Below are 57,671 nucleotides of genomic sequence, written 5' to 3'. Positions count from 1 at the left end.
TATGAGTACCAAACGTGAATTATTAAGAGATCCGCAGCGCGGAAAAATAGCCGGCGTATGCGCTGGGCTAAGCGATTATTTTAATATGGAATTATGGTTAGTTCGTATTATATTTGTTAGTGCGGTATTACTAACTGGCGGCCCTTTATTTGTGGTAGCGTATATTGCAGCCTGGTTTATTTTAGATAAAAAAGAACCCACTAGCGCCTATAAAACAAATTCAACTAACTATGGCGATCCGCTAGAAGTGAAATTTAAAGTATGGCAAAAAGGCGAGCCACCGCGCCGCGCATTGCAAGACTTAAAAGAGCGTTTAACACGCGTAGATACGCGCCTACAAAATATAGAACGCTATGTTACTTCTACTGAATTTACGGTGAGCCGTGAAATTAACAAACTTTAAAGGATTTAATAGCACGGCAACTACACATTAAACAGTAAGTGAAGTGCTAAGTGCTAAACCATTATGAGTCGTACTTCATTTGCAAAAAAGACCTTTACCAGTATTAAAGGCAAAGCACAAAAAGCATTGCATCGCAGCTTAGATCAGCATGTAAAACTGGCTGTAACAGGTTTGAGTGGCAGCGGCAAAACAGCGTTTATTACCGCATTAGTTAAACACTTAACAAGCCAAGCGAGTGATAAAAACCTGCCTTTTTTTGATGTAATGCGCGAGCGCCGTCACATTGCCACTAAAGTAGTGCCGCAAGAGGCGCTTAAAGTGCCCACATTTAATTATACTCGAGCATTAAATGCGTTACTCCCCAGTGACGGCGAGCCAACATGGCCGCCTTCAACCGAGCGCATAAATACGCTGCGTTTAGCTATTAAGTATCAAAGTAACGCTGGGTTGCGTGGCCATTTTTCACCGCAATCAACACTTTATTTAGATATTATTGACTACCCCGGCGAGTGGTTGCTTGATTTACCTATGCTGGAGCAAAGTTATGCACAGTGGTGCGAGCTGCAATATCCGCTATTAACGCAGCATTTGCGGGTACATACCTCAAGTGAGTTTTTAACAGCCGTTGAGCAACTCGACCTAAATGCGCCGGTAGATGAAAGCGCACTTGCGCATATTGCACAGCTTTATCAAAGCATGTTGGTAGGGCTTAAAAAAGACACTAAATTAGCTATGCTGCAACCTGGGCGCATGTTAATGCCAGGCGATTTACAAGGCGCGCCATTGCTATTGTTTTTTCCAGTATCGGGTGAGATAAATAGTAATAACCTAGTTGCAGGCTCTAACTTAGCGCATTTAATTAAACGCTTTAACGCCTACGTTAAAGAAGTTGTAAAGCCTTTTTATAATGAACACTTTCGCCATTTTGATCGCCAAATAGTGTTAGTGGATGTGCTTAGTGCCTTAAACGAAGGGCATGCAACCTTGCAAGAGCAAAGTAGTGTTATTAATCAGTTATTGGCGCACTTTAGTTATGGTGAATCGGGCTTTTTTAAACGCTTATTTAAACCTAATATAGATAAAATATTATTTGCCGCTAATAAATCAGATCATATAACCGCTAAGCATCATAAAGATTTAGCACTATTACTTGACTCATTAGTGCACGAGCAAAGTAATCATTTAAAGTTTGATGGTGTGCAAATAGAAACCATGGCTATGTCGTCAATTACCGCAACACAGCCGCGCCAAGTAACCGACAAAGGCCAAACGCTAGACTGCATTTATGGCAAGCCACTTAACGAGCCTGATTGGCTAACCTACTTACCGCCACAGCCGCCTAATAGAATGCTTAATAAAAGTGAATGGCCAGCGCAAGGGTTTGAGTTTTTATCGTTTTCGCCAATGCCAAGCCCAGATAAGCAGTTAAAACATATTCGATTAGATCATGTGATGCAGTACCTGTTAGGAGACAAGTTAGCATGAGTGAATCAAACCAAGAGTTTCAAGCAGGACGTCGTATAAATACCCAGAGTATGGAGCAAAACGAACCTGAATTGGCGCCTGCAAAAATAATTGAACATGGACAAAGTGATTACCAAGAAGATAATGACGAAGCGCTAGAGCCAGAAATTGACCTAGCGCCAGTATATAAAAAGTCAAAATGGCAAACGCTCAAAGGCATTTTTGTTGTTAGTTTTATAGTGCTGGTGTTGTTAGAGTTCGCTTTTTCATTGGTACTGGCTTTTCAACAGTCGATTATTTTAGGCAGTATATATTTAACCGCTGTAGTGAGTGGGGTGTTGCTAATAGGGCGCTTATTATGGCGCGAATACCGAATGCTGCGCAGTTTAAAACGTAACCAGTTACATCGCCATGAAGCCGACAGGCTGTTAAATAGCGAGCAAGTAGGCGGCGCATTACCTTGGCTTGAAAAACTAAATAAACATCAGCAACTTGATAACTTTGAAACTTTTAAAAATCAAGTGGCAACGCATCACAGCGATAAAGAAATAATGACGCTGTACGCCAATAGTTTATTAATAACGCAAGATACCCAAGCTAAAAAGCTAATTAATCGCTTTGCAACTGAATCGGCGTTACTAGTTGCGCTTAGCCCGCTGGCGCTGGTGGATATGATGGCTGTTCTGTGGCGTGGTACTAAGTTAATAGAGCAAATAGGAAAAATTTACGGGATTGGTTTTGGTTACGCAAGTCGCATAAAACTGTATCGCATGCTAATAAAGCAAGTAATGTTTGTGGGCAGTGCCGAGCTTATTTCTGATTTAGCTGCAACCGCGCTAAGCGCCGAGTTATTAGGTAAGCTTTCAGGGCGAGCAGCACAGGGCTTAAGTGCCGGTATATTTACCGCGCGCATTGGCTACAAAGCAATGGAACTAAGCCGCCCATTACCTCGGCTTGAAAATAAACGCAATTTATTAAAAAGTACGGTACAAAATATTGCTAGTAAAATTATTAGCCGTAAAAAGCCCGAGACAACGGAATAAGCAGTATTAAGAAATACTTGGCAATATTTATGTACAGCTAAAAGTATAAATATTGCACAAGTAGCCATCTGAGCATCCGGGATGCTTGTGCTTTGAATGCCCATACGTTTTGATTGAAGGCTAATACCCAATAACAATCAAAATAAGAGAGTATTCAATGAGCAAGCATCATATAAACACCCAATGTATTCACGGCCCGCAAAAAGCAAACGACCCTCACGGCGCACTCACTTCTCCTTTGTATCAAACCTCAACTTTTCATTTTGAAAATGCAGCGCAAGGTGCAGCACGTTTTGCTGGCGATGAGCCGGGCTATATTTATACCCGCCTAGGCAACCCAACTACTACCGAGCTTGAACAAAAAGTAGCGCAATTAGAGGGCTGTGAAGCGGCTGCAGCAACGGCAACTGGTATGGGGGCGGTATCGGCCTCAGTACTTAGCTTTTTATCGCAAGGGGATCATTTAATTGCATCGAGTGCTTTATATGGGTGTACCTTTGCGTTTTTCTCGCACATGTTGCCGCGCTGGGGAATAGAAGTCACCTTTGTTGATATGACCAACGAGGATGAACTACGCGCTGCAATTAAACCCAATTCAAAAATGATATTTGTAGAAACGCCCATTAACCCCACTATGGCGGTTATCGATTTAGCATTAATTGGCGCCGTTGCAAAGCAGCACAACTTAATTAGCGTGGTCGACAACACCTTTTTAACGCCATTACTACAATCACCTAAGCAGTACGGTATCGATATTATAGTACACAGTGCTACCAAATATTTAAACGGCCATGGCGATGTGGTAGCGGGCATTGTATGTGGATCTATGGAGCATATAACGCTAATAAAAATGACGGTGCTTAAAGACATTGGCGCCACTATAAGCCCGCACGATGCTTGGCTTATTAATAGAGGTTTAAAAACCCTCGCCATAAGAATTGAGCGCCACTGTATCAGCGCACAAACAATTGCCGAATACTTAGAAGCGCACCCACAAGTAAGTAAAGTTTACTATCCTGGGCTTAAATCGCACCCTGGATATAAATTTATTGGCAAACAAATGAAAGCGGCAGGCGGTGTTATTGCTTTTGAGCTAAAAGGTAGTTTGCAGCAGGGGGCGCAATTTATTGATAGTATGCGGCTTTGTACAATTGCCGTAAGTTTAGGCGACGCTGAAACACTTATTCAACATCCAGCCTCTATGACCCATTCACCTTACACACCAGAGGAAAGACTCGCTGCAGGTATTAGCGATGGATTAATTAGGCTTTCGGTTGGACTTGAAGATGTTAACGATATTATTGCTGATCTTCATCAGGCATTTACTCAAATAAATTAGAGTGTATTTAATTGTGTACGATATTTTGCATCTTTAAAGCTTGTAATTGCTAGGTTGTTTTAAATTATTTACTTGCGTGTAATTTTAAGTGTACAAGGTGGCTGATCGTGGCTAATACAGATGTAGCCCAAGCTATTAAACTTTTGTTCACTTTTGCATAGTATGGCTGCAATCGGTATCCAAGTTACTTGGGTATCACCCTGACACCGGTTTCGGGTTAATCCCAAAGAAGGTACTAATGGCTAAAGCAAGTAAATACACCTCCAAAACACCAGATGAAAATGGCGTTATACATTGGAGCGATGAAGAAAATAAAATTTGGTCTGAGCTCGTAGCGCGCCAACTTGCGTGCATTGAAGGCAAAGCCTGTAACGAATATATGGAAGGTTTAAAAAAAATAAACCTGCCACACGATCGTATTCCGCAACTTAGTGAGCTAAACGAAGTACTGCTAGCCACTACCGGTTGGCAAGTAGCGCCAGTGCCGGCACTTATCGACTTTGATGAGTTTTTTCGGTTACTGGCCAATAAGCAATTTCCGGTGGCGACTTTTATTCGTAGCCGGGATGAGTTTGATTACCTACAAGAACCCGATGTGTTTCATGAAATATTTGGTCACTGCGCTATGCTTACTAACCCTGATTTTGCAGAGTTTACGCATAAATACGGAAAACTTGGCTACGCGGCAGAGAAAAAAGATCGTGTATACCTAGCGCGCATGTACTGGTTTACCGTTGAATTTGGTTTAATGCAAACCGATAATGGTTTGCGTATATACGGCGGTGGTATTTTATCAAGCCCAGGAGAAACCCAGTACGTATACTCAAGCACGCCAGAAATTACACCAATGAGTGTATTAGATGTGCTGCGTACCCCGTACCGAATTGATATTATGCAACCGCAGTACTACACCATAAATTCGATTCATGATCTGTTTGATATATCGCAAATGGATATAATGGCTTTGGTTGAACAAGCAAAAGAACTTGGCTTGCACGATCCAAAATTTTCACCAAAAGAAAAATTAGCTAGTTAACTTTAATATAAAAAGTAACGCTAAAGATAAGGATTTAAAATGTCTTCATTAAGTGCACAAAAATGCGAAGCCTGTCATGCCGATGCGCCAAAAGTATCAGACGAAGAGCTAGCGCAATTAATTACCAAAATCCCTGATTGGGTACCTGAAGTACGCGATGGCATTATGCAGCTTGAGCGTGTTTACAAATTTAAAAACTTTAAACAAGCTATTGCGTTTACTAACAAAGTAGGCGATATGGCTGAAGACGAAGGCCACCACCCAGGTTTATTAACCGAGTGGGGCAAAGTAACAGTTACTTGGTGGAGCCATTCAATTAAGGGACTACACAAAAACGATTTTATTTGCGCTGCTAAAACAGATGACGTATTTAACGCGCTGTAATACCAAACTAAATTGAGCAAACCAACAAAGGCACTTATTTTTAAGTGCCTTTTTGCTTTTTAGGGAAAATAAAAGACCAAACACAGGGAGCTTAGGCTAGCAGGCCGATATGGATTATTTAGCCCTTAACTATGTGATGCAGATAAGGGCTAAATTGGGTTAGCGCAAATTATTTGTCGGTGTTTAGCATTTCATCATGCTCAGTCATATCCCAAGGAAGCTCGCCTGGGCTGTTATCTAAAAAGTGCAAATAGTTTTCAAATTGGTCGAGAATATCTTTCACAATATCATCTTCGCTATAGCCAAAAATATCATACGACAAACCACCACGGCGTAAGTATACCTCTGCACGACAATACGTTTCAGTGTTATCTGTTTCAGGTTTTAGCTCAGAGTGAACAAAACTAGGCATTGCATGCTCTGTTAACCTTATGTCGTATACAAAGTCCATATGTTCATGGCGTAAAACAGTTAAGTGCGCGCGACATAAGTCGGCATCAAATACTACTTCAGCATGCCATTGTCGAGATTTTAATTCGGCTTGCACTTCTTTCATCGCTTTAGTCACTACTTGGTCAATAAAGTTATGTACTTTGCTTTTGTTTGGGTAGTCGATCATGGCTGCTAAACGGCGTTTCCAATGCGATAAATTTAAGTTTCTGCCGTTTAAAGTATGTGCTTGTAAACTGGTATCGCGATGCCCTTCAATTACAAGCGCACGCCATAGGCCAACAGTGGCAATTAGCATAATAATAGCAAAGGGTAATGCACTGGCTATTGTCATAGTTTGCAGTGCGCTGAGCCCGCCTGCCAGTAATAAAGCTGCAGCAACCGCACCTTCAAGAACCGCCCAAAATACCCGCTGCCATGCAGGAGTGTTTGCATTACCACCTGAAGCTAATGAATCAATAACGAGTGAGCCAGAGTCAGACGAGGTAACAAAGAAGGTGATAATTAAAAATACCGTTAATAGCGAAATAAAGAATGACCAAGGTAATACTTCAAATAATTGAAATAGCGCTACGGCATGGTTCGCTTGCACATCAGTAATTAAAGTGTCTAAGCCTTCATTCATGATTAAATTGAGAGCCGTATCACCAAATATCGAAAACCATAAAAAAGTGAATATGGTGGGCACTAACATTACCCCAACAACAAATTGCCTGATGGTGCGACCGCGGCTAATTTTTGCGATAAACATACCCACAAAAGGTGCCCAGGCAATTGTCCAGCCGAATATAAATAAGGTCCAGTTACCTATCCAGTCGCTGCGACTATAAGCTTGCAAGTTAAAGGTACGCTCAACAATACCGCTTAAGTAACTGCCAGTATTTTGTAAAAAAGATTCTAAAATATGAATGCTAGGACCAATAAAAAATACAAACATCATTAAAGATATTGCCAAGGTCATATTCAAAATAGATAAGCGCTTAACGCCTTTATCCATACCTGCTACCACAGAGATGGTTGCTGCTGCGGTTATAATAGCAATGGCTGATATTTGCACTGTGGTATTTATAGGAATGCTTGGCCATAAATAATGTAGGCCCGCATTTATTTGCGTTACCGATAACCCCAAGGTCGTGGCTATACCAAATAGAGTACCTAAAATAGCAAATATATCGACCGCGTGACCAATTGGGCCATAAATTCTATCGCCAATTAAAGGATATAACGCTGAGCGAATTGATAGGGGCAAACCATGACGAAAAGCAAAGTAGGCAAGTACTAAACCTACAATTCCGTATATTGCCCATATATGAAATCCCCAATGGAAAAATGCAATTTGCATTGCTTGTTTAGCAGCGTTAACTGTTTCTGCCGCACCCGAAGGTGGAGATGCATAATGCAATACAGGCTCAGCAACACCAAAGTAGAGCAGTGCAACACCGTAGCCTGCAGAAAATAACATAGCAAACCACTCTGCAAAGCTATATTGCGGCTCTGAGTGATCGGGCCCTAGTTTTATGTTTCCCCAACTAGAGGCGGCAACAGAGACTATAAATACTAAAAATATAGCGACAGATAACATATAAAACCAGCCAAAGGTTTCTGTTATCCAAGTAAGGGCGATACTGAATGCTTTACCAGCAAGTTCAGGGTTACTGCTCGTACCTATCACTAAAAGGAGAATGATGAATACGGCAGGCAAAAATACGGGGAGTAAAATAGTTGAGCGTAAAGCTTTTGTTGTCATATTAGTCCTTAATATTTATTGCTAACTTTAATTTATGCTTAACTACCTTATTATATTCTGGGTGTGCTTGGCTAATTTAATTACTTTTAGCTACTTCAAGTAAAGTAAACTGGTCTGAGTATTATTTATTCAAAGTACCTTTTTGCTTTTTTATTACATATTTAATAGCATGGTTAAAACAATTAAAAAAACAGCCTTAATGACCCTATCTCGTTATCACCTTGCAGCGCTAATTATTACAGTGACCTTTATAGACTCGATGTTTATTCCGCCTGTATTTGGCATACAGTGGCACAGCCAAAAATTTACCTATGAGTTGTCTACTTACCTAGTTTGGATAAAGCTGATATTGGTAAGTATTGCTACTTATGTGTTGATAAAAAGCATCAGTAAAACAAGCAAACATACTGTTCAAGCAAAATTAGTTAGCTTGCTATTGTTTATAATGGCAGGGTTACAAATTGTAGCACTTGGGCTTACATGTATTTGGTATGTCATTGTTGGCAGTCAAGCGCAATTTTATCAGCAGCAGGAAAATATAGTAGCGTATACCAGCGATGTAGGTGCATTTGGCAGTGCGTATCATTACTTTGGTTATCAGTGTGTGGGTGAATATGGTTTTTATACATACATGCCAATAGCCACTATCGATTGGTTACGGGACATGTCATTTTATGAGAAAAACAATCAGCTAATTATTCGTTATTATGATTTTAAAACGAAAAATCAGCAGGTAAAACAAATAGACTTACATGGCTTGAGTTGTAATGGGTGATTGTAATACACAATGCCGGCTAAATAAAAAGCGCTAAACCCACAAGGGCTTAGTGCTTTTAAATATACAATTAAAGTTCAGCTAAAACACTTAACTTTAAAGTGTCGTTGGGTTTCGCTGCGCTCTACCCAACCTACTTAACTATTCATCATCAATTGAGCGGAGCAGGGCGTTGATGCCTACTTTTTCGCGTGTTTGCTGATCTACTTTTTTCACTATAATTGCAGCGTACAGGCTGTGGCTACCGTCTTTTGATGGTAGTGCGCCAGGGACTACTACTGCGCCTGCTGGTACGCGGCCGTAGTGAATTTCACCGGTTTCACGGTCATAAATACGGGTACTTTGGCTGATGTAAACGCCCATTGAAATTACCGCGCCTTCTTCAACAATTACACCTTCTACTATTTCAGAGCGTGCGCCAATAAAACAGTTGTCTTCGATGATGGTTGGGTTGGCTTGTAATGGCTCTAAAACGCCGCCTATGCCTACGCCACCCGATAAGTGTACGTTCTTACCAATTTGTGCACACGAGCCTACAGTAGCCCATGTATCAACCATGGTGCCGTCGTCAACGTATGCGCCAATGTTTACATACGATGGCATAAGTACCACGTTTTTACCTACAAAGCTGCCTTTACGCGCAACAGCATTAGGCACTACGCGCATGCCGCCTTGTTTAAATTGCTCCGGCGTGTAGTCGCTAAATTTAAGTGGTACTTTGTCGTAAAACTGATTTACGCCATCGTCCATTGCTTGGTTTTCGCGAATACGGAACGACAGTAAAACCGCTTTTTTAAGCCATTGATGTACTACCCATTCACCCGATATTTTTTCAGCAACGCGTGCTGCGCCACTGTCTAGCAGGTCAAGCGCGTCAATAATGGCTTGCTTTACTTCAACAGGTACTGTGCTTGGGCTAATGCTATCGCGGTTATCCCAGGCGTTTTCGATCATCGTTTTTAAATCTGACATAGTGTCCTCTTATTCGGTTTCTGCGTTGAGTTTTTTACGCAATGCTTGATGAATTTTGGCTTGTTCTTCGTCTGTAAGTGCTTGGTACTCGTTATTAGAGACCACGAAGAAATCTTCTGCGCGCTGCCCCACTGTGGTAATACGCGCAGCGTGTATGTGTAATAAGTGTGCTTGAAAAACTTCGGCTATTTTAGTCAATAAACCGGGTATATCAATTGCTTGGATTTCAATTAGGCTGCGATCTTTACGCGGATGCGGGCGCAGCACAATTTTAGGTTTTATATTAAAGTCTTTAAAGCGTTGCGAGCGATTCTTTTTGAAGCGAATTTTTTTACGCGGCTCAAACAAGGCTTGCTCTAGGGCGCGTTTAATTGATTGTGCTCTGCCACTGGCAATTGGCTCGCCATTTACTTCTAAAATAACAAAGTTAAATAGTACGTAGCCATCTTTGGTGGTAAGTACTTGCGCGTGCTGTATTTGCGCCTTTTTAGAACCAATAACACTCACTAAGCGGGCAAATAAAGGCCCAGAGTAAGGGCTGTATACAAATACTTGGGTGCCACCGTGCATCGCTTTATTTGATACGATAACACTCGGTTGACTTAAATCTTCGCTATTAACTAAATGCTGGCTGTGCCATGAAATTTGCTGTTCGCTAAAAGCGGTAAAGTAATTGGCTTTAAAGCGGCTCCAAATTAAATCAATTTGGTCTTCCATGTAGCCTAAGTTGAGTAATCGCTGTTTAGCTTGATGCTTTTTGTCGCGAATTTGGTCGCGTTGATCCATTGGATTTTCAAGCCCTAAACGCAGTGCGTGTTGCGTATGTAAGTAAAGCTCACGCAGCAGGGTGTTTTTCCAATCGTTCCATAAATTGTCGTTGGTGGCACGTATATCGGCAACGGTTAAGCAATATAAATAATCAAGTTGGCGCTCTGTTTTTACTCGTGTGGCAAAGTCTTTAATAACTCCAGGGTCGTTTATATCTTTACGTTGTGCGGTAACCGACATAAGTAAATGATTACTAACCAGCCATGCGATTAGTTTACCATCGGCGACAGAAAAGGCATGTAACTTTGCAAAGGCTAGTGCGTCAACAGCGCCCAGCTCTGAGTGGTCGCCACCACGGCCTTTGGCTATGTCATGAAATATACCCGCTAAATAAAGTAGCTCAGGTTTATCCATACGAGTGACTATTTCACTACAAATAGGAAATTCGCTGACACCGGTTTTATCAAAGTACTGATAAATATTATTTATTAATCTGTGGGTGTGCTCATCTACTGTGTAGGCATGAAATAAGTCAAATTGCATTTGCCCAAATATGTTTCGCCACTGCGGTAAATAAGCAGCCAGCATGCCGTGTTTATGCATTAAGGTAAAAGCACGGCCCATACCATTGGGGTGCTTTATAAGACGTAAAAAAGCTTCGCGACAGGCAGCGTAATCTTGTAAGTCGCCCAGTAAACGGCGGCGCACTTGGCGAATAGTGCGAATAGTGCTGGGATAAATATGCGTTATTTCTGGGTTATCGGCAATATGCTCAAATAACATAAAAAGCTGATCGCGCCTAAAAAATACCGATGGGCTTTTTACTTTAATTTGATTGCCAATACGCTCAAAATTGCGATCAAGTTCTTGAATAATAGGTTGATGGTGTTTTGGCGAAATACTTTGTTCAAAGTACGCCAGCAGCATCAGGTTTAGCTCGCGTACGCGGCTCATTATTCTAAACAAACGCTTCATCATGCGCTCAACTGACGATTTACCATCGCTACCAAACCCCAGAATTTCGGCGGCTTGCGGTTGATGATCAAACAGTAAGCGATTTTCTGAACGCCCTGCAGCCAAATGCAGCGCAAAACGAATATTCCATAAGTTTTCTAGGCACTCTGAAAGCTCTTGAAACTCTTCGTGAGTAAGGTAGCCATGGCTAATAAGCTCTTGTAGGGTTTCTGCTCTAAAGTGTTTTTTAGCAACCCAAATAATGGTTTGCAGATCGCGCAGGCCACCGGGGTTTTCTTTTATGTTAGGTTCGAGATTATACGCTGTGCCGTGGCATTTTCGGTGGCGTAAATGTTGCTCTTGTACTTTGGCTAAAAAAAACTCATTTGAGCGCCACACTGGCGTGTCAATTATGTGGTTTTTTAGCTTTTCAAATTCTATATGATTACCAAAAATAAGCCGGCTTTCTAATAAGCTGGTGGCAAAGGTAACGTCTTCACGTTTTTGCTCTATGGCTTGCGCTATAGTGCGAACACTGTGCCCAATCTCTAAATTGAGATCCCAAAGCATGGTAACAAACTGACCTATTTTTTCGCTGATTTCAGCGTTTGGTTGTTGTGTTACTAGTAGCAAAAAGTCGATGTCGGAATAGGGGTGTAATTCACCTCGTCCATAACCACCTACGGCTATAAGTGCTAGGTCGGGTTCGTGCGCTAAATCATAAACATGAAACAGTTTGATCAGCAAACGATCTATGAATTCAGCCCTGGCATTAATTAAATTACCAACCGGTTGTTTAGAAAACTCATTAAAAAGCCATTTATAAAAATAGCTAGAACAATCGCGATAATCACTAAGTTGCTCTGCGTCGCTAAGCAACTTTTTTACTTTGTTGGGTAATGCCACCGGGGCTGATTCCTTATTTATACGAGTTCATTTTGATAAATAAATAGCTATCAAGTTGAACGGGTATTTTAATGCTCAATGATCCTGTCGATTGTATCATCTGATCGTAGCGTTAAAATTTCAACACCATTTTCAGTTACTAACAAAGTATGTTCCCACTGGGCTGACAAGCTACGGTCACGTGTAACCACAGTCCAATCATCTTTAAGTAGTTTACATTGGCGTTTGCCCGCATTGACCATAGGCTCAATAGTTAAACACATGCCGGCTTTTAATACTTCGCCAGTACCTGCTTTGCCATAGTGCATTACTTGTGGCTCTTCGTGAAACCCTGCGCCAATACCATGGCCACAGTATTCACGAACAATTGAGTAGTTGAAGCTTTCAGCATATTTTTGAATTGCTTCGCCAATATCGCCTAAACGCACACCTGGTTTTACCATTTTAATGGCAAGGTAGAGACTTTCTTGTGTTACTTCTGCAAGGCGTTTACCTTGAATGTTAGGGGTACCAACATGGAACATTTTAGAAGTGTCGCCGTGGTAGCCATCTTTAATTATGGTAACGTCAATATTAATACTGTCGCCATCTTTTAATGGCTTTTCGTTTGGAATACCATGGCAAATAACATGGTTTACAGAGATACAAACTGATTTTGGAAAACCATGATAATTTAATGGAGCAGGGATTGCTTGTTGCACATTAACAATATAATCATGACAAATTGTATTTAGCTCATCGGTGGTCACGCCCGGCACTACATATGGGCCGATCATTTCAAGTACATCTGCCGCTAAGCGCCCAGCTACGCGCATTTTCTCTATTTCTTCAGGGGTCTTAATAATAGCGCTCATTGAAGCTCCAAAGTTGAGTTTTTAACATTTATCGTCGCACAATTTTTGCACGCGATGTTGAGTATTTAATTTTAATATGGTATAAAGCGCGCCGTCTTTTTACAAATAAATTCTTTAATGATTTTTTGTATTTAAGGCAAACACAATTTTATTTTAACACACACACGTATCGTCACATACACTTGGGTGCATTAGAAGTTTAAATATTTCGGTGTTGGTGCTATGGGATATGTGGAGGCCTAACCCTAAACAACTATAGAGGATCTATAAAATGGCAAACGTTTCAATGCGCGATATGCTTCAAGCTGGTGTTCACTTTGGTCACCAAGCACGTTACTGGAACCCTAAGATGAAGCCTTTCATCTTCGGCACACGTAACCGTGTACATATCATCAACCTTGAGCAAACTGTACCAATGTTCAACACTGCACTTAAGTTTTTATCTGGTGCTGCTGCAAACAAAGGTAAAGTTCTTTTCGTTGGTACTAAGCGTGCAGCAAGCGAAGCAGTGAAAGAATCTGCAATCGCAAGCGACCAGTACTATGTAAACCACCGTTGGTTAGGTGGCATGTTGACTAACTGGAAAACAGTTCGTCAATCAATCAAGCGTCTTAAAGACCTTGAAATACAAAGCCAAGACGGTACTTTCGAGAAGTTAACTAAGAAAGAAACGTTAATGCTTAACCGCGAAATGGAAAAGCTTGAGAAGAGCCTTGGCGGAATCAAGAACATGGGCGGTCTTCCAGACGCGCTTTTCGTTATTGATGCTGACCACGAGCACATTGCTATCCGTGAAGCTAACAACCTAGGTATTCCGGTTGTTGCAATTGTTGATACTAACTCGAACCCAGATGGCGTTGATTTCATCGTACCTGGTAACGATGATGCTATCCGTGCGGTAAGTCTTTACACTAACGCTGTTGCAACTGCGATCACTGAAGGCCGTGAGAACACACTTGTTGCTCAAGCTGAAAAAGACGATTTCGTAGAAGCTGAGTAATTAGCTGTCTTCAAGTCTTCATCTTTTAAAGGTGAAGACTTGCTATTCTTGTAGAGCGGGTAACCCGCTTATCTAAACCTGATTCAGATTTGAGGAATTACTAATGGCTGTAACTACTGCCCTAGTTAAAGAATTACGCGAGCGTACTGGCGCTGGCATGATGGATTGTAAAAAAGCGTTAACTGAAACTGATGGCGACATCGAGTTAGCGATTGAAAACATGCGTAAAAGTGGCGCGGCTAAAGCAGCTAAAAAAGCAGGCAATATCGCTGCTGAAGGCGCTATCATTATCAAGAAAAATGGTAATGTTGCAGTGCTAGTTGAAGTTAACTGTCAAACAGACTTCGTAGCTAAAGACGTAAGCTTTTTAGCGTTTGCTGATAAAGTAGCAGAAGCTGCAATTGCAGACACTGTGACTATCGAAGACTTACAAGCTAAGTTTGAAGAAGCACGCGTTGAGCTAGTAACTAAAATTGGCGAAAACATTAACGTACGTCGTCTACAGTACATCACGGGTGAAAACCTAGTTGAGTACCGTCATGGTGATCGTATTGGTGTTGTTGTTGCTGGTGTTGCTGATGAAGAAACACTTAAGCACGTTGCAATGCACGTTGCTGCATCAAGCCCTGAGTACTTAACTCCTTCAGACGTTCCTGCTGATGTTGTAGCTAAAGAACAACAAGTACAAATCGAAATCGCGATGAATGAAGGCAAATCTGCTGAAATCGCTGAGAAGATGGTTGTTGGCCGCATGAAAAAATTCACTGGTGAGGTTTCTCTTACTGGTCAAGCTTTCATCATGGAACCTAAGAAAACTGTTGGCGAAATTCTTAAAGAGAAAAACGCAACAGTTACTAGCTTCGTACGTGTAGAAGTTGGTGAAGGTATCGAAAGAAAAGAAGAAGATTTTGCTGCTGAAGTTGCTGCACAAATCGCTGCTGCTAAAGCTAAATAAGATTAACTATTTGTGTAGGGAGTAAAAAAGACATGCAATTAATGTGTTATTTGCTTTTGCTTCACAGCTAGAAATTCTTTAAAATAACCGCGCTTTTATGTTTAACATAAGCGCGGTTATTTTTTATCCATTTTTTATAAAAGTTGGCCCCAATACTATGACTATCAATCGTAAACCTATTTTTAGACGCGTTCTTCTCAAATTAAGCGGTGAAGCTTTAATGGGAGATGAAGGCTTTGGCATCGACCCTAAAGTGTTAGACCGCATGGCTCAAGAAATTAAAGAGCTCGTAGAGCTCGACGTAGAAGTGGGTTTAGTTATTGGCGGTGGAAATTTTTTACGCGGTGGCTCGTTAGCAGAAGCAGGCATGAATCGTGTTGTTGGCGATCACATGGGTATGCTTGCAACCGTAATGAATGGTTTGGCAATGCGTGATGCGCTGCATCGTGCATTTGTAAACTGTCGTTTAATGTCGGCTATTCCACTTCATGGTATGTGTGATGCGTACAATTGGGCTGAAGCAATTAGTTTATTAAAAACGGGCCGCGTAGTTATTTTTGCAGCCGGTACGGGTAACCCATTTTTCACTACCGACTCAGCAGCCTGTTTACGTGGTATCGAAATTGAAGCCGATACGGTAATTAAAGCGACTAAAGTAGATGGCGTTTACAGCGATGACCCAGTTAAAAATCCAGATGCGACACTTTATCGTCATTTAAGTTACAATGAGATAATTGAGAAAGAATTGAAAGTAATGGATTTAGCGGCATTTACATTAGCACGCGATCATAATATGCCATTGAGCGTATTTAATATGAATAAATCAGGCGCATTAAAACGTGTTATTATGGGTGAAGAAGAGGGAACCCTTATTTCTTCACAAGCCTCAGATGAAGTAATTAAATAGATTAGGATTAAACTGTGATTAACGATATTCAAAAAGATGCGCAAGAGCGCATGCAAAAGAGTGTAGCAGCACTGGGCAGCCAGTTATCTAAGATTCGTACTGGTCGTGCTCATCCTGCATTGCTAGATGGTATTATGGTGTCGTATTATGGCTCGCCAACACCGTTAAACCAAGTTGCTAACGTAACAATTGAAGATTCACGTACACTGGCTATTGGTGTATTTGATAAGTCACTTGCGCAAGCGGTAGAAAAAGCAATAATGGCATCTGACTTAGGTTTAAACCCAATGTCAGCAGGTTCAGTTATTCGTGTACCATTACCAGCATTGACTGAAGAACGTCGTAAAAACTTAATTAAAATTGTTCGTGGTGAAGTTGAAGGCGGTCGTGTTGCAGTACGTAACATTCGTCGTGACGCGAATGGCGATTTTAAAAACTTATTGAAAGATAAAGATATTTCTGAAGATGAAGCGCGTCAAGCTGAAGAAGCAATTCAAAAGATGACCGATAAATTCATTAAAGAAATGGATACTCAATTAGCAGCTAAAGAAGCTGAGTTGATGGAAATCTAAGAAACTAATACGCTGCACTTGGGGTAATAGATTGAACCTATTGCAAGTAAATTCAACGCAGTTAGCGTTAAAAATAGCCACTTGAAATAGATTTATTATCCCGAGTACAGGTTAAATTTATTAGTTTTGAAACGCCGGCTGGGGTATACTAGGCGGCGTTTTTTTATGGAATACTCAATATTTATGGTTCTAGATGCTGACACAATTTCACAGCAATGTTTACCTAAACATGTAGCTATCATCATGGATGGTAACGGGCGTTGGGCGCAAGCCAGAAATAGACCGCGTGTGTTTGGGCATAAAAAAGGTGTGGACGCAGTTCGTCAATCTGTACAGTTTTGTACTAAATTAGGGATACAATCGTTAACCTTATTTGCTTTTAGTAGTGAGAACTGGCGTCGACCTGAAGACGAAGTAAAAACGTTAATGGAGCTTTTTTTATTTGTACTTAGTAAAGAAGTTAAAAAGCTGCATAAAAACAATGTAAAACTGACCATTATTGGAGACTTATCGCGGTTTTCTGAAAGCTTACGCAGTAAAGTAGATACTGCTCAAAAGCTTACAGCAAATAATACCGGGCTGCATTTAAATGTTGCTGCAAATTACGGTGGACGTTGGGATATGGCTAATGCTGCTAAACAACTTGCAGAGCAAGTTGCACAGGGGCAATTAGACCCAGCCGATATTACAGAAGAGCGTATAGCACAGTACATGAGTATGGCAGATCAGGCCGAGCCTGATTTACTAATTCGTACTGGTGGCGATGTCAGAATTAGTAACTTTTTACTCTGGCAAGCAGCTTACGCTGAACTTTACTTTACCGACACACTGTGGCCTGATTTTAATGAAGCAGCATTTGCTGAGGCCATAGCGTGTTACGTTGCCAGAGAGCGACGATTTGGTTGTACGGGCGAACAAATAAAACAATTACTCGCTCAAACCTAAATAGAATAAGGGTCATAATTTTGTTAAAACAACGCATTCTAACCTCACTCGTGCTAGCACCATTAGCGCTTGCTTTGGTTTTTTACACCCCACTGACATTATTTAGTTATTTTGCGGGTGCAATTGTATTAATGGGCGCATGGGAATGGTCTGCTTTTATGGGGCTGTGCAATAAACTTAAGCGCAGCGCTTTTGTACTTTTAGTTGCCGCTTTGCTAGCGTTACTAAACCTGCACTGGCCAATCGAATCACTTTGGCAAGATGGCAAATTGGTAGGTGATGCAAATTACTTATTTACGCTGTCGTTTGCATGGTGGATTGTTGCTAGTTATTTAGTATGGCGCTACCCAGAAATGGCTAAAGCATGGAACGAAGGCATAGTAATGCGCGGTATTGCCGGATTACTAACGTTAGTGCCTTTATGGTTAGCCCTAAATACGCTGCGCAGTGCGCAATATACCGAATCTAGTCATTTTGGCTCTATGCTTATTTTAGTGGTTTTAGGAATCGTATGGAGCGCCGATATTGGTGCCTACTTTACAGGTAAAAGCTTTGGTAAGCGTAAGCTCATGCCAAAAGTAAGCCCAAATAAAACTATTGAAGGTTTAGCCGGCGGCGTTGTCGCTGCAGTTATATTTGTGCTTACATTTTGTCATTTTACCGACGTAGATTTAATTGTATGGCCAATTTACGCCATTATGACTGTGTTTATTGCCTTGTTTTCAGCGGTGGGTGATTTGCTTGAAAGCATGTTTAAACGCGAAGCAGGACTTAAAGACAGCGGTAATTGCTTGCCAGGACATGGCGGGATTTTAGATCGTATTGATAGCCTAACCGCAGCCGCACCTATGTTTGTAATGTGTTATGCGTGGACTTTGAGTTTATGAGTGAAAAGCAGCAACTGGTAATTCTAGGGGCTACAGGCTCTATTGGCCTTAATACCTTAGATGTTGTGGCAAGAAATACTCAGCAGTTTAGTGTTTTTGCATTAGCTGCTGGGAAAAATGCTAAAAAAATGGCTGAGCTATGCATTGCGCATCAGCCACGCTATGGCGTTATGGCAACACAAAGCGCTGCTAAGCAATTGTCGTTATATTTAAGTAATACGCCATGTAAAACGCAGATAATGCATGGTGAGCAGGCTATGAGCGAGCTGTGTGGGCATCCAGAGGTTGATGCTGTCATGTCGGCAATTGTCGGCGCTGCAGGGTTGTTGCCGACGTTAAGCGCAGTAGAAGCCGGAAAAAAAGTACTGCTCGCCAATAAAGAATCTTTGGTAATGTCGGGTCAGTTGTTTATTGATAAAGTAAAACAACACAAAGCGACATTGCTACCAATAGACAGTGAACATAACGCTATTTTTCAATGTTTACCGTATTCTCTACAAAATGCGCAAGGCGATCAACACCTGCAATCTCATGGCGTAAGTAAAATATTACTTACCGGATCAGGCGGCCCATTTTTAACCCGTGATATAAATACCCTTAAAGATGTAACCATAGCAGAAGCCGTGGCGCACCCTAATTGGTCTATGGGACAAAAAATATCGGTAGATTCAGCCACCATGATGAACAAAGGGCTTGAGTTTATTGAAGCTAAATGGCTGTTTAACTGCGACCCGAGTGATATTGATGTGGTTATTCATCCACAGAGTATAATTCATTCTATGGTGCAATATCACGACGGCTCAATTTTAGCGCAAATGGGTAACCCTGATATGCGTACCCCAATTGCCCATGCATTAGCTTACCCTGAGCGCATAAATGCAGGGGTTAAGCCGTTAAACTTTTCAGATATTAGTGACTTTTCGTTCACTAAACCTGACTTTTCTCGTTACCCTAATTTACAACTAGCGATTGATGCGTGTAGCGCAGGGCAAGGCGCAACAACGACAGTGAATGCCGCAAACGAGATCGCGGTAAGTGCATTTTTAAATGGTGAAATTGGTTTTACCGATATATACACAATAAATGCACAGACTCTCGAAGCGGCCACGTACACCAATGTGCAAAGCTTAGATGAAATTTTAGAGTGCGATAGATTAGCGCGTTTAAGCGCATCGCAGTTTATAACAAAAGTGACGCATTAATATGTTCGATTTTTTTTGGAATCTCGGCTCATTTATTTTAGCGCTGGGCATTTTAGTTACAGTACATGAATACGGCCACTTTTGGGTGGCGCGTAAAGCCGGCGTTAAAGTGCTGCGCTTTTCTATCGGCTTTGGTAAACCATTGCTAAAATGGCGTGATAAATACGATACCGAGTACGTTATAGCAGCCATACCTTTGGGTGGTTATGTAAAAATGCTCGATGAGCGGGTTGATGAAGTACCTGCAAATCAGCGTCATTTATCGTTTAATGCTAAGTCGGTACAAGCGCGTATAGCGATTGTTGCTGCGGGGCCCGTTGCTAACTTTATATTTGCTATATTTGCACTTGCCGTTATGTATATGGTGGGTGTGCAATCAGTAAAACCTGTTGTTGGCAGTGTGGTTGAAGGCAGTCGTGCAGCGCAAGCGGGATTAATGCCTAGCCAACAAATTATTAAAATTGGTGATGATGAAATTACCACCTGGCAAGACGCAACCTTTGCGCTTATGTCGAGTTTAGGTGATAAAAGCGTTGCAGTAACTGTACGTAACGAAAACTATCAGCAGCAAACAAAAATGCTCAATTTAGACGGCTGGAAACTTGATCAGCAAGACGTGCCACCATTGAGCTCTCTAGGCATAGTACCATTTAGGCCACAAGCAACACTTAGTATTGCTGCGGTTACTAAAAGCTCTGCTGCAGAGCTGGCAGGGTTAAAAATAAATGATACTATTGTGGCTGTAAATGGCGAAACAATAAGCAATTGGCAGCAATTAGTTAATCTTATTACCCAATCGGCTAACAAATCATTACAATTTAGTGTAAAAAGACAAGACACTATAAAAATAATATCGGTAATACCTCAAGCTAGGGTTAACGCTCAGGGCATAGAGCAAGGGTTTTTAGGGGTTGCACCAATAGTAGAAAAATGGCCGCAAGGTTATATAGAAACTAGACATTATGGCCCGCTCGATAGTATTGTGCGAGGTAGTAAAGAAACGTGGCGATTAATTACCCTTAGCTTTGATATGATAGGTAATTTAATTACAGGCCAGATTTCGGTTAAAAATTTAAGTGGCCCAGTAGGCATTGCCGTAGGCGCCGGGACTAGCGTAAGCTACGGTTTCGTTGCGTTTTTAAGCTTTTTAGCACTGATCAGTGTTAACTTGGGTGTATTTAATTTATTGCCCTTGCCAGTGCTTGATGGCGGACACTTAATGTATTACATAATTGAACTTTTTCGTAAAAAGCCAGTCTCTGAAAAGACACAAGAGTTTGGTTTTAAAGTGGGTGCGTTACTACTCATTTTTTTAACATGTTTCGCTTTGTTCAATGATGTATCGCGTTTGTCGTTTTAACGTGACAATGACTAATTAGAACCACGATTGTACAGCTCGTAAATTTACTTTTCGATGCTAAGCGGTAATACAGTTGTAAAGGATAAATATAATAAAATGGCTATAAAAAAACATTTGGTAGTTTCAAGTTTATTGGGTGCAAGCTTTGCAGCCCTAGGCCAAAACTCCTTTATTGTTGAAGATCTCAAAGTTGAGGGTTTACAGCGTGTAGCACTGGGTGCTGCATTAACGCATATTCCTATTAACGTGGGCGATAATGTTGATGAGTACACGATTTCAAAAACAATCAAGTCTCTCTACCGCTCAGGTCACTTTGACAATATAAAAGCGCTACGCGACGGTAATAACGTTGTTTTTAAAGTAACTGAACGCCCAACAATTAGCTTTATTGAGTTTGATGGCAATAAAGATATTAAAGATGAGCAGCTTAATCAGTCACTTGATCAGCAAAATATTCGCCAAGGCGAGCCACTAGATAAAACCGTTATTGATAATATAGAAAAAGGCTTAACTGAATTTTTCCACAGTATTGGTAAATACAACGCTAAAGTCGATATTAGTATCACTAAACTGCCGCGTAACCGGGTTAAACTTAAATTAAAATTTGATGAAGGTGATGCTGCATCAATTCGTCAAATTAACTTGGTAGGTAATGAACTTTTTTCTAATGAAGAGCTATTACAACTGGCTGAGTCGCAACAAGACTTACCTTGGTGGCAGTTTATGGGCAGCGACCGCTACCAAAAACAAACCATTGAAGGCGATTTAGAAAAAATTCGTAGCTTTTATTTAGACCGTGGTTACCTACGTTTTAACATAGACTCTACCCAAGTGTCGGTTAGCCCAGAGCGTGAGTCTGTATACGTTACAGCTAACTTAACTGAAGGGGTTAAATATAAAGTTAAAGGTTTTGACTTTATTGGTGACTTACTTGGTCGCGAAGACTTAATTAAAAGTGTTATTCCACTACGAGCGGGTGAGTTATATAACGGCTCAGTGGTTACCTCTTCAGAAGAATTTATAAAAAGCTACTTAGCGCGTTTTGGTTATGCCAATGCTGAAGTACGCACAATTCCGCAAATTGATGACGAAAATCAAGAAGTACAACTAACCTTATCGGTTAACCCTGGTAAGCGTGTTTATGTGCGCCGGATTATTGTTGGTGGTAACCAAAGTACTGCAGATGAAGTGCTACGCCGCGAAATGACACAGCTTGAAGGCGCATGGTTATCTAACCAAAGCTTAGAGCGTTCAAAATTACAAATTCAGCGTTTACCTTATATGGAAAAAGTTGATTTTAACGTTGTGCCAGTCCCAGGTGTTGATGACCAAGTAGATGTTGATTTTACGGTAAAAGAGCAGTCGGCTGGTAGCTTTAATGCCGGCTTAGCGTATGGCTCATACCTTGGTTTACAGTTTAATATTGGTGTAACAGAATCTAACTTTTTAGGTACTGGTAATCAAATAGGCTTTAATATTAATACCTCGCGTGGTTCTGAGCGTGTGAGCGTGTCTTATACCGACCCATACTTCACGCCAGATGGCGTATCGCAAGGTAGCAGTATTTTTTACAGTAACTACGATGCAAGTAAGTTTAGTTTGATCGACTATAAGTCGAAAAGCTATGGATTGGGGACTAATATAGGCTTCCCAATTGATGCGGTTAACCGCATTAACTTTGGTGTTCGTTGGATTCAAGAAGAGCTTTCAGATATTGCAGAGTACGAGCAAACGCGTGTACTGCGTGAAACCTTCTTAGACCAAGACAACCCAGATGCTGGTTTTGACTTTACTAAATATGAGTTAAGTGCTGGCTGGTCTCGCGTTACGGTAAACCGTGGTTTATTCCCAACAGCGGGCTCACGTCAAACGCTAAACTTAACAGCAACAACGCCGAATTCTGACTTAAAATACTTTAAGTTAAACTATGATTCGCGTTTTTACTGGCCAATATCGAACGACCATCGCTGGGTGTTCTCAACCCGTGCGGCGTTAGGTTACGGTAATGGTTATGGCTCAACTAACGGCTACGACCAAGTACTGCCATTCCAAGAATACTTCCGTATTACTGAAATGGAACTACGTGGCTTTGACCGAAATACAATTTTACCACGCGCAATTGCACGTATACCGCAATCAATTCCGGGTACACCTTTACCAGATGGCTCAACCACAGGTAATATAGGCGGCTCATCTGAATTTGATGTGCTAGTACCACAAGGTCGAATTGGTGGTAATGCTAAAGCGGTAGCAGGTATGGAATTAATTGTACCTACACCGTTTTTAGATGAAGAAAATACCAGCTCAGTACGTACCAGTTTCTTTGTTGATGCTGCTAACGTATGGGATACCGAGTTTAACGTAGACCGTTACCAAAATTTAGCAGCCGATGAGCGAGCTAAATTAGATGATTACTCTGATCCAATGCGTTTTAGGGTTTCAACCGGTTTATCATTACAGTGGATCTCTCCAATGGGTCCAATGCTGATTAGTTTTGCGTATCCATTGCAAAAAGAAGAAGATGACGATACGAAGACCATCAGTTTTAATATTAGTAACAGCTTTTAAAGGAGTTTTTTGTGAATAAATTATTTAAATCAACGGCAGTAGCTGTTTTAGCAACACTTATGATGGGCACCTCGGTAAGTGCATTTGCACATAAAGTAGGTATTGTAGACATGCAAGAAATCTACAAGCAAATACCACAAATGGCTAAAATTGAGCAATCTCTACAAACTGAGTTTGCAGAGCGCCGTCAAGAGTTAGAAAAGCTACAAGGCGATATTCGCTTTGAAGCTGAAAAGTTCAAGCGTGAAAGTACCACTATGAGCCAAGCGCAAAAAGATAAACTGCGTGACAAAATTCAGGGTATGCAAAAAAACCTTGCTGAAGTAGGTCGTCCTCTTGAGCAAGAAATTAAAGCACGCCAAAACCAAGAGCTTGCAAAAGTGCAGGGTTTAATTATCAAAACAATTGAAGACATTGCTAAAGATGGCGACTTTGATGAAGTTAAAGTTAAAGATACAACTATTTACTTTAACCCTAAAAAAGTAACTGATCTTTCTAATAAAGTAGTTGCTGCAGTGAGTAAGAAATAATTAAGTTATGCAAAATTATACGCTTTCGCAAATAGCGGAACTTCTAAGCGCCGAGCTGCAAGGTGATGGCGCTTTAGAAATAACAAAAATAGCAACACTTGCACATGCCCGCTCAGGGCATATTGCATTTTTAGCGAATAAGAAATATCGCTCGCAACTTGAAGCGACTCAAGCCAGTGCTGTCATTGTTAGTGAAGCAGATGCTCCTTACTTTAACGGCAATAAACTAATAGTTGCGAATCCGTATGTAAGTTACGCCAAGCTTGCGCAATTAATGGATACGACGCCACGCTCTGCCGCAACAGGCATTCATCCAAGCGCGGTTGTTCACCCAAATGCGACAGTAAGTAAAAGTGCCGCTATTGGCGCTAATACGGTAATTGAAAGCAATGCGATAATTAACGATAACGTACAAATTGGTCCGAACAGTTTTATTGGTGAAGGTGTTAAAATAGGCTCAGGCACTAAGCTTTGGTCGAATGTAACTATTTATCATAATGTTGAAATTGGCTCAGATTGTTTGTTGCAAGCCAATAGCGTTATAGGTAGTGATGGTTTTGGTTATGCTAATGAGCGTGGGCAATGGATTAAAATTCCTCAGCTTGGCTCTGTTATTATTGGTGATAAAGTTGAAATTGGCGCAAGTACTACAATTGATCGTGGTGCACTTGACGATACTATTATCCATAGTAATGTAATTATTGATAACCAATGCCAAATAGCACATAACGTTGAAGTTAACTCAGGCACAGCTATTGCTGGTTGTACTGTACTTGCTGGTAGCGTCACCATAGGTAAAAACTGCCAAATTGGCGGCATGACAGCAATTAATGGTCACATGAGCGTCTGTGATGGTGTTATAATTACGGGTATGAGTATGGTGACAAAATCAATCACCGAGCCAGGTATCTATTCATCTGGTATACCTCATACTACAAACAAAGAATGGCGTAAATCAATCGCTCACTTGCGTAACCTTTCTGAAATGAAAAGCCGTATTAAAGCACTTGAGCAATTAAATAAGCCATAAACGTTGAACACTAATGAGGATGCTATTTTGGCAAACGAATTAAATAGCCTTGATATTCAAGAAATTTTAAGTTTATTACCGCATCGCTACCCGATGTTATTAGTTGATAGAGTAATTGACTTTACACCTGGCAAATCTTTGCATGCTATTAAAAATGTGACTATAAACGAACCCATTTTTACCGGGCATTTCCCAAATCAGCCAATTTTTCCGGGTGTATTAATATTAGAAGCCATGGCTCAAGCAACTGGGTTACTTGGCTTTAAAACGGTTGAAAACCGTAGCGAAAATGAATTGTATTTGTTTGCAGCTGTAGATAATGCACGTTTTAAAAAACCAGTACTTCCTGGTGATACTATGCATTTACATGTTGAGTTTTTAAAAGAACGTCGTAATTTATGGAAGTTTGCAGCAGAAGCAAAAGTCGATGGCAAGCTAGTATGTAGCGCCGAAATTATGTGTGCGAGAAGAGAGTTTTAATTGTGATTCATCCAACGGCAATAATCGAACCAGGCGCGACACTAGGCTGCAATGTTTCAGTGGGACCATATAGTTATATTGGCAATGATGTTGTCATTGGTGATAACTGTATTATTGAGTCTCATGTTGTAGTTAAAGGCCCATCAACTATCGGTTCTGGAAATCATATTTTTCAGTTTGCGTCGGTTGGTGAAGCATGCCAAGACAAAAAGTACAACAACGAACCAACATCGCTCACTATTGGTGACAATAATATTATTCGTGAATGCGTTACAATTCACCGTGGCACAATTCAAGATCAGGGCGTAACCATTATAGGTAGTAATAACCTGTTTATGGCCTATACCCATGTTGCTCACGATGCAGTGATTGGCGATAATGTTATATTTGCTAATAACGCCAGTGTAGCAGGGCATGTACATATTGGTGACTGGGTTATTCTTGCGGGCAACTCAGGTATACATCAGTTTTGTAAGGTAGGCGCACATGCATTTGTAGGCATGTATTCAGCTATTAATAAAGATGTACCACCATTTGTTACCACTATAGGTATACCTGCAGGTCCAGTTGCAATTAATACTGAGGGCATGAAACGCCGTGGTTTTCAAAGCGATGAGATAATGGCTGTACGCCGTGCTTATAAAGTATTTTATCGTAAAAGCCTAGGTGTAGATGAAGCAATTGAGTCACTTAGCGAAGATGCGCAAAAGTATCCAGCAGTACAGTTAATGATAGATTTTGTTAAAAGCTCAGAGCGCGGTATCGTACGATAAACGCCTTTTAGCTTATATAAAAAACCACCTAAGAGTAATCGATGGTGGTTTTTTATTGCTTATTATTTATAATTATTAGTGAGTAATTCAGGAGCAGCTCAGGCAAGTAGCTGTAGGCTAGTTGCTAATTATATCAATTACATAAGCTATTAAATGATACTTAAAAAACTCACTGTTACTTTTATTGCTATTATCCTTGCAGGTTGTAGTAGTCAACCACTTGTAAAATCAAGCTCAGGGGAGCTGACACAGCTTGGCAAAGCATCATTTTATGCCGATAAATACCAAGGAAGAACCACCGCAAATGGCGAACGCTTTGATCAGCAAGCAGCAACGGCAGCGCATCTTAAGCTGGCCTTTGGTACTAAAGTGAAAGTAACAAACCTAGCAAATAATAAGTCGGTAATAGTGAGAATTAACGACCGAGGTCCTTATATACGCGGGCGTATTATAGATTTATCGAGCAGTATGTTTAAAAAGATAGCCGACCCTAAAGTCGGCGTTATTGATGTGCAAGTTACCGTAATAGATAAAGCGAATTAAAAACGGATAGTAAGTGACGTGTAAGCAGGTTCGCTAAGTAATTGCTGATGGGTGCCTTGTGCTATTACGCGCCCATCCTCTAACCAAATAATATTATCCATATGCTCAAGCAGGGCTGGATCATGGGTAATAGTAAGTACACTGGCGTTACTCATAACTTGCATAATGGCATGCATTACACTTTGTTTAGATTGATTATCTAGCCCTTCTGTTGGCTCATCAAGCACTAAAATAGCGGGGTTTTGCAATAAAGCCTGCGCAATCGCAATCCGCCTCGACTGACCTTGTGACACATTACGCCCACCGGTACCTAAGCGAGTATTTAACCCCGATTTTAACTCAGTAAACCACGGGCTAAGTTGTGCATGCGCTAGTGCATCTAGCATTTGCGCTTTAGTTGCATTAGGCGCTGCATAGCATAGGTTTTCTTTTAAAGTGCCATCAAAAATATGATGCTGTTGAGCCAAAATATTAATTAACCTTGCTCGATTATCATTACTTAATAAATGCAAATCAACGCAGTTGCCTTGCTCACTCAAGGTAATATTGCCTTGTTGCAGTGGCCATAAACCGGTGAGTAAGTTAACTAAGGTGGTTTTACCGCTGCCGCTTCTACCAACAATGGCCACTTTTTGCTGCGGCTTTAGCTCAAAACTCACGTCATTTAATGCTGGGTGTTTATCGTAACAATAACTAATGTTCTTAAGTGTTAGTGAGGGATTTTGCAAAGCCAAATTATTATTTATAGCGGCATCATATTGCGTATTAGCATTTGCGGCTTTATCTTCAAGCGTAAATAAACGTTCAGCTGCTTTTAACACATTTGGTAATTCAATAAACGCATTTGGCAGGAGTAACACACTCTCAAAGCTGGCGAGCACAAATAGGCTTAGCATTGCCAGCTCAACATTAACCATGGCATTACTGTAAACCAGGGGCGCTATGGTCACAATACTTGCGATCATGGCCAGTTGTACAACTAATAAACTTAAACCATCGGTATTAGCCAGCGCCTTGTGGCGAATAAACAGTTGCTGATTATACTGCTCGCTTAAATCATCGCACTTAGCAATTTGCTGCTCCCGAGCTTGGTAAATACTTAGTTCTCTAAGGCCGGATAAAGTGTCGGAAAGCTCAGAGCGCAGCTGTGCACTTAACTGTGTTTCTTTGTGGCTGTTTTTATTTAATTTAGCGCTAAGAAAAGCGGGTAAAACGACGCCAATCAGAACAATGCCAGTAAAACAAATAAGTGCGACATCGGCGTTGTATGCCGACATAAACAGCATAATAATAGGCACGCTTAATAGCGCAACTAACATAGGTAATAATACGTTTAAGTAAAACTTATCTAGCGCGTCTACATCGTTTTGGAGCCGATTAACTAAATCGGCGCTGCGGCTCATTGCTAAGTCAACATTATTGAGTTTACTGAGGGTAGAGAACACACTAACGCGAATTTCACTTAGCATTAAAAACGTAGCATTGTGAGTTACTAAGCGTTCCCCATACCGTGATGCGGTGCGTACAATCGCTAAAAAGCGAATAGTACCCGCTGGAGTAAAGTAATTCATTTGTGTACCGGCAATACCGGCTGCCGCCATTGAGGCTAAAAACCAGCCCGATATAGCCAGTAACCCCACATTAGCAAGTACTGTAATTGTGGCTAAAAAGGTACCCAACAACATAGCTTTGTAGTGAGGACGGCACAGTTTTAGTAAGCGAATAAAATTATGCATGAACTGCTCCTTGCTGTGCTGTTTGCAGTAAAGTGGCAAACTCACCATCTTCAGCCGCTAAGCTATTAAAGCAACCTTGCTGAGCTATTTTGCCATTGTGCATTACAATAAGTTGCTCAGCATTTTTGACTGTATTGAGCCGATGGGCAATAACTAGCACTAAATTATTTTTTGCATAATCAGCTATAGCATGTTGAATAACTTGTTCGGTTTCGCTATCAAGGTGCGCAGTAGGTTCGTCAAGTACCAATATAGGTGCTTGTTTTATAAAAGCACGCGCAAGGGCAATGCGTTGCTTTTGACCACCAGAAAGTCCCTCACCTTGCTCGCCAATTAAAGTATTAAAACCATCAGGCAGTGCCTTTATAAAGCCCAAAGCGCCTGCTTGCTTTGCTGCATGCTCAAGCTCTTGTTGCGTTGCATTAGGCTTTGCTAATTTAATATTGGCAGCAATAGTGTCGTAAAATAACGTGGCTGATTGCGGTATCCACGCAATGTGGCTTTGTAATTGCCCAATATGTGCAGTACTTAAAATTTGCTGATTAATACTTATATGCTTAATGACCTCGGGGTGAAACCCCAATAAACAATCAAACAGGGTACTTTTACCCGAGCCACTGGCACCAACAACGGCAATTAACCCTTTGTTGGGTAGAGATAAGTTTATATTTTTTATTCCTTCGTCACTATTTGGGTAGGTAAAGCTAAGGTTATTAACTGTAATTGAGTTAATAGTAGCGCTAATTTTGTCAGTAGTGTGTTCGCTTTGTTGCTCAGGCAATGGGGCATTTAAAATTATTAGCATGTCGGCGGCGGCACTTATACCTTGCAAGCGCGCATGATAGTGGCTGCCTAATTGACGCAGCGGCAAATAAAATTCAGGCGCTAACAGTAAAACCACAAAACCAGTGGCAAAATCAAGTGTGCCAAAAAACAATCTAAAACCAATAATAACCGCCACTAATGCCACACTAATGGTTGCCAAAAATTCCAATGCAAATGATGATAAAAAAGCAATTTTTAATACGCTAAGTGTTGCGTGTCTAAAGTCATCAGATATTTTAGCAATTTGTTTTAGCTCTAAGCGAGTGGCGTTAAATAGTTTAAGTTGGGTAAGCCCTTGTACGCGATCAAAAAAGTAATTCCCTAATACCGCCAGTTGTTGCCAACGTTGTTGATTAAGCGCTTCGGCTTTTGAGCCAACTAAAATCATAAAAAAAGGAATAAGCGGCGCAGTTAATAAAAATATTAGCCCAGCTTTGTAATCTGTCGGAAAAATAACGATTAATATAGCCAGCGGAATAAGCGCACTGTAGGCAACGCCAGGTAGGTACTTAGCATAATAATCGTGTAGCGCTTCTACACCATTGTGCAATGTATTGAGGGTAGCACCTTGGCCATGTTGCTCTACATAGCTTGGCCCAAGCAGGCTGAGCTTATTAAGTAGGGTTTGGCGCATTGCCGACTTTATTTTAAGTGCAGCATAAGCGCTAAAGCGTTCACTTAGTGTTAAAAATACCGCGCGCAGTAAAATAATACCGGCCAAAGGCCATAATAAGTAGGTGATTTCAGCCAAACTATACTGTTCAAAAATTACATTATGAATAGCTTGAGCAAGTAAATAAGCACCTGCAATCATGAGTAATGCGTTAACAGTACCCAGTGCAATGCTCAGCTTTAATAGCATTGCAGCGGGTTTACTTTGACGCTTTAAAAAAGCGCGCAAAGACTGCTGTTGCGCGCGATCAGGGCGGGTGTTAGTCGTCATTTTTAGTTGTGTTAGTCTCTTTTAATAAATCATGCATTACTTGCTCGTCATCAGCAATACTGTCTTTATTTTGCTGAAACTCATACCACATTACATTTATTACACCTAAGGTACAGGCTAAAAGTACACCTAAAATCCAAGCGAAATACCACATAGTTTAGTCTCCTTAGTAGCTACCGTGAGGGTTGTTTTCTATTTCTTCTACCGTAACGCGGCGCCACATTTTTACGTAACACCAGGTGGTGTAAGATAAAATAATTGGCACAAAAATAACTACGGCAACAAACATAACGTTAAGCGTCATATGGCTCGACACCGCATCCCAAATAGTTAAACTAATATTTGGGTTATTACTCGATGGCATAATAAAGGGGAACAGTGATACGCCTGCCGTCATAATAATGCCTATTAACATTAAGCTAGTTGAAGCAAGCCCTAATGCGGGTTTATTTAATTTAGAGAACAACAATGCACTGAGTGCCATTGCAAACGCTAAAATAGGGAAGGTCATAGTCCAAGGGCGCTCACTGTAATTAGTTAGCCAAGCCCCTTGCGCAGTTGTAACTACTTTTGCCAGTGGGTCGGCATGGCTTTGTGTATCCGGCATAGATACAATTTGATAACCCGTTAAATTAGCAACCCAAAAACCAGCTGCTGCAAATAGCACAATAAATAGAATAAGTGCATAACGACCATATTGCCCTGAGCGCTCTGCAACTAAGCTCGCAGTACGCAATTGTAGCCACATACCTGCATGAGCTATTAACATAGTAATACTAATTACACCTACTAACAGTGCAAATGGGTTAAGTAGTGCAAAAAACGAACCTTGGTAACTTACTCGTAAAAAATTATCAATGCTAAAAGGCACACCTAAAAATAGGTTACCAAAGGCCACACCAAATACTAATGCAGGAATGGCACTACCAGCAAATAAGCCCCAGTCCCAGTTATTACGCCAGCGTTTTGAATCTACTTTACTGCGGTAATCAAACCCAAGTGGTCTAAAAAATAATGCAAACAATACCAGCATCATAGCAAAATAAAAGCCTGAAAAAGCCGCTGCATATACCATAGGCCACGCGGCAAATAGTGCACCGCCGGCGGTAATAAACCATACTTGGTTGCCATCCCAATGCGGGCCAATAGTATTAATAACGGTGCGGCGCTCTGAATCAGTTTTACCCACTAGGCGCAGCAGCATAGCAACGCCCATATCCATGCCGTCGGTAATTGCAAAGCCAATTAGCAGTATGCCTATGATCAACCACCACAGCATTTTTAATGTTTCATAATCAAAAATCATGATTGCTCTCCTCTACCTTCAGTGGTGTTATTAGGTAGTTCAAAGTGATACTTACCGGTATGTAGTGAGCTTGGGCCTTGCTTAATAAAGCGTAGCATTAACCAACCTTCAACAATGGCTAAGCCGGTATAAAATACAATAAACCCAGTTAAGCTAATTAAAATATCGTTTACCGTTAGCGTAGAAGTTGCTAAAAAGGTTGGTAATATTTCAGAAATAGCCCAAGGCTGGCGACCATATTCAGCCACAATCCAACCAAATTCAATGGCTATCCACGGCAGTGGAATACTTAAAACAGTAGCCCATAACAGCCAACGTTTTTGCTCAATAACTCGCTGCGCGTTATAGTAAAAAGCAAGAATAAACACACCCAGCATTAATACGCCACAGCCAACCATAATACGAAAAGACCAAAACATTGGGCCCACTTTAGGAAAAGAGTCTTTAACTGCTTTTTGAATTTGCTCTTCTGTGGCATCTACTACATCAGATGTATAACGCTTCAGTAATAGGCCGTAGCCTAAATCGTCTTTTAGGGTGTTAAATTTAGCGACGTTTTCAGGCGTGTCATCACCAGCGCGCAGTTTTACTAGGTATTCGTACGCAATCATACCGTTACGAATTCGCACTTCGTGTTGTTTTTCTAGATTGTTAATACCGGTCACTTGCTCATCGAGCGAGCGAGTTGCAATAAGCCCTAATGCATACGGGATTTTTACAGCGCCGTGAGTTACCTGCTTTTCTGAATCTGGGAAACCTATAAGTGTAAACGCTGCTGGAGCTTCTTCGGTATGCCATTCTGCTTCAATGGTGGCCAGTTTTACTTTTTGCACTTCGCCTACTTCATAACCCGATTCATCGCCGAGCAAAATAACACAAAAAATAGAGGCTAAACCAAAGCCAGAGGCGACTGAAAACGAGCGTTTAGCAAAGGCTAAGTCGCGTCCTTTTAAAATATAATAACCACTAATACCGAGCACAAACATAGATGCAGCAACATAACCTGCAGATACGGTATGAATAAATTTAACCTGTGCTACAGGGTTAAATACCAGCTCTGCAAAGCTGGTCATTTCCATGCGCATGGTTTGGTAATTAAACTCGGCACCTACTGGGTTTTGCATCCAGCCGTTGGCAATTAAAATCCATAACGCCGACATGTTAGTACCAATTGCCATTAAAAAGGTAGCACCTAAGTGCTGGCGTTTAGAGAGCCGGTCCCAACCTAAAAAGAACATACCCACAAAAGTTGATTCTAAAAAGAATGCCATTAACCCTTCAATTGCTAATGGAGCCCCAAAAACATCACCTACGTAATGGGAGTAATAAGACCAGTTGGTACCAAACTCAAACTCCATGGTAAGACCCGTAGCCACACCAATTGCAAAGTTAATACCAAACAATTTCCCCCAAAACTTAGTCATATCGCGATAAATTTCACGACCGGTCATAACGTAAACCGATTCCATAATAACTAAGATCCAAGTCATACCTATAGTTAAAGGTACAAATAAGAAGTGAAAGAGGGCGGTAACAGCGAACTGCAATCGCGATAGATCCACAAAGGTTTCATCTATCATGTTTAGCTCCTAAATATGTGATGTAGTTACAGCACAAAGCAATAATTTGACGGGTGCGTTGGTTTTATAATGTTTCAGTAATTACTGAAAGTTGCGTTAGTATTTACTTTTGACCATTTGAAGTCAATATTTATATTAGTAAAACTCAATATAAGCGGTTAGTGCTTAATCAGTATCAAAAGCATACAGTACCTGGGCTATTTTTAGCAAATTTAAGCACTTAGTTTTAAGCATTTAATCCAATACGAAAACGCGGTAAACTAGGTTCAATTAACGCCCAGAGCCTGTTAACCCATAAAGGCAAACAGGCCCTAGTTTACGTGTGAAAAAATCAAATGAATAAAGATCAAAAACAACTACGAATTGGTATTGTGGCAGGTGAACTGTCGGGCGATATTTTAGGTGAAGGCTTAATTAAAGCACTTAAAAAGCATTTTCCCGATGCGATTTTTGAAGGTATAGCGGGCCCTAAAATGCAGGCGCAAGGCTGTAACACGCTTTACGACATGGATGAATTGTCGGTAATGGGGTTGGTTGAAGTATTAGGGCGCCTACCGCGCTTGCTTAAAATACGTAAACAATTGGTGCAACATTTTATTGATAACCCACCCGATGTATTTATTGGCATAGATGCGCCCGATTTTAACTTGCGCGTAGAAAAACCCCTTAAAGACGCCGGAATTAAAACAGTACAATACGTAAGCCCCTCGGTTTGGGCATGGCGAGAAAAGCGCATTCATACCATAAGTGCTGCTACTAACTTAGTGCTTGCATTATTACCGTTTGAAAAAGAATTTTACGACAAGCACCAAGTACCTTGTACATTTGTAGGACACACATTAGCAGACGATATAGCGCTTGAGCACGACGATAGCAAAGCCCGCAAAGAGCTAGGTTTAAGCCCAGATGATAAAGTACTTGCTCTGCTACCTGGTAGTCGCGGCTCAGAAGTAGGCTTATTAAGCGAAACCTATATTAAAACAGCCGTGCAGTTACAAGCGCAAAACCCAGCACTTAAAATTGTGGTGCCATTGGTTAACGCCAAACGCAAAGCGCAGTTTACTGAAATTTTAAATGCTACTGCGCCAACGCTTAAAATTAGTTTGCTGGATGGACAATCAAAACAAGCTATGCAAGCAGCCGATGCTATTTTATTAGCGTCGGGTACTGCCACGCTTGAGGGCATGCTGTATAAAAAGCCCATGGTAGTGGGTTATAAAATTAAACCACTGAGCTATTGGATTTTTAAAACCTTATTTACCTTTAATATAAAGTATTTTTCATTGCCGAATTTATTGGCCGATGAAGAACTCGTACCCGAGTTTTTGCAAAGTGAGTGCAATGTAGCTAATTTAACGCAAGCACTTACGCCTATGCTAAATACCGATAACCAAGCATTAAAAGCACGCTTTTTAGCGATCCACAAAAAAATTAGGTTAAATGCCAGCGAACAAGCAGCCAATGCTGTAGCGGAGTTAATAAATGCAAATTGAACGACCCAATGTAGCCCTTATTGCCGGTGTTGACGAAGTAGGGCGTGGCCCCCTTGTTGGCGACGTAGTTACTGCTGCCGTTATTTTAGATCCCTCAAAGCCTATTGCAGGTTTAGCAGATTCAAAAAAATTAACGGATAAAAAACGCCAAGCGCTTGCCATTGAAATTCAAGAAAAAGCATTGTGTTACGCGTATGGCCGTTGCAGCCCAACAGAGATTGATGAGCTAAATATTCTGCACGCCACTATGCTTGCCATGACTCGCGCAGTAGAGGGGCTAAGCACGCAACCTGAATTTGTATTTATAGATGGCAACCGCCTACCTAAGTTAACCATGCCAGCGCAAGCAATAGTAAAAGGCGACAGCTTAGTAGCCGAAATTTCAGCCGCTTCTATTTTAGCTAAAGTAGCGCGCGACAACGAAATGGTAGAGCTAGATAAACGCCACCCAGAATATGGTTTTGCAGGGCATAAAGGCTATCCAACCAAAGCGCATTTTGCAGCACTTGAGCAATATGGCGCAGTAAAGGAGCATCGTAAAAGCTTTAAACCAGTGCAACGTGTATTAGCGCAAGCCAAGGGTGAGGCGTAAACATGGCAGCTCCAGATTTTGTTCACTTAAGAGTTCACTCTGATTTTTCGATGGTTGATGGCCTTGCCAAAACCAAGCCAATTGTAGCCAAAGCACAAGAACTACAAATGCCGGCAATTGCTATTACCGACCAAATGAACTTATGTGGCTTAGTGCGCTTTTACGAAACAGCCCACAGCACAGGTATAAAACCTATAGTGGGTGCTGACTTTTGGCTACGCAGCCCTGAGTTTGAAAACGAGCCAAGCCGCATTACTATTTTAGCAAAAGACAATCAAGGTTATAAAAACCTCACTTTATTAATATCTAAAGCATATCAGCGCGGGCATGTATTTCATCGCCCGGTGATTGATCGTGATTGGCTAATAGAACTTAAAGCCGGGTTAATAATACTCTCTGGTGCAAAAGACGGTGATTTAGGTAAAGCGTTATTAAAAAATAATCCGAGTGTTATTGAATCGGTTGTTAGTTTTTATAAACAGCATTTTAGTGATAACTACTACCTTGAACTGGTGCGAACTAATCGACCGCTTGAAGAAGATTATTTACACATGGCGGTAGAGCTTGCTGCTAAAGAGCAATTACCCGTTGTGGCCACTAACGAAGTGGTGTTTTTAAAACCAGAAAACTTTGAAGCACACGAAATTCGCGTGGCTATTTTTGATGGTTATACACTGGATGATAAACGCCGCCCTAAACGATTTTCAGAAGAGCAATACTTAAAAACGCCAGAGCAAATGGCTGAGTTATTTAGCGACATTCCAGAGGCATTACAAAACACCGTAGAAATAGCCAAACGCTGTAATGTAACGGTGCAGCTTGGCACTTACTTTTTGCCAGATTATCCGACCGGCTCACTTAAAATTGAAGACTTTTTAGTTAAGGTGTCACAAGACGGTCTTGAAGAGCGATTGCAGTTTTTATTTCCTGATGAGCAAGAGCGTAAAGAAAAACGCGTTGAATACGATGAGCGCCTAGATATAGAGCTTGGTGTAATTAACGAAATGGGATTCCCAGGTTATTTCTTAATCGTAATGGAATTTATTCAGTGGAGCAAAGATAACAATATTCCAGTTGGCCCTGGGCGTGGGTCAGGTGCAGGATCACTGGTAGCCTACGCGCTTAAAATTACCGACCTTGATCCATTGGAATTTGACTTGCTGTTTGAGCGGTTTTTGAACCCAGAACGTATTTCAATGCCCGACTTCGACGTCGATTTTTGTATGGATAGGCGCGATGAGGTGATTGATCATGTATCGGCCTTGTATGGGCGTAACGCGGTATCGCAAATTATTACCTTTGGAACCATGGCGGCAAAAGCGGTAATACGCGATGTTGGCCGAGTGCTAGGTCACCCGTACGGTTTTGTTGATCGTATTTCAAAAATGATCCCAGGCGATCCTGGGATGACACTTGCCAAGGCATTTGATATAGAGCCACGCTTGCAAGAAGCCTACGATGGCGACAATGAAGTAAAAGATTTAATCGACATGTGTCGTATTCTCGAAGGGTGTACACGTAACGCCGGTAAACATGCGGGTGGGGTAGTAATATCGCCCACCACAATTACCGACTTTGCTGCCCTTTATTGCGATGACGAAGGTAAGTTTCCGGTTACTCAGTTTGATAAAAACGATGTAGAAACTGCCGGTTTAGTTAAGTTTGACTTTTTAGGCTTACGAACGCTGACTATATTGCAGTGGGCGCTCGACATGACCAACGAGCGCTTAGCGCGCACCGGTAAAGAACCAGTAGATATTAATACTATTCCGTTGGATGATAAAAAGAGTATTGAGTTACTACTGCGCGCCGAAACGACTGCGGTGTTTCAGCTAGAATCACGGGGCATGAAAGACTTAGTAAGGCGCTTAAAGCCCGACAGCTTTGAAGATATGATTGCTTTAGTAGCCTTGTTTCGACCCGGTCCGCTGCAATCGGGCATGGTAGATAACTTTATCGACCGAAAATTAGGCCGCGAAGAAATCTCATACCCCGATGCGCAGTATCAGCACGAAAGCTTAAAACCTATTTTAGAGCCAACCTACGGCATTATTTTGTATCAAGAACAAGTAATGCAAATAGCCCAAGTATTAGCAGGCTATACACTAGGCGGCGCCGATATGCTGCGCCGTGCTATGGGTAAGAAAAAGCCCGAAGAAATGGCAAAACAGCGTTCAACATTTGAAGATGGTGCGCGAAATAACGGCATTGACGGCGAACTAGCAATTAAGATCTTCGATCTGGTAGAAAAGTTCGCAGGTTATGGTTTTAATAAATCGCACTCCGCTGCGTATGCATTAGTGTCGTATCAAACACTGTGGATGAAAACCCATCATCCAGCAGAGTTTATGGCTGCGGTAATGTCGGCCGATATGGATAATACCGACAAAATAGTTATTTTGGTGGATGAATGTGAAAACATGAAACTCACCTTGCTCCCGCCTGATGTGAATGCAGGCGAGTTCAAATTTACTGTAAACCTGCAAGGCGAAATTGTTTACGGTATTGGTGCTATTAAAGGAGTAGGTGAAGCACCTGTAGAGGCTATTTTAGAAGCACGCGCTAAGGGCGGACCATTTAAAGATTTATTTGATTTTTGTGCCCGTGTTGATTTAAAACGGTTAAATAAACGTGTAACCGAAAAACTTATTTATTCAGGGGCACTTGATCAGCTAGGCCCTGAAAAAACTCAATCAGGGCGCGCCACGTTATTGGCAAGCTTAAAAAGTGCCATGCGCGCCGCCGATCAGCACAATAAAGCAGAGTTATTAGGGCAAAGTGATTTATTTGGCTTATTAGCCACTGAACCCGATGAAGTAGAGCAAGCCTTTATTAAAGCCACAGGACTCACCGATAACGAATGGCTCGATGGCGAAAAAGAAACCCTTGGCCTTTATTTAACCGGTCATCCAATAAATCAATATCGCCGCGAGCTAAAATATTATACCAGTGGTAAATTGGTCGATTTACAGCCTACTAATCGCGATGTAGTATCTACAGCTGCAGGGCTTGTAATTTCGGCCAGAGTGCTTATTAATAAAAAAGGAAATAGGTGGGCATTAATAACTTTAGATGACAAGAGCGCCCGCATTGATGTACGCTTATATTCAGATGAGTTTGAAAAATACCAAGATATGCTCCAAGTTAATAATATTTTGGTGATATCTGGACAGGTCAGCTTTGATAACTTCTCTGGTGGTATTACAATGACCGCCAGAGAAATAAACACCATTGCTCAAGCGCGTGAAAAACGTATTAAAGCGATTAAAATGACGCTGAACATGGTGCAAGTCGAGGCAGGTTTCTTCGATAAATTACAAAAAGTACTCGAACCATATAAAATGGGAACGTGTCCGATCAAGGTTTATTACCAACGCCCAGATGCATTGGCGCAATTAACCCTAGGGATCGAATGGTGTGTTACGCCAAGTGACGACTTAATTCATAAGTTATCGCTAATGGCAGCGCAAGATGTAGAACTAGAATTTAACTAATTAGGTAGTTTAGAGCATGAGCCTCAATTATCTTGATTTTGAGCTTCCGATTGCAGAATTAGAAGTGAAAATTGAAGAATTACAAAATGTAAGCCGCGCTGGCGAATTAGACCTTGAATTAGAAGAGGAAGTCAGCAAGCTAAAAGAGAAAAGCGACCGATTAAAAGAGAAAATATTCTCTGAACTTGGCGCTTGGCAAGTATCACAGCTGGCACGTCATCCGTTGCGTCCTTATACTCGAGATTATATCGAGCGTATTTTTACGGAGTTTGACGAGTTTGCAGGTGATCGTACTTTTGCTAATGATCCGGCAATTTTAGGTGGTATAGCGCGTTTAGATGGCGAACCAGTAATGGTTATTGGCCAACAAAAAGGCCGTGGTACCGCTGAAAAAATTAAACGTAACTTTGGTATGCCAAAGCCTGAAGGATACCGTAAAGCATTGCGCTTAATGGAAATGGCTGAGCGTTTTAAAATGCCAATTATGACCTTTATCGACACCCCTGGAGCTTATCCTGGTGTGGGTGCTGAAGAGCGTGGCCAGTCAGAAGCTATCGCCCGTAACCTTAAAGTAATGGCCTCTTTAAAAGTGCCAACTATTTGTACGGTTATTGGTGAAGGTGGATCGGGTGGTGCGTTAGCAATTGGTGTTGGCGATCGTGTTAACATGTTGCAATACAGTACTTACTCAGTAATTTCTCCTGAAGGGTGTGCGTCTATTTTATGGAAAAGCGCCGATAAAGCCCCACTTGCTGCTGAAGCTATGGGTGTAACTGCTAAGCGAGTTAAAGAGTTAGACCTAATTAACAACTTAGTAGATGAGCCATTAGGTGGAGCGCACCGTAATTATGATGCTATGGCACGTAATTTAAAAGTGCGATTAAAGCGTGACTTAGCCGACCTACAAGCACTTTCGCTTGAAGAGATGCTTGATCAGCGCTACAAACGCTTAATGTCGTTTGGTTATTGCTCTTAAATTCTTTTAATAATTAGCAATAAATATTTAAAAAAGCCGCTTATGCGGTTTTTTTGTTTTAAAATGGCTAAAATCAAGTACCTAAAACTTAGGGTCTGTTTATCTTTCAAGGTTAAATTTACAGCAGTGTGTTTGGTATTTAGGCAAGGCAGAGCCTATGTGGTGTGGTTATTCCCCATAAATAGGCGATAACGTAGGATCAATGCCAAACATGCGCTGCCCGAAGGGTTCTACCTAGGGGCGATTGACTCTTTGTTGCTCGGTTTTTACTTAGCCCACTAGGTTACAAACCTCGCGCCGTGATTAAATCGCCCCTAGTTTGAATAAATTTTAATCCGCAAAGGTCAACAGACCCTAGTATTTTAAAATTATTGGCTAAATTATCTGGAGCTCAGGTTAAATTAATGCACACATCGCTTATTTATCAACAAGTAAAACAATCATTGGGTCAATATATTGAGCAAGGTCATAGGGTGTTTACTGTGGCACTTTCTGGTGGCGTTGATTCTGTGGTGTTACTGCATTTAATGCATGCTTTACGAGTGCAGGATCCTGCACTGCAAGTTTCTGCTATTTATATACACCATGGTTTGAGCCAGTATGCCGACGACTGGCAGGTTTTTTGTCAAACCCTGTGCAATGAGCTAAATGTGCCATTTCAAACGGCTAAAGTAAATATAGAGCAGCAGTCACGCACGAGCCTAGAGGCGCAAGCGCGCGATGCTCGTTACCAAGCATTAGATGAGCTAAGCCCACATGGCAGCATTATTTTACTTGGGCAACATTTAAACGACCAAATAGAAACCTTTTTACTGCGCTTAAAACGTGGCTCGGGTTTAAAAGGTTTAGGTGCAATGCAGCGCGAGCGCACTTTAACCAGCGGCCGATTATGTTTCAGGCCGCTGTTAGCGGTAAAACGCAGTGATATAGAAGCCTTTGCGGCGCAATATGCACTTAACCATGTTACCGATGATTCTAATACTGATGAGCGCTTTGAGCGTAACTTTATGCGCCAGCAAGTTGTGCCAATATTAGCAGCGCGCTTTAATGGTTTTGAACAATGTACCGCTCGCAGTATTAGTTTACTGCAGCAGCAACACGCTTTACTCAACGAATATACTCACATTGATTTAACGCAATGCGTTAATTCTCAGCAGGCGTTAAATATAAGTGCTATTGCCAAATTTACTCCTATTAGAACAGCCAATGTAGTACGTGCATGGCTAGAGCTATTTACTCATGTATTACCATCGCAAAAGCAGCTGGAGCAAATAATTAATCAGGCTATTGCAGCTAAAACCGATGCACAAATGCTTATTGAGCTTAGTGATGGACAAATACGCCGCCATCAAGGGCATTTATATTTTGTTGTACCAAGTACGCAAATATTAAACAACACACTAATTACTCGCAGTGAGCTAAAGCTTGCCGATGGTCGCTTACTAAAAAAACACAGTGGCGTAGGAGTCAGAGCGCCAACTGCAGATGAGCAAGTAAGCGTGCGTTTTAATTGTAATAGTGCGCGCATCAAACCTTTAAAAAAACCAGGAAGTAATACGCTCAAGCATTGGTTTAAAGATGCAAAAGTGGCTCCTTGGCTGCGTGCTAATGTGCCGTTAATTTTTTATAATGATGACCTAGTACAAGTGGTAGGCTATTTTATAAGTGCTAACCATAGTGATGAAAACGGTATTTATTGGGAGTGTAAATAATGAGTAAGGAGCCGCATGTAGGCTTATCGTTAGTAAATAAAGCACCACAAGGTATGCTAATTACAGCGGTTATTGCTGTGCTTGCTAATTATTTTTTAACGCTTGATGTAGTGACATTAGGCTGCGCTATAGCGGGTGGAATAGTGTGCGCTAGTATTTTACTGGCTTATTGGTTAGGTAAAGGTGGGCTGTTTTTTATTTTAGGAGTGAGTGTACCGCTGTTGTTAGTGTTATTTACGCCACTTGCTAGTATTGCTGCATTACTTAATTTACTCAGTGGTTTCTTTTTTGGTTTTTGCATTGCGTTGGTTATGTATAAGTTTTTATCGGCAAAGTTGCTCCCTAAGTAGGTAGACTTATTAAAACTACTTAGGCAGCAATAAAAAGCCTAGCGGGGGAAGCTAGGCTTTTTATTTACAACAATATTAACCGCTGTACTTAATATGCTTTGGCGCAATTTCGTCCCGCTGCTTTGGCTTTATATAAACCCTTATCGGCTCGCGAAAAAACATCGTTTTCGGTGTCTTGGCTACTCGCTAAAGTAAAGCCAATACTGGTAGTAACTGAGTACTGCGCCATTATTTTTGAGTTTTTAACGCGTTGCATAATGCGCTCAGCTATTACTTTATTAGTAGTAAACTCAGGATCTTCAATGAGTATTGCAAATTCATCGCCACCAAATCTAAATACAGAGTCAGTGCCTCGAATAGAGCTATTAAGTACTAAGGCAAATTCTTTAAGTACATCGTCACCTACTTTATGACCAAAATTATCGTTTACTTGCTTAAAACTGTCTAAATCAAGCAACATTAAACTAAATGGGCGCTGGTAACGGCGGCAGTTTTCAAGCTTTTGCAGTAAGGTGTCATTAAATTGACTTCTATTGCTTAGTCCAGTTAATGCATCTTTTGTGGCAAGTTTTAATACCCGGTTATACATTATCGCATTACGTAAAGGGTAGAGCAGCGCACTATGAAAATATTGTAGTTTTTTTTCTATGGCCACACTCAGTGGGTATTTACTAAAGTATATTAATTGCCCTAAATTACTGTTCTCTACATTTAAATCAAAGGTATAAGAAAGCGTATCAATATCGCAATCAGGCGTTTGCACTGTACCTAGCGCAGACTTGAACTGTATACCTGAAAAATTTAGCAGTTGTTTTGCAAATTTTGCATAAATAGCTAATATATCTTCGAGTATTAAACTGGTTTGTAATTTTGCAGCTAGCTCTTGCGTTGCTGCCGGTTCATTTTTACGATAATGCTCAGCCGAAAACGGCAAAAACTCTCCGCGTCCAGCAATACGTTGTGTCAATATATGCACATTTTCCATTGATTTATTTCCCCCGAGTATATGATCTTATAATACCAAGCGAATTTTATGCCACATTTAAAAACTGGCCGATAAATTGGTGATTGCTATAGTTAAGCATGGCTGTTTTTATAAGTAACGAGGTAATATTTGCAAAATATTAATACTCAAATTTTTACTTTATTAGTCGCTGCTGTCTTATTTGTATGGATTTTTAAGCGCGTAGGGCTGCCTCCTATATTGGCTTATTTAGCAACAGGGGTTTTGGCGGGTAGTCACAGTGTTGGCTGGATGACGCAAACTCACGAAATGGATTTAGTAGCTGAACTAGGTATAGTATTTTTATTATTTAGTTTGGGGCTCGAGTTTTCTATTTCGCGCCTAATGGCAATGCGCAATATAGTATTTGGCTTAGGATCATTGCAGGTTGTAGTAACCAGCACAGTGCTTATTGTGATTTTATATTGCTTAAACTTTAGTTTGCTCACCAGTTTTACAATTGGCGTTATTATGATGCTGTCCTCAACTGCTGTGGTTGTTAAGCTATTAAAAGAAAACGGAGAGTTAAATAAACGCCGTGGGCAGCTCGCCATTGGAGTGCTTTTATTGCAAGACATTGCGGTTGTGCCTTTACTGATTATTTTACCTTTATTAGCCGCTACCGGATCGCAAAGTATTAGCTGGGCGTTAGCAGTAGCACTCACGAAAGGGGCGTTTGTTTGTTTACTACTTTGGGCTATAGGTAAATGGATTTTGCCTAAAGTATTTAATGAAATTGCGTTAGTACGTACCGACGAGCTATTTATGCTTACCACTTTGCTGGTAGCTTTATTTGCTGCCTTACTCACCTACTCATTTGGTTTATCTATGGCACTGGGCGCTTTTTTAGCAGGCATGATGCTAGGAGAAAGCCATTATCGGCATCAGCTTGAGGCAGATATTAGGCCATTTAGAGATATTTTAATGGGGTTGTTTTTTGTCACTGTCGGCATGCAGCTCAATGTAATGTATGTGCTTAATAATAGCTTACTTATTATTGGCGCATTAGTTGGGTTATTAGTATTAAAAATAGCGGTAATGGCAATAAGTGCTCAGCTAATGGGCGAGCGAAAACAAGACGCGCTAGCATGTGCATTTATGCTATGGCAAATGGGGGAGTTTGGTTTTGTACTTATAGCGCTAGGCGCTCAGCATCAGTTACTAACTAATCAGCAAGTATCGTTTTTAATTGCTTTAGGGGTGCTTTCTATGGCGCTTACGCCCTTTTTAATTGATAAAACACCTTTTATTCTAAAGCGTATTGGCGTGCTAGATCGTGCAAGCCAAGCGTGGGAAAGTGAACCTAAAAGCAGCACACTGTATAGTGATCATGTCATTATTTGTGGCTTTTCACGGGTGGGGCAAACGGTTGCACGTTTTTTAAAACCAGAAGCCATTGATTATATAGCAATAGAAAGTAATCCGATTTTAGTTCAAGAAGGTAAAGCGGCTGGTGAGCCTATATTATTTGGCCATGTTAAACAAAAAGATATTTTAAAATGTGCGGGAGTAGAGCGAGCACGTTTAGTCATTATTACCTTTACTGAGTTTGAGCAAACGCAAATAGTAATAGATGCAATCAAGCAAGTTGCCCCAGAGGTAAAAATACTAATAAGAACCAAAGACGACAGTCAGCTGGAGCGTTTAAAAGAACTGGGGGTTACCGAAGTTGTGCCAGAAACCCTTGAAGCTAGCTTAATGTTGGTTTCGCATGTTTTGTCTATGTCGGGGGTACCAATGAGCCGTATTATTCGCCGTGTAAGCACCGAAAGGCATAACCGTTATCAATTATTGCAACGCTTTTTTACCGGTGAGTACCTTGATGTAGACGAAGACGCGCATGAACGCCTTGAATACTTGCATGTAATAGCGCTACCCGATAAAGCTTTTGCGGTTAATAAAAGTATTGCGGCGCTTAATTTAGCAAAACGAAAAGTGTCTATAAAAGCACTGCGCAGACAAAATAATGAAATAGAGAACCCATCAGATCACACTATATTACTAGCCAACGATATTTTAATACTGCAAGGTAAACCAAGGCGCGTAGAGCGAGTAGAGCATTACTTATTTGATGGTATTGAGTAAGTTACTTAGATGATGCAGGGCGAGCATGCATCAGCGCCCTAATCTAGCTCTAAAAACTTACGTATTTCAGGCAGCTTTTTCATGCCATCCTCATAACCAATTTGTATTAAATGTTGGGTATAACGTTTTTCAAATAATAAATAGCTGGTTAAACTCGATTGCGAATGTTTTTTAACCCCTATGATCCTAAGCAACACTTTAATTGCCCATGGCATATCGTCGTAGTACTGCGCGGCAATAGCATTAAAGTTTTGTGATGGGTTGATCACGCAGGTTTCTATGCGCTTAAGTTCTTGGTGTTTATCGCGAGCTGGCAGCAAGCCTAAGGTGCGGTTAATTCGCTCTAGCCGTTCTAAGTCAGATTGCATAGTGTCGGTAAACACGCTGTCGAGTAAATGCCCTGCAACCGAAGACAGCCCAGGGTAATGAGCAGAGTAACCCACAGGGTGTAACTCTTTAGGCTGCTCAACACCAATAATGAATATTTTTTCAGCGCCTAAATGTATTGATGGGCTTAGAGGCGATAACTGATGTATAGAGCCATCACCAAAGTAATGGTTATAAATATTTACACTAGGAAACACCATAGGAATGGCGCTCGAAGCCATTAAATGCTCAACATTAATACGCGTAGCGCGGCCCTCACGTTTAGCGCGTTGCCATGGTAGGCGTGTATTAGATTGATAAAACGCCACCGAGTCACCAGTGGTATAACTAGAGGCGGTAATCGAAAGCGCTTCTAAGTAATTGTGATGTAAATTGCGTTCAATGCGATGTAAATCTAATATTTCGTTTAATAATTTACGCAGTGGCCGATTGTTTAATAAACTCGCAGGCGGATGATTTATATGTTCTGACTGAAAACTGGTTAAAATATTACGAGTAATATGACCAAATACACTTAAAAAATCACTTTTATACACCATAGAAGTAGAAAAGTTCTTCCATACAGACTCGAGCTTTCTAACTGCTAAGTGCGCGCAGGAGGCATAGCAAGCTAGCGCCGCAGAGTTTATAGCCCCAGCAGATGTACCATTTATTACTCTAAATGGCAGAGGCGCTGTTCTAGGCATGCTATGAGCTAATGCTTTAAGTACGCCTACTTGATAAGCAGCGCGTGCGCCACCCCCTGTTAATAGAAGGGCAACTTTGGGTTTGTTAGGATCAACTTGCTTGATTTTCATATAAGGGACTAAACTGTTCTACGTCTTTACTTTATTTATTTACTTTAAGTCTTTAAGCTAGAAGAATCAAAGGATACCTTAGCTGCTTTTAATATTATTTACTGTAAGCTATGAATTAAACTCATTTAGAATACTCTAAGTGATATTGCATTTTAATTTTAATGGAGTTCGTATGTCAGATAAACCATCAGCGTCAGATGTTCAAAAACGTCCACCTAATAACAATCTACTTTTTGCCATTATTATTTTAGTGGTACTCGTATGCGCCGCTGCATTTGTATTGCTTAAGCCAAGCAACGAGGCAGAAGTGCTTACTGAGGTTGAGCCAGCACCAGTAGAGCAGCCTATGATGGAGTTAAAGCCAGAGAATGATCCTGTTTTAGATGTTCCATCAGTATTGCCAGATAAACCACAAGATTATGAAATGCCAGCGCAGCGTGATGCCGAGCCAGCAGCCGTGCAATTACCACCACTTGATGAAAGTGATGCAGTTGTTGTAGCAAAAATGGATGAATACTTAAGTGATTCGGTAATGGAGCTAATGATTACCGATGATGTTATTCGCCGTGGTGTCGTGTTTGTTGATAATTTAGCAAAGGGCAAAGTTGCTACAAAACATACACCAGTAATAAAGCCAGAAGAAAAATTTAGTGTCACAGAAGGTGATATTTTAACTATCGATCCTAATAGTTATGAACGTTACACCCCGTATGTAAAAATATTTACTAGTATGAGCGCCGCCCAAGCCGTGCGTTTATTTGAAGAATATAAACCGCTTATTAATAATGCCTATACAGAAATTGGTTACGGCGATAATGAGTTTACGCAAACGCTTGAAGATGCAATCGACTTATTACTCGATACACCAGAGCCAGAAGGTAACTTACCATTACTGCGCGATTCAGTAACCTACCAATATGCATTTGCAGAGTGGGAGCAATTACCCGCTGCACAAAAACAGCTTTTACGTATGGGCCCAGAGAACATGAAAAAAGTAAAAGCGGCACTGCGAAATATTAAAGCGCAGTTAGAGAGCAAATAGTAAACATAAAACAGTTTAAAAGGCCGCGATTGTATATGAAGTATGCAATCGCACTTTCTTTTTCGATTATCCCTTGAATAACGTAGCAAAAGTAGAGATAATCCCTCCCGCGCCAACCAAGGCCCTCAATGGTAGTCTTATTGGTCCTCTCGCAACACTAGCAGGCGAACCTGGTCAGGCCCGGAAGGGAGCAGCCACAGTTTGTGACGTGTGTGCCGAGATGTGGCTGGTAAGACTGCCACCCAAATTCCTCATTTGGGTGTTGTTTGAAGTATAAGTTGACATATTTGTACTAAAAGATGGCATAAATTGGAAGTATAAGGTGGCATAGTCTAGTATTTAACCAAATGGTTAGATGGTTGACTCACATGTACAGAAGAAAACTCAAACACTCCCGTGTTAAAAACCTCCATAAATTTGCTAGTCAAAAAAATAAATCTACCTGTTTAGTTGAATCCTCTTTAGAGTTTGATGCTTGTTTCCATTTTGAATTTTCACCATCAATAGCCGCATTTGAAGCACAACCACTCGGTTACGAATATCAGTTTGATAACCGTATTTGTCGTTACACGCCTGACTTTTTACTTATCCACACAGACGGCACGCAAAAATTTATCGAAGTAAAACCACAAAGCAAAATTGCCGATGAAGACTTTCGTGCACGTTTTATTGAAAAGCAAGCCATCGCTAAGCAAGATGGACGCGATTTAATACTGGTTACTGATAAGCAAATCCGTGTATACCCAACACTCAATAACTTAAAGCTTTTGCATCGCTACTCTGGTTTTCAGTCTTTAACAGAGCTGCAAGCATCGGTGCTAGAACTTGTTAAGCAATACGGCTCTATTAAAGTGGGCCAGTTAGTTAACTTTTTAAAAGTAACTGCCGGTGAGCTACTTGCTACGGTGCTACGCTTATTATCACTAGGGCAGTTATTTGCCGACTTAACTACAAATGAAATATCAATAGAAACAGCAATTTGGTCTAACAATGTTTAATGACGGTTTGTTTGATGATGAATTTAACCAGCCATTACCAAAAGCAGAAACCAAACTACCTCAAAATTACGCCAAAGATTTACAAGCCCTTCCTGAAAAAATTAAAACTACAACATTTGCTAAGCTTAAATATATTCAATGGCTTGAGGCTAATATTCAAGGCGGTTGGACACAAAAAAACCTTGAGCCTTTATTAAAAGTAATGCCCGAAGTTGAGGGAGAAAAGAAGCCTAGCTGGAGAACCGCTGCACGATGGTATAGCGCTTATACCAATGCAGATAAAAATATCATGGCGCTAATTCCAAGCCACCAAAAAAAGGGTAACAGGGAGCGCGATACAGCCACCGATAAGTTTTTTGAAAAAGCGCTTGAGCGTTACTTAGTAAAAGAAAAACCATCAGTGGCTTCTGCTTATAAGTATTATGCAGATTTAGTTATTATTGAAAACGACAGTGTTGTGGGCAGTGTTTTAAAGCCTTTAACATACAAAGCGTTTAAAAACAGAATAGATAACTTACCACAATACGAAGTAATGATTGCTCGTTATGGTAAGCGCCTTGCTGATATTGCTTTTAATAAAGTAGAAGGGCATACACGGCCTACTCGAGTACTCGAAAAAGTTGAAATTGACCATACACCGCTTGATCTTATTCTATTAGATGATGAGCTGCATATCCCACTTGGTCGGCCAACACTCACTATGTTAGTAGATGTGTATAGCCATTGTATTGTTGGCTATTACTTTAGTTTCAGCGAACCCAGCTATGATGCAGTAAGGCGAGCAATGCTAAATGCGATGAAACCTAAAAGTGAAGTGGCAAAACTATACCCAGATACGCTAAATGAGTGGAAGTGTGCTGGCAAAATTGAAACTCTCGTTGTTGATAATGGCGCTGAATTTTGGAGTAACAGCCTTGAACTTGCTTGTGAAGAGATAGGCATTAATACTCAATATAACCCTGTCGCAAAGCCTTGGTTAAAACCATTTGTAGAACGCATGTTCGGCACAATTAACACTGAATTATTAGACCCTGTTCCCGGTAAAACCTTTTCTAACATTTTACAAAAGCATGAATACAATCCCAAAAAAGATGCAATCATGCGCTTTACGACCTTTATGCAGTTATTTCATAAATGGGTAGTAGACGTTTACCATCAAGATGCCGACAGCCGATTTAAGTACATACCAAGCCAACAATGGGATCAAGGCTTTAATACGTTACCACCAACAGTGCTGAGTAATGATGATCTTCAACAACTGGATGTTGTGCTCAGTATTTCAAATCATAGGGTGCTTCGTAAAGGTGGGATACGGCTAGAAAACTTAAGCTACGACAGTACTGAACTGGCCAATTATAGAAAGCAATTTAGCCACAAGGTATCTCAAGAAGTTTTAATTAAATTAAACCCCGATGATATTTCTTATATATACGTTTACCTCGATAAGCTAGAGCATTACATAAAAGTGCCATGCATAGATCCAAACGGTTATACCCAAAATTTAAGTTTGAATCAGCATAAAATAAATATACGCATTCATCGCGATTTTATTTCGGGCTCTATCGATAATGTAGGCTTAGCAAAAGCGCGTATGTTTATTCATAACAAAATTCAAAGCGAGTTTGAAGGTTTAAAAAATGCGCCAAAACACTCAAAAGTAAAAGGGGGTAAAGCATTAGCTAAGCATCAAAATGTAAATAGTGACTCACAAAAATCAATCACGCAGAGCAAACACGTAGAGGTTAAAAAGGTTACACCTAAAGAGCAACCAGCTGATAGCTGGGATGACTTTATCTCAGACCTAGATGGATTTTAATTATGCTGACCGACAAACAAAAAGAAAAGCTTAATGAATTTCGCGATGTATTTATTGAATACCCAATAATAAGCACGGTATTTAACGACTTTGACAGATTAAGACTTGGTAAAGGGCTAACAGGTGAAAAGCCTTGCATGCTGTTAAATGGCGATACAGGCACAGGTAAAACAGCACTAATAAAACAGTATAAAGAACGTCACTTACCGCAATTTATTAATGGAGTGATGAATCACCCTGTATTAGTCAGCCGCATACCGAGCAATCCGACATTAGAATCTACTTTAGCCGAGCTTCTTAAAGACTTAGGGCAAGTAGGCAGCACAGAGCGTAAGCTACGAATAAACGGTACTCGGTTAACGACATCATTAATTGAAAATTTAAAAACGTGTGGTACTGAGCTTATAATTATTGATGAGTTCCAAGAGCTAATTGAGCACAACCAAGGTAAAAAGCGCCGCGAGATTGCTAACCGATTAAAGTATATTAACGACGAAGCGGGTGTATCAATTGTATTGGTAGGAATGCCGTGGGCAGAAAAAATAGCAGACGAACCTCAATGGTCATCGCGTTTATTAGTAAGGCGGCAGCTGCCATATTTTAAATTATCAGAAAACCCAAAGCATTTTGTGCAGTTAATAATTGGCTTAGCCAACCGTATGCCATTTACCGAAAAGCCAAATTTAAGTGAGCAAGCAACAGTGTTTGCTTTGTTCTCCTTATCAAAAGGTTGTTTTAGAACATTAAAATACTTTTTAGATGATGCCGTACTTTACGCATTAATAGACAACACAAAAACCCTCACGACTAAACACTTGGTCAAAGCATTTGATGTGCTCTTCCCTGATATACCAAACCTATTTACTTTGCCAGTTGCAAAAATTACAGCAAGTGAAGTCGAGCGCTATTCACTATATAAACCTGAAAGCGCCCAAGACGAAGACCCGTTTATAGCGACCAAGTTTACTGACCGAATGCCTATTAGTCAGTTGTTGAGAAAGTGAAGTGTTGACTTACAGAACTCATAGTTATTTGGATACTAATTTTTCATATACTTAATAAGTTTTTCAGGAATAAAATAAATATTATGCTTAGCCCTAGTACATGCGACATAAAGCTTGTTCTTGGTCTGAGGTTTTAACTCTTCAAGCTTCCCATTTTCAAACAATTTTAGTGTTGTTGGATTCAAAATGATGCAAATATTTTCGAAACAATCTAGCCCTTTAGTAGCTCCCCAATTTTCTGTGTATCCCTTATATTTTCTACTATCTTGGTAAAAAAGTTTAGCAGTGTCTGGGCAACTCATTATTTCGATAGCTTGATTTTTACATTCAATAAACTCAATGTTGGTCTGGTCACTTCGATGAGAATCGATGTGTATAGATAGATTTTCACTAACAAAACTACACACTATAGGGCTACAACGGTGGCTCTTAGAAAGTAACTCTTCATCGACTACGTAACCAACTTTAGCAAATTTTGCTTTATATTTGTCATAGCAATCATGGAGCGACTTATTAACGTTTCCATCCCTAGAGGTATCAAATGTATGCTGATAAAAGTCCCCAACAAATAATTGGTTTATATTTGCTGGAAAAATGCTTAATAAAAAGTTGAAATCGTGCCCTGCAAAATCTTGGACTTCATCAACGCAAATACTATCAAAATACTTTTCTATGCGCTTGATAACTTCATCATTGATACTAAGCTGTTCTATTAGTTTTGCAATGCGATTGGAGTACAATCTACTATGGCTATCGATATAGAACCTAGGATCATTCCGTTTCATCTTTAAGGTATTAAATGGAGGGACATGCCAATTGATACCTTTAGTTTTGAGCTCGTGACCATATAGAGGCCTAAAACAAAATGAATATACGAATTGAAAATATGAATACACTTTAATTCCGGAAGGAATTTCACCAAACTTTTGCAATATCCTATGCTTCAGGTTCGATAAATTGTTATCTGTATAAGTTAGTATCAGAGTTTTGGAGTCACTCTCTAACCCATTTATTATGTGGCTTGTTTTACCTGAGCCAGCGACAGCAAAAACTACTCGTTTATCCATTGGAAAGCTCTTTCTATATAGTCAGGTATTATAATTTGGTCTGCTTTTTTATCTAGTAATTCAAATGCACAGTCAGCTTTATTTTTCAGCATATACTCTTGTACTGACAGTGTTTTTCGATCAGCGAGCCAAAGCTCATCACAAACTTCTCGATTTAAGTCGTAAAGGCAGATCTCAAATGTACTGCTGGTATTAACAGCATCATAAAAAACACCAATGTTATCTGCCACATAGCCGAGATAGCTATCAATACAATTCGTTTGATAGTCGCCATCATTGTCACGTATCACAGCGGTTCTTATTCCCAAAACTTTTGCTATGTCCAAATACCTTTTAAAACTTGTACCACCAACTGAGATAACATGAATGTCGTCAGCTTCTAATGAAGAGTCTGTTACCAATGAATAAAATGAGTCCAAAAGAATGTATTCAGCATCGCCCTCTACTAATATGACTTTCGCTGATAGTATGAATTCTAAAACATTATTATCAGGTGCTTTCATAAAAAATTTAGCTGTATCTTCTGGCAAGTCCCTCATTGTAAGAGGCTCAGGAGAAGAACTATTGAGGAGTATTGAGTTACGTAAATTTAATCTCGTACTTATTAAGCTATTATGAGTAGCAACAAAAATTTGTTTAGCATGTGACTCTGATATTCTATGGACCAACCTTTTCATATTCGTATGACTAAGATGGTTTTCTGGCTCTTCTAACAATAATACGTCTAGTGGTTTATCTGCATCATGCTCTCTTAATGCAAACTCTGTTTTGATAAAGCACTGTCTGCCTTTTCCTTTATTTTCGATGGGAACGCCATCTTCAACAATATTTAGATCTGTCTCTAGGTTTGATTTAGTACTAGATCTAATCGAAAACTGGTATTCATCAAGTTTGTCATTAATTGACTTAAGGTTTGTTTCTTTAAAAGCTACTTTTTGTTGGCGGTACTCATTTTTCAACTTTATTCTCGCTGTTTGCTCGACAAAGTTGTCATATACTGCTTTTATATATTCTTTGGTTGCATAGTCATTGTTTATCTGTGAGCTATCTAATGCTAGAAATTTTAAGAATTTTCGATAGCCCGAATATGCTTGGCCTGAAAAAGTTGCAAAATTAACAACGTAATATTCATAAGGGAAGTTACTTGCTTCTTGAGCTAAAACTTCTGATATTTCATGTGTTAACTCTTCATTTGGCTCACATGTTAAAACCAGCCCGTCGCAAGCAACACCTTCAGAATTAACTTTCCCATTTAAGTGAGGATTATTTTGTTCATTTAAGTATAGCTCTATACGTAACGTGGGAAGGTTTGCAATGCTTTTATCTGAATCTAAAAATTCATTAATAATTTGCTTATTAAATAAGTTATCAATCCCTATTGAGTCGATTTTGGATTTACTACCACTTAAAACAAGCTCAATAGCTGTGAGTAGACTACTTTTTCCAGCTTCATTATCGCCTATTAATAAATTAATTTCTTCAGTAAATTGAACTTCAAAATTTGAGAATCTCTTAAAGTTAAATAGCTTAATTTTTTCAATGATCTTCATAGCATCCCTGTTTCTATTCATTTCATAAGAAGTACTAAATCATTGTGCAAAATAGCCAGCTAATTAGCAAGTGGTAGGTTTTAAGCCTATAAATTTAAATATTCACAAAGCATTTTCATATAGTTAATTTTTTGCAGGCAGCATTTGTATTTTCAAATCGTACTTGCGTACAAAATAATTGGATTCTTTTACTACTGCTAGCTTTTCCTCAAAAAATGATAAGCAAGTATTTATAATGCTTTCAGGCTTTAGTAAGCGCTCTAATTTACCTGAAACATTCATTTTCTCTGCTTGCTCGACAAAGAGATTGTAATTATGGGAAAGTGGAAATTCGTTTTTTAGTAGCTCAAATATGTATTTTGTATCTATGGGGGTATTGATTGGATAGCTGTCAATAAACTCTGCTAACTTACTAAATATTAATATATACCAGCGATCAAACATCCAAAGTTGAGGGTGTGTATTATTTGTTTTTAATAAAGCCGGATACTTGGGTTTTTTAACATTATAATCTTCGTTGGAAGCCATATCGCTTTGTGAAGCAAGCCAGATTTTCCATTTTGGGTAATCATTTGAAAAATATCTATCTTGTTCTAATGCATAAACGTCAGCATAGTTTGTTACGTGCTCTATAAACTTATACTTTTTTAGTTGTTCTTCTTTTTCAGCAATTGCTATAAATTTGGCTCTTTCTAAAGCCGAGTCTGGTGGTGTAAAGTTAAGCCATTCGAACTTAAATCGTTTTGATTTTTTTATTCGACCTACGATGATTTGGCCTGAGTCTTTTTTGAGGATATCGGGGGTATCATGTTGAAATAAAAGGGCAACATTTAACACTCGTTCTTGATTAGAGTTATTAAGAGCTACGCATTTCAATAGTAAAAAATGTTCATGCTCTGCTTCAAGTAAAACTTCTTTAAAATGTATACTTTTACTTTTTACTACTTGGGCAGATAAATCGTAATTTTTACCATTGATATTATGGTTAAATCCAATGTTGTGGCTGGGTATTTTTAATCGTTGTCGCTTTTTTAAGTTATCAAATTTACGTAGAGCTTGTTTTCTTGACTCTTCAATTTGTTGTCGAATTTTTTTATTCATTTCTATTTGGTTGAGTTCAACTTTTTGATTAATCTCTTCTCTTAATTGATCCTCACACCAACCAAATAACCAATTAGACGTATCATCATTATGCTTAAGAGCACAATTTACATCAGCATAATCCGAATCAATATAAACTGATAAATCATACTCTAAGGAAGCGAGCTTTTCTTCACGATAAAAGTTAATTTTCTCTGCTGAGCAAGGCGATGTTACCTTAATTTCAACTAATAAATCACCGACATCAGTTTCTAACTTCACATCGGCGATATATTTGTTATGAATGCTATATTCAAGTTTTGCAGAGTTAATAAAGGCTTTTCTACTAGGTTCAGTTTTACTGTAACCTCGATGATAAATGGTAATTTCTGGAAGGTTTATTGTTTTAGCCGTTAAAAAATATTCTTGAGCGTACCGATGCAAAGCTGTCATTAAGCATGTTCTAGACTCTTCTTTTGTAGTATGAGCAAATGAGTACGCTTTTATTTTTCCGCCATTGCGTGCAATTAAAGGGTCATTACATGCGATGCAAAAACAGTTACATGCTTTACCATTTTTGACATTATTTATTAAAACAATCTTACCAGAAGCATCACTAGCAAAAACAAGCATAAAATTCCTTTTAACTCATAAATATATAGTTTAAGACATTACTAATTAAGTGTATATTTAAAAACTAAAATATCCTTAGTACACTTTCAGGTTGAATACTAAGAGAATCTTAGCAGGATGTAATTAACAGCTAAGGTTCATATGGAAACCCCAATACCTCCACGTCTAAAATCTGCAAGAAAAGCAGCTGGACTTACCCAGCAGCAGCTTGGCATGGTTTTAGGTTTGGAGCCAAACACGGCTAGTGCACGCATGAACCAATACGAAAAAGGCAAACATGCCCCAGATTTTTTAACCATGAAACGCATTGCTAAAGAGCTAGATGTGCCAGTAGCTTATTTTTATTGTGAAGAAGATGATCTAGCTGAGCTAATACGTGTTATTGGGAAACTGACAGAAGAAGAGCAAAAAGAATTATTAAGTACTTTGGGTTCAAAATAAGGTTGATGGAAATGAGTTTTAACACATATTTAATAATAAACATTGAAAAATGAAATGGAAAAGCCATCTAAAATTGAGGATTAGCCAGAGTTGTGAGCTGCATCGGATCTAACAACTCTGGTAAAGATCGTGAACTTAAATCTTTTCAGCTGACTTAGATTGGTTATTTCGACCTTTTAGATGCAAATGGGCAGATTCTGAAATATCACATCCGATAGCTTGTCGATTTAAGTTATTGGCAGCTACTAAAGTAGCTCCTGAGCCAAAAAAAGGATCGATGATGATTTCATTTTCCTTACTGCTTTGAGAGATAAGCGTTTCAATTAACTTAACTGGTTTTTCAGTAGGGTAGCCCCTATATACTCTTTTACAAGTGAGGATGTCTGGCACGCTTAGATCATTTAACTTGCGCTTACCTTTCTCGAAAAAAAGAATATATTCGTGTCTGGCTCTGTAATGATAACCCATTCCGATAGTTACTTTATCCCAAATTATTGGCTTCCAAAACTTGAAACCTACTTTTTCAGCTATTGGCTTAATATAAAACATTGTTTCTTGATCGCAGAATAGATAAAAATGCGAACCTTTTTTAAGTACTCTGTAAATTTCTATTAGTAGTTCTTCAAAGCGATTATTTGGAAATATGTCGAACCATTGATTGCTTGACGATTTACTTACTTTTAGGCGAGTGGTGGTTCCTATTTTTCGATGTTTTTCTAATGATTCGTAGGGTGGGTCAGTAATTAAAAGATCAACACTTTCGGTTGAAAGTGTTGATAACCAATTTACCGCATCATCTTTAAATACTTGCATTAAATCTCTTTAGTTAAAGTGTGCTGCATAATCGGCCATTGTGTGAGCTTTTTGATGCTGTCCCCTTCGGTAAATGGCGGCAATCTATACAATAGCTTTGGAAACCATCGGGGTTTTGTGACGATTTACGTGCGGGAGTTTTACCAAATGAGTTAGGGTAATAATGAAATACGTGTTCCGAACCATTTGCATCAGAGCAATGAGGGCAAGATTTAAATCTTTGTCCTGTAATTTGGTCAGCCTTTATGATCATTCCACTATTGAGTGCTTTATTACAGCAGTTACAAGCCATAAGAATCTCCTTATAAGTTAGCTTTGTATTTTTAAATTTGAGTTTTTATTGTGTTACTGGCTATTAATACATCCTTTAGAAATGGCGTAACACTTTCTACAGTATCAGATATTGTACTTTTGTGAAGTACGAATGATTAAACGATAATTATTTTTTGACTATCTAATTTATTTAGCCTAAACCTAAACTAAGATTTTCTTAGTTTAGGTTGGCGATGCATTTTTTAGTTCAAACAAAACCTTACCCAGATGAGGCGCTTGAAAGCTATTTACTAAGGCTTGCAAGAGATAACTCATACGATGGTTATAGTGAGCTTGCTGATATTTTGTGGCAATGGCTTGCAGAGCAAGATCATGAGCTTGAAGGTGCGTTGCCGTTGGAGCTTAGTAAGGTTGATGTTTATCATGCTAGGCAAGCGAGCAGCTTTAGAATAAGAGCGCTAAAGTTGGTTGGTAAGTTAGCTGATGTAAACGCTGGTGACATTCTTGCGCTTGCATGGCGGCGCAGTAACTTTAAATTTGGCAACTTAGCAGCAGTAAGTCGAAATGAACTGACTATTCCCCTTGAGCTACTTCGCACTGATAACATACCTGTTTGCATTAAATGCTTGTCTGAATCTTCATGTATTCCTTTTTATTGGCATTTAAAGCCCTATAAAGCGTGCCATAAGCATAAAGCACAATTAACTACACGTTGTAAAGAGTGCCATAACTTAATTGATTACAGAGCTTCTGAGGCGTTTTTAGAGTGTGGTTGTGGTTATAAACTAACCAATAGTGAAAAATTAAATGATGCAGACTTTAAAATTG

The 57,671-nt window shown here is 40.1% G+C and carries 51 protein-coding genes and 1 other RNA gene (2 of these 52 cut by a window edge); 36 read left to right on the top strand and 16 right to left on the bottom strand.

All coding sequences use genetic code 11. The features are described from left to right. The 7 genes from pspB to AAEZ18_RS07940 form a co-directional block, all read left to right on the top strand. Window positions 1-5, top strand: partial view of an envelope stress response membrane protein PspB gene (pspB, locus tag AAEZ18_RS07970; RefSeq protein WP_011328706.1) — the final stretch only. It extends 229 nt beyond the left edge of the window; the window shows 5 of its 234 coding nt (coding positions 230-234); its start codon lies beyond the left edge, outside the window; it ends in the stop codon at window positions 3-5. Next, window positions 2-403, top strand: a complete 402-nt coding sequence (gene pspC / locus AAEZ18_RS07965) for an envelope stress response membrane protein PspC (protein ID WP_011328705.1) — start codon at window positions 2-4, stop codon at window positions 401-403. Before pspB ends, pspC begins: the two co-directional genes overlap by 4 nt. Before the next feature lie 63 nt (window positions 404-466). Then, window positions 467-1,888 carry a YcjX family GTP-binding protein gene (locus tag AAEZ18_RS07960; protein WP_086997937.1) on the top strand — a complete coding sequence of 474 codons (1,422 nt, stop codon included), beginning with the start codon at window positions 467-469 and terminating at the stop codon, window positions 1,886-1,888. Further along, a complete protein-coding gene (locus AAEZ18_RS07955; RefSeq protein ID WP_011328703.1) occupies window positions 1,885-2,910 on the top strand; it encodes a YcjF family protein in 1,026 nt (341 codons plus the stop codon). Before AAEZ18_RS07960 ends, AAEZ18_RS07955 begins: the two co-directional genes overlap by 4 nt. Before the next feature lie 157 nt (window positions 2,911-3,067). Next, window positions 3,068-4,249: a methionine gamma-lyase gene (megL, locus tag AAEZ18_RS07950; RefSeq protein ID WP_011328702.1), complete on the top strand. Its 1,182-nt coding sequence runs from the start codon at window positions 3,068-3,070 to the stop codon at window positions 4,247-4,249. 238 nt (window positions 4,250-4,487) lie between these two features. Continuing rightward, entirely contained in the window at window positions 4,488-5,285 is a 798-nt protein-coding gene (phhA, locus tag AAEZ18_RS07945) for a phenylalanine 4-monooxygenase (protein ID WP_011328701.1), read from the top strand. A 39-nt stretch (window positions 5,286-5,324) separates the two neighbouring features. After that, complete coding sequence (locus tag AAEZ18_RS07940) at window positions 5,325-5,669, top strand: 4a-hydroxytetrahydrobiopterin dehydratase (RefSeq protein WP_011328700.1); 345 nt, start codon at window positions 5,325-5,327, stop codon at window positions 5,667-5,669. Between the two features lie 169 nt (window positions 5,670-5,838). Here the strand turns inward: AAEZ18_RS07940 and AAEZ18_RS07935 are convergent, their stop codons facing one another. Further along, window positions 5,839-7,866 (bottom strand): BCCT family transporter, encoded by a 2,028-nt coding sequence (locus AAEZ18_RS07935; RefSeq protein ID WP_089368559.1) that lies wholly within the window; start codon window positions 7,864-7,866, stop codon window positions 5,839-5,841. A gap of 199 nt (window positions 7,867-8,065) precedes the next feature. Here AAEZ18_RS07935 and AAEZ18_RS07930 point away from each other — a divergent pair, with 199 nt between their 5' ends. Then, the gene (locus AAEZ18_RS07930; RefSeq protein WP_147207655.1) at window positions 8,066-8,641 is read left to right on the top strand and encodes a hypothetical protein; all 576 of its coding nucleotides are present in this window, start codon (window positions 8,066-8,068) and stop codon (window positions 8,639-8,641) included. Window positions 8,642-8,782: 141 nt separating this feature from the next. On the opposite strand, the gene dapD is transcribed toward AAEZ18_RS07930, so the two are convergent. The 3 genes from dapD to map all read right to left on the bottom strand — a co-directional run bounded on the left by dapD (window position 8,783) and on the right by map (window position 13,095). Continuing rightward, on the bottom strand, window positions 8,783-9,613 hold the full coding sequence (dapD, locus tag AAEZ18_RS07925; RefSeq protein WP_350594324.1) for a 2,3,4,5-tetrahydropyridine-2,6-dicarboxylate N-succinyltransferase: 831 nt from the start codon (window positions 9,611-9,613) through the stop codon (window positions 8,783-8,785). A 9-nt stretch (window positions 9,614-9,622) separates the two neighbouring features. Then, on the bottom strand, window positions 9,623-12,241 hold the full coding sequence (gene glnD / locus AAEZ18_RS07920) for a [protein-PII] uridylyltransferase (protein WP_011328696.1): 2,619 nt from the start codon (window positions 12,239-12,241) through the stop codon (window positions 9,623-9,625). A 68-nt stretch (window positions 12,242-12,309) separates the two neighbouring features. Continuing rightward, window positions 12,310-13,095, bottom strand: coding sequence for a type I methionyl aminopeptidase (gene map / locus AAEZ18_RS07915; protein ID WP_179807537.1), 786 nt, complete (start codon window positions 13,093-13,095; stop codon window positions 12,310-12,312). Window positions 13,096-13,366: 271 nt separating this feature from the next. Here map and rpsB point away from each other — a divergent pair, with 271 nt between their 5' ends. From rpsB to AAEZ18_RS07845, 14 genes are all read left to right on the top strand, one after another. Continuing rightward, window positions 13,367-14,095, top strand: coding sequence for a 30S ribosomal protein S2 (rpsB, locus tag AAEZ18_RS07910; protein WP_011328694.1), 729 nt, complete (start codon window positions 13,367-13,369; stop codon window positions 14,093-14,095). 103 nt (window positions 14,096-14,198) lie between these two features. Beyond that, window positions 14,199-15,050: a translation elongation factor Ts gene (gene tsf, locus AAEZ18_RS07905; RefSeq protein ID WP_011328693.1), complete on the top strand. Its 852-nt coding sequence runs from the start codon at window positions 14,199-14,201 to the stop codon at window positions 15,048-15,050. A 157-nt stretch (window positions 15,051-15,207) separates the two neighbouring features. Further along, entirely contained in the window at window positions 15,208-15,957 is a 750-nt protein-coding gene (gene pyrH / locus AAEZ18_RS07900; protein WP_011328692.1) for a UMP kinase, read from the top strand. A 50-nt stretch (window positions 15,958-16,007) separates the two neighbouring features. Continuing rightward, window positions 16,008-16,529: a ribosome recycling factor gene (gene frr, locus AAEZ18_RS07895; protein WP_011328691.1), complete on the top strand. Its 522-nt coding sequence runs from the start codon at window positions 16,008-16,010 to the stop codon at window positions 16,527-16,529. A gap of 165 nt (window positions 16,530-16,694) precedes the next feature. Next, window positions 16,695-17,474 (top strand): undecaprenyl pyrophosphate synthase, encoded by a 780-nt coding sequence (gene uppS / locus AAEZ18_RS07890; RefSeq protein WP_011328690.1) that lies wholly within the window; start codon window positions 16,695-16,697, stop codon window positions 17,472-17,474. 20 nt (window positions 17,475-17,494) lie between these two features. Further along, a complete protein-coding gene (locus AAEZ18_RS07885) occupies window positions 17,495-18,361 on the top strand; it encodes a phosphatidate cytidylyltransferase (RefSeq protein WP_011328689.1) in 867 nt (288 codons plus the stop codon). Continuing rightward, window positions 18,358-19,563: a 1-deoxy-D-xylulose-5-phosphate reductoisomerase gene (gene ispC / locus AAEZ18_RS07880; RefSeq protein WP_011328688.1), complete on the top strand. Its 1,206-nt coding sequence runs from the start codon at window positions 18,358-18,360 to the stop codon at window positions 19,561-19,563. The genes AAEZ18_RS07885 and ispC overlap by 4 nt, the downstream gene beginning before the upstream one ends. A gap of 1 nt (window position 19,564) precedes the next feature. Beyond that, on the top strand, window positions 19,565-20,923 hold the full coding sequence (gene rseP / locus AAEZ18_RS07875) for a sigma E protease regulator RseP (RefSeq protein ID WP_011328687.1): 1,359 nt from the start codon (window positions 19,565-19,567) through the stop codon (window positions 20,921-20,923). Between the two features lie 96 nt (window positions 20,924-21,019). Next, window positions 21,020-23,491 carry an outer membrane protein assembly factor BamA gene (gene bamA, locus AAEZ18_RS07870; RefSeq protein ID WP_011328686.1) on the top strand — a complete coding sequence of 824 codons (2,472 nt, stop codon included), beginning with the start codon at window positions 21,020-21,022 and terminating at the stop codon, window positions 23,489-23,491. Window positions 23,492-23,502: 11 nt separating this feature from the next. Next, window positions 23,503-24,021, top strand: a complete 519-nt coding sequence (locus AAEZ18_RS07865; protein ID WP_041454497.1) for an OmpH/Skp family outer membrane protein — start codon at window positions 23,503-23,505, stop codon at window positions 24,019-24,021. Window positions 24,022-24,028: 7 nt separating this feature from the next. After that, window positions 24,029-25,051 carry a UDP-3-O-(3-hydroxymyristoyl)glucosamine N-acyltransferase gene (gene lpxD, locus AAEZ18_RS07860; RefSeq protein WP_192531576.1) on the top strand — a complete coding sequence of 341 codons (1,023 nt, stop codon included), beginning with the start codon at window positions 24,029-24,031 and terminating at the stop codon, window positions 25,049-25,051. Between the two features lie 27 nt (window positions 25,052-25,078). Next, window positions 25,079-25,531 (top strand): 3-hydroxyacyl-ACP dehydratase FabZ, encoded by a 453-nt coding sequence (gene fabZ / locus AAEZ18_RS07855; protein ID WP_011328683.1) that lies wholly within the window; start codon window positions 25,079-25,081, stop codon window positions 25,529-25,531. Between the two features lie 2 nt (window positions 25,532-25,533). Beyond that, window positions 25,534-26,304, top strand: a complete 771-nt coding sequence (gene lpxA, locus AAEZ18_RS07850) for an acyl-ACP--UDP-N-acetylglucosamine O-acyltransferase (RefSeq protein WP_350594327.1) — start codon at window positions 25,534-25,536, stop codon at window positions 26,302-26,304. Window positions 26,305-26,457: 153 nt separating this feature from the next. Further along, window positions 26,458-26,847: a septal ring lytic transglycosylase RlpA family protein gene (locus AAEZ18_RS07845; protein ID WP_089368555.1), complete on the top strand. Its 390-nt coding sequence runs from the start codon at window positions 26,458-26,460 to the stop codon at window positions 26,845-26,847. Here AAEZ18_RS07845 and cydC read toward each other — a convergent pair. The 5 genes from cydC to AAEZ18_RS07820 are packed head-to-tail and all read right to left on the bottom strand — an operon-like array spanning window position 26,844 to window position 33,237. Further along, window positions 26,844-28,583, bottom strand: a complete 1,740-nt coding sequence (gene cydC, locus AAEZ18_RS07840; RefSeq protein WP_350594329.1) for a thiol reductant ABC exporter subunit CydC — start codon at window positions 28,581-28,583, stop codon at window positions 26,844-26,846. The two genes, AAEZ18_RS07845 and cydC, sit on opposite strands and share 4 nt — an antisense overlap. Continuing rightward, window positions 28,576-30,351 carry a thiol reductant ABC exporter subunit CydD gene (gene cydD, locus AAEZ18_RS07835; protein ID WP_338411243.1) on the bottom strand — a complete coding sequence of 592 codons (1,776 nt, stop codon included), beginning with the start codon at window positions 30,349-30,351 and terminating at the stop codon, window positions 28,576-28,578. The genes cydC and cydD overlap by 8 nt, the downstream gene beginning before the upstream one ends. Continuing rightward, entirely contained in the window at window positions 30,341-30,505 is a 165-nt protein-coding gene (cydX, locus tag AAEZ18_RS07830) for a cytochrome bd-I oxidase subunit CydX (protein WP_011328678.1), read from the bottom strand. The genes cydD and cydX overlap by 11 nt, the downstream gene beginning before the upstream one ends. Before the next feature lie 12 nt (window positions 30,506-30,517). Next, window positions 30,518-31,657: a cytochrome d ubiquinol oxidase subunit II gene (cydB, locus tag AAEZ18_RS07825; protein ID WP_011328677.1), complete on the bottom strand. Its 1,140-nt coding sequence runs from the start codon at window positions 31,655-31,657 to the stop codon at window positions 30,518-30,520. Continuing rightward, entirely contained in the window at window positions 31,654-33,237 is a 1,584-nt protein-coding gene (locus AAEZ18_RS07820; protein WP_350594331.1) for a cytochrome ubiquinol oxidase subunit I, read from the bottom strand. The genes cydB and AAEZ18_RS07820 overlap by 4 nt, the downstream gene beginning before the upstream one ends. A 335-nt stretch (window positions 33,238-33,572) precedes the next feature. Between AAEZ18_RS07820 and lpxB the strand changes: the two genes are divergently transcribed. The 6 genes from lpxB (at window position 33,573) to AAEZ18_RS07790 (ending at window position 41,854) form a co-directional block, all read left to right on the top strand. Next, on the top strand, window positions 33,573-34,730 hold the full coding sequence (gene lpxB / locus AAEZ18_RS07815) for a lipid-A-disaccharide synthase (RefSeq protein WP_011328675.1): 1,158 nt from the start codon (window positions 33,573-33,575) through the stop codon (window positions 34,728-34,730). After that, complete coding sequence (gene rnhB / locus AAEZ18_RS07810; protein WP_350594334.1) at window positions 34,720-35,322, top strand: ribonuclease HII; 603 nt, start codon at window positions 34,720-34,722, stop codon at window positions 35,320-35,322. The genes lpxB and rnhB overlap by 11 nt, the downstream gene beginning before the upstream one ends. Window positions 35,323-35,324: 2 nt before the next feature. Beyond that, window positions 35,325-38,816: a DNA polymerase III subunit alpha gene (dnaE, locus tag AAEZ18_RS07805; protein ID WP_011328673.1), complete on the top strand. Its 3,492-nt coding sequence runs from the start codon at window positions 35,325-35,327 to the stop codon at window positions 38,814-38,816. 16 nt (window positions 38,817-38,832) lie between these two features. Continuing rightward, entirely contained in the window at window positions 38,833-39,792 is a 960-nt protein-coding gene (gene accA / locus AAEZ18_RS07800; protein ID WP_011328672.1) for an acetyl-CoA carboxylase carboxyl transferase subunit alpha, read from the top strand. 404 nt (window positions 39,793-40,196) lie between these two features. Continuing rightward, a complete protein-coding gene (gene tilS / locus AAEZ18_RS07795) occupies window positions 40,197-41,504 on the top strand; it encodes a tRNA lysidine(34) synthetase TilS (protein WP_350594337.1) in 1,308 nt (435 codons plus the stop codon). Further along, window positions 41,504-41,854: a hypothetical protein gene (locus AAEZ18_RS07790; RefSeq protein ID WP_182677449.1), complete on the top strand. Its 351-nt coding sequence runs from the start codon at window positions 41,504-41,506 to the stop codon at window positions 41,852-41,854. Before tilS ends, AAEZ18_RS07790 begins: the two co-directional genes overlap by 1 nt. Window positions 41,855-41,942: 88 nt before the next feature. Here the strand turns inward: AAEZ18_RS07790 and AAEZ18_RS07785 are convergent, their stop codons facing one another. Continuing rightward, complete coding sequence (locus AAEZ18_RS07785; protein ID WP_011328669.1) at window positions 41,943-42,839, bottom strand: GGDEF domain-containing protein; 897 nt, start codon at window positions 42,837-42,839, stop codon at window positions 41,943-41,945. A gap of 129 nt (window positions 42,840-42,968) precedes the next feature. On the opposite strand from AAEZ18_RS07785, the gene AAEZ18_RS07780 reads away from it, so the two are divergent. Then, window positions 42,969-44,942: a monovalent cation:proton antiporter family protein gene (locus AAEZ18_RS07780; protein ID WP_182684240.1), complete on the top strand. Its 1,974-nt coding sequence runs from the start codon at window positions 42,969-42,971 to the stop codon at window positions 44,940-44,942. 38 nt (window positions 44,943-44,980) lie between these two features. Here the strand turns inward: AAEZ18_RS07780 and AAEZ18_RS07775 are convergent, their stop codons facing one another. Then, window positions 44,981-46,126 (bottom strand): patatin-like phospholipase family protein, encoded by a 1,146-nt coding sequence (locus AAEZ18_RS07775; protein WP_011328667.1) that lies wholly within the window; start codon window positions 46,124-46,126, stop codon window positions 44,981-44,983. A 172-nt stretch (window positions 46,127-46,298) separates the two neighbouring features. On the opposite strand from AAEZ18_RS07775, the gene AAEZ18_RS07770 reads away from it, so the two are divergent. The 5 genes from AAEZ18_RS07770 to AAEZ18_RS07750 all read left to right on the top strand — a co-directional run bounded on the left by AAEZ18_RS07770 (window position 46,299) and on the right by AAEZ18_RS07750 (window position 50,986). After that, window positions 46,299-47,168: a DUF3014 domain-containing protein gene (locus AAEZ18_RS07770; RefSeq protein ID WP_086999367.1), complete on the top strand. Its 870-nt coding sequence runs from the start codon at window positions 46,299-46,301 to the stop codon at window positions 47,166-47,168. A 138-nt stretch (window positions 47,169-47,306) separates the two neighbouring features. After that, an RNA gene (gene ffs / locus AAEZ18_RS07765) (signal recognition particle sRNA small type) lies at window positions 47,307-47,403 on the top strand. Window positions 47,404-47,536: 133 nt separating this feature from the next. Further along, entirely contained in the window at window positions 47,537-48,166 is a 630-nt protein-coding gene (locus AAEZ18_RS07760) for a TnsA endonuclease N-terminal domain-containing protein (RefSeq protein WP_087530673.1), read from the top strand. Then, complete coding sequence (locus AAEZ18_RS07755; RefSeq protein ID WP_087530672.1) at window positions 48,159-49,982, top strand: TnsB C-terminal domain-containing protein; 1,824 nt, start codon at window positions 48,159-48,161, stop codon at window positions 49,980-49,982. Before AAEZ18_RS07760 ends, AAEZ18_RS07755 begins: the two co-directional genes overlap by 8 nt. Before the next feature lie 2 nt (window positions 49,983-49,984). Then, window positions 49,985-50,986 carry a TniB family NTP-binding protein gene (locus AAEZ18_RS07750; protein ID WP_087530671.1) on the top strand — a complete coding sequence of 334 codons (1,002 nt, stop codon included), beginning with the start codon at window positions 49,985-49,987 and terminating at the stop codon, window positions 50,984-50,986. 35 nt (window positions 50,987-51,021) lie between these two features. Here AAEZ18_RS07750 and AAEZ18_RS07745 read toward each other — a convergent pair whose 3' ends face one another. The 3 genes from AAEZ18_RS07745 to AAEZ18_RS07735 all read right to left on the bottom strand — a co-directional run bounded on the left by AAEZ18_RS07745 (window position 51,022) and on the right by AAEZ18_RS07735 (window position 55,316). Beyond that, entirely contained in the window at window positions 51,022-52,053 is a 1,032-nt protein-coding gene (locus AAEZ18_RS07745) for a DEAD/DEAH box helicase family protein (protein ID WP_350594341.1), read from the bottom strand. Then, window positions 52,038-53,603 carry an ATP-dependent nuclease gene (locus tag AAEZ18_RS07740; RefSeq protein WP_350594343.1) on the bottom strand — a complete coding sequence of 522 codons (1,566 nt, stop codon included), beginning with the start codon at window positions 53,601-53,603 and terminating at the stop codon, window positions 52,038-52,040. The genes AAEZ18_RS07745 and AAEZ18_RS07740 overlap by 16 nt, the downstream gene beginning before the upstream one ends. 123 nt (window positions 53,604-53,726) lie before the next feature. After that, a complete protein-coding gene (locus AAEZ18_RS07735) occupies window positions 53,727-55,316 on the bottom strand; it encodes a hypothetical protein (RefSeq protein WP_350594345.1) in 1,590 nt (529 codons plus the stop codon). A 141-nt stretch (window positions 55,317-55,457) separates the two neighbouring features. On the opposite strand from AAEZ18_RS07735, the gene AAEZ18_RS07730 reads away from it, so the two are divergent. Next, window positions 55,458-55,757, top strand: a complete 300-nt coding sequence (locus AAEZ18_RS07730) for a helix-turn-helix domain-containing protein (RefSeq protein WP_029774222.1) — start codon at window positions 55,458-55,460, stop codon at window positions 55,755-55,757. Window positions 55,758-55,892: 135 nt separating this feature from the next. Here the strand turns inward: AAEZ18_RS07730 and AAEZ18_RS07725 are convergent, their stop codons facing one another. Both AAEZ18_RS07725 and AAEZ18_RS07720 read right to left on the bottom strand, forming a co-directional pair. Further along, window positions 55,893-56,570: a DNA-methyltransferase gene (locus AAEZ18_RS07725; RefSeq protein ID WP_290211479.1), complete on the bottom strand. Its 678-nt coding sequence runs from the start codon at window positions 56,568-56,570 to the stop codon at window positions 55,893-55,895. Between the two features lie 13 nt (window positions 56,571-56,583). Further along, on the bottom strand, window positions 56,584-56,862 hold the full coding sequence (locus AAEZ18_RS07720; protein ID WP_350594349.1) for a hypothetical protein: 279 nt from the start codon (window positions 56,860-56,862) through the stop codon (window positions 56,584-56,586). A 214-nt stretch (window positions 56,863-57,076) separates the two neighbouring features. Between AAEZ18_RS07720 and AAEZ18_RS07715 the strand changes: the two genes are divergently transcribed. After that, window positions 57,077-57,671 carry the 5' portion of a TniQ family protein gene (locus tag AAEZ18_RS07715; RefSeq protein WP_350594351.1) on the top strand. Its footprint extends 581 nt past the window's final position, so only the first 595 of its 1,176 coding nucleotides appear in the window; its start codon is at window positions 57,077-57,079; its stop codon lies off the right edge, out of view.

It is taken from the genome of Pseudoalteromonas sp. 19-MNA-CIBAN-0066 (assembly GCF_040308705.1).
In the GTDB taxonomy this organism is placed as follows: Bacteria; Pseudomonadota; Gammaproteobacteria; order Enterobacterales; family Alteromonadaceae; genus Pseudoalteromonas; species Pseudoalteromonas nigrifaciens.
Note: the sequence above shows the minus strand (reverse complement) of the source record. Positions and strands in the feature narration are given on the sequence as shown.

Excerpts from the sequence above, each read along its gene's own strand:
- pspC (WP_011328705.1), top strand. The coding sequence starts at position 2 with ATGAGTACCAAACGTGAATTATTAAGAGATCCGCAGCGCGGAAAAATA.
- AAEZ18_RS07960 (WP_086997937.1), top strand. The coding sequence starts at position 467 with ATGAGTCGTACTTCATTTGCAAAAAAGACCTTTACCAGTATTAAAGGC.
- AAEZ18_RS07955 (WP_011328703.1), top strand. The coding sequence starts at position 1,885 with ATGAGTGAATCAAACCAAGAGTTTCAAGCAGGACGTCGTATAAATACC.
- megL (WP_011328702.1), top strand. The coding sequence starts at position 3,068 with ATGAGCAAGCATCATATAAACACCCAATGTATTCACGGCCCGCAAAAA.
- phhA (WP_011328701.1), top strand. The coding sequence starts at position 4,488 with ATGGCTAAAGCAAGTAAATACACCTCCAAAACACCAGATGAAAATGGC.
- AAEZ18_RS07940 (WP_011328700.1), top strand. The coding sequence starts at position 5,325 with ATGTCTTCATTAAGTGCACAAAAATGCGAAGCCTGTCATGCCGATGCG.
- AAEZ18_RS07935 (WP_089368559.1), bottom strand. The coding sequence starts at position 7,866 with ATGACAACAAAAGCTTTACGCTCAACTATTTTACTCCCCGTATTTTTG.
- AAEZ18_RS07930 (WP_147207655.1), top strand. The coding sequence starts at position 8,066 with ATGACCCTATCTCGTTATCACCTTGCAGCGCTAATTATTACAGTGACC.
- dapD (WP_350594324.1), bottom strand. The coding sequence starts at position 9,613 with ATGTCAGATTTAAAAACGATGATCGAAAACGCCTGGGATAACCGCGAT.
- map (WP_179807537.1), bottom strand. The coding sequence starts at position 13,095 with ATGAGCGCTATTATTAAGACCCCTGAAGAAATAGAGAAAATGCGCGTA.
- rpsB (WP_011328694.1), top strand. The coding sequence starts at position 13,367 with ATGGCAAACGTTTCAATGCGCGATATGCTTCAAGCTGGTGTTCACTTT.
- tsf (WP_011328693.1), top strand. The coding sequence starts at position 14,199 with ATGGCTGTAACTACTGCCCTAGTTAAAGAATTACGCGAGCGTACTGGC.
- pyrH (WP_011328692.1), top strand. The coding sequence starts at position 15,208 with ATGACTATCAATCGTAAACCTATTTTTAGACGCGTTCTTCTCAAATTA.
- frr (WP_011328691.1), top strand. The coding sequence starts at position 16,008 with ATGCAAAAGAGTGTAGCAGCACTGGGCAGCCAGTTATCTAAGATTCGT.
- uppS (WP_011328690.1), top strand. The coding sequence starts at position 16,695 with ATGGAATACTCAATATTTATGGTTCTAGATGCTGACACAATTTCACAG.
- ispC (WP_011328688.1), top strand. The coding sequence starts at position 18,358 with ATGAGTGAAAAGCAGCAACTGGTAATTCTAGGGGCTACAGGCTCTATT.
- rseP (WP_011328687.1), top strand. The coding sequence starts at position 19,565 with ATGTTCGATTTTTTTTGGAATCTCGGCTCATTTATTTTAGCGCTGGGC.
- bamA (WP_011328686.1), top strand. The coding sequence starts at position 21,020 with ATGGCTATAAAAAAACATTTGGTAGTTTCAAGTTTATTGGGTGCAAGC.
- lpxD (WP_192531576.1), top strand. The coding sequence starts at position 24,029 with ATGCAAAATTATACGCTTTCGCAAATAGCGGAACTTCTAAGCGCCGAG.
- AAEZ18_RS07845 (WP_089368555.1), top strand. The coding sequence starts at position 26,458 with ATGATACTTAAAAAACTCACTGTTACTTTTATTGCTATTATCCTTGCA.
- cydC (WP_350594329.1), bottom strand. The coding sequence starts at position 28,583 with ATGCATAATTTTATTCGCTTACTAAAACTGTGCCGTCCTCACTACAAA.
- cydD (WP_338411243.1), bottom strand. The coding sequence starts at position 30,351 with ATGACGACTAACACCCGCCCTGATCGCGCGCAACAGCAGTCTTTGCGC.
- cydX (WP_011328678.1), bottom strand. The coding sequence starts at position 30,505 with ATGTGGTATTTCGCTTGGATTTTAGGTGTACTTTTAGCCTGTACCTTA.
- cydB (WP_011328677.1), bottom strand. The coding sequence starts at position 31,657 with ATGATTTTTGATTATGAAACATTAAAAATGCTGTGGTGGTTGATCATA.
- AAEZ18_RS07820 (WP_350594331.1), bottom strand. The coding sequence starts at position 33,237 with ATGATAGATGAAACCTTTGTGGATCTATCGCGATTGCAGTTCGCTGTT.
- lpxB (WP_011328675.1), top strand. The coding sequence starts at position 33,573 with ATGAATAAAGATCAAAAACAACTACGAATTGGTATTGTGGCAGGTGAA.
- rnhB (WP_350594334.1), top strand. The coding sequence starts at position 34,720 with ATGCAAATTGAACGACCCAATGTAGCCCTTATTGCCGGTGTTGACGAA.
- dnaE (WP_011328673.1), top strand. The coding sequence starts at position 35,325 with ATGGCAGCTCCAGATTTTGTTCACTTAAGAGTTCACTCTGATTTTTCG.
- accA (WP_011328672.1), top strand. The coding sequence starts at position 38,833 with ATGAGCCTCAATTATCTTGATTTTGAGCTTCCGATTGCAGAATTAGAA.
- tilS (WP_350594337.1), top strand. The coding sequence starts at position 40,197 with ATGCACACATCGCTTATTTATCAACAAGTAAAACAATCATTGGGTCAA.
- AAEZ18_RS07790 (WP_182677449.1), top strand. The coding sequence starts at position 41,504 with ATGAGTAAGGAGCCGCATGTAGGCTTATCGTTAGTAAATAAAGCACCA.
- AAEZ18_RS07785 (WP_011328669.1), bottom strand. The coding sequence starts at position 42,839 with ATGGAAAATGTGCATATATTGACACAACGTATTGCTGGACGCGGAGAG.
- AAEZ18_RS07775 (WP_011328667.1), bottom strand. The coding sequence starts at position 46,126 with ATGAAAATCAAGCAAGTTGATCCTAACAAACCCAAAGTTGCCCTTCTA.
- AAEZ18_RS07770 (WP_086999367.1), top strand. The coding sequence starts at position 46,299 with ATGTCAGATAAACCATCAGCGTCAGATGTTCAAAAACGTCCACCTAAT.
- AAEZ18_RS07760 (WP_087530673.1), top strand. The coding sequence starts at position 47,537 with ATGTACAGAAGAAAACTCAAACACTCCCGTGTTAAAAACCTCCATAAA.
- AAEZ18_RS07755 (WP_087530672.1), top strand. The coding sequence starts at position 48,159 with ATGTTTAATGACGGTTTGTTTGATGATGAATTTAACCAGCCATTACCA.
- AAEZ18_RS07750 (WP_087530671.1), top strand. The coding sequence starts at position 49,985 with ATGCTGACCGACAAACAAAAAGAAAAGCTTAATGAATTTCGCGATGTA.
- AAEZ18_RS07745 (WP_350594341.1), bottom strand. The coding sequence starts at position 52,053 with ATGGATAAACGAGTAGTTTTTGCTGTCGCTGGCTCAGGTAAAACAAGC.
- AAEZ18_RS07740 (WP_350594343.1), bottom strand. The coding sequence starts at position 53,603 with ATGAAGATCATTGAAAAAATTAAGCTATTTAACTTTAAGAGATTCTCA.
- AAEZ18_RS07735 (WP_350594345.1), bottom strand. The coding sequence starts at position 55,316 with ATGCTTGTTTTTGCTAGTGATGCTTCTGGTAAGATTGTTTTAATAAAT.
- AAEZ18_RS07730 (WP_029774222.1), top strand. The coding sequence starts at position 55,458 with ATGGAAACCCCAATACCTCCACGTCTAAAATCTGCAAGAAAAGCAGCT.
- AAEZ18_RS07725 (WP_290211479.1), bottom strand. The coding sequence starts at position 56,570 with ATGCAAGTATTTAAAGATGATGCGGTAAATTGGTTATCAACACTTTCA.
- AAEZ18_RS07720 (WP_350594349.1), bottom strand. The coding sequence starts at position 56,862 with ATGGCTTGTAACTGCTGTAATAAAGCACTCAATAGTGGAATGATCATA.